Genomic DNA, 57,671 nt, shown 5'->3' with positions numbered 1-57,671 from the left:
TTTAATTCCCTGCTCAGGCGGAACGGTATTTTGCATTGTATCGCCATTGGTCGCCGTTAAATCCGATAAGATTGTGACTTGGCGAAGCACCATTTGCAGCGGCCATTTTGCACTGTCATTGATATATAAGAGGGCGTGGAAGAAATCATTCCAAATCCCGACCGCATAAAACAGCGCAAAGGTCGCAATGACCGGCTTTGACAGCGGCAAGGCGATCCGCCAGAAAACACCGATTTCGGAACAGCCGTCAATTTTTGCCGATTCCTCCAGCTCGCGCGGCAGCTGCTGAAAGAAGTTTTTGATAATAATAAGATTGAACGGATTGATCGCCATCGGCAGAATCAATGCCCAATACGTATCCAATAGGCCAAGTGATTTCACGACAAGGTACGTCGGGATCATGCCGCCGGAAAACAGCATGGAGAAAATCACCAGGTTCAACAGCAGATTCCGCCCCTTCACATGCCGCTTCGCCAGCGGATACGCCATCGTGAAGGTGAAAAACAGCTGCACAGCCGTCCCGACCACGGTGATGAAGATGGATACGCCCATGCTTCGGATGAACGTCGGTGTCGAAAACACATACTTATAAGCATCGAGTGTAAAGGTTTTCGGGAAAATAAAGAAGCTGCGCTGGGCGAGCTCCGCTTCTGTCGCAAAGGAACCCGCGATAATATACAAAAACGGCAAAATGGTAATCGCGCCGACACCGCCGAGAAACAGAATGTTGCAGACATCAAACACCCGTCCGGCTTTTGTGTTGTGCATCGTGTGAACTTCAGCCATACCTCTCCCTCCTCTAAAACAATCCTTCCTGATCAAACTTTTTCGCAATGTAATTGGCGCCGAAAATCAAGATAATCCCGACAACCGATTTAAACAAACCGACCGCCGTACTGTAGCTGTACGCACCTTGGGTAATCCCCATCATGTACACGTACGTGTCAAAAATGTCGGCCACGCTACGGTTGAGCGAGTTTGTCATCAAATACACCTGTTCAAAGCCGAGATTCAAAAAGCTGCCGATTCTTAAAATCAACAAAACGATAATGGTGCTTCTGATTGCCGGCAGCGTAATATGCCACATTCTTCTGAACCGGCCCGCTCCGTCCATAATGGCGGCTTCATACTGCTCCTGATCAACCGTCGCCAGCGCGGCCAAAAATAAAATCGTTCCCCAGCCTGTCTCCTTCCAGATGCTTTGCATCACGATCATCGGCCGGAACCAGTCCGCGTCTGATAAGAAGGAAATCTGCTCACCTGTCAGGCTCATGACCATTTTGTTGATCACACCGGTATCCACAGTAAAGAAAACAAAGGTGATGCTGACCACAATTGTCCATGACACAAAATGGGGCACGTAAATAAAGGTTTGGATGCATCTTTTATACACGGCCTTTCTCAGCTCATTCAAAAGCAAGGCCAAAATGAGCGGTGCAGGAAAAGCAAACAAAAGATCCAGGCTCGCCAGCATGAGCGTGTTGCGCAGCAGCCGAAAAAAATCCGGATTCATAAAAAAGTCTTTGAAATAATCAAAGCCGATCCATTCGCTTTTCCAGAAGCCGAGATATGGAGAATAATCCTTAAATGCAATCAGCACGCCCCACATCGGCAAGTATTTGAATATCAAAAAATAAAGCAGACCGGGAATAAGAAGAAGATAAAGCCATTTGTCCCGTTTGAGCGCAGCCATCCAGCTGATGCCTTTTCCGGCAGTGAGAACAGGTGCATCTCCCTTCTTTGGCACTGTTTCCATATCTGTTCTCCTTTCGTGATACCGGGGCGCCCGCCGAACGGCAGGCGCATCGGTTTATTTTGATGATTGATACAATTTGTTCAAGTCCTTCATAAGTTCATTGCCGCCGCTGTTTTTCCAAAGCTCCACCGCATCCTCGAACCCTTTTTCATCAATTTCTCCAATGATAAATTGTGTTCTCGCGTCGAGAATGATGTTGTCAAGCTGGGCTCCTTTTTGGGTATAGACATCAGATACAAGCGACTCAGCCGGGTTAAAGACGGCTATTTTTTCTCCTTCAGTTATAATGTCCTTGCGATGCTGAAAGAGCTTTGTTTTCTGGTCTTCAATGTAATATTCGCTTTTCGGAATCGACATGCTGAACTGCGCCAAGCCTTCATGCTCATAGAGGAGAGATTTGTTGTTTTTTTCAAGTGAGGTGAATACGCCGTCCTTGAGCTCGTAATTGCGGCCCTCCACGCCGTTGTTCGTGAGAATCTGCGCTTCCTTATCATTCATCTTATCGAAGAAGGACAGCACCTCTTTCAGCTCTTTTTCGGTTTTGACGCTTGATTTTGGTATCGCGATCATGCCTGAATAACCGGATGTCGGGAAGGTGCGCTTGCCATTCGGTCCCTCAAGCGAGCCGACGATATCAATGTTATCCTTGTTCGACTCATCCGCCTCCTCCATCGCGCTTTGGATTTGAGACGCTCTGGAGCCTGTATCAACGATGACACCCGCTTTTCCTTTCACAACCGGATCGTTCCACTTCGCTGAATCCATGACCGCAAAGTCCTTATTGATTAAGCCTTCATCATAAAGCTTTTTAAAAAACATGAGCGCCTCCATGTATTCCTTCGTTGTAAAATCAGGAATCAGCTTTCCGTTTTCAACGCCGTAGCGGTTCGGAGCGCCGAACCAGATTTGCAGAACATCCCACGGGCTTCCGTTGCCGAGCCCCATCCATTTCGGCACGACCATGCCGTACGTATCATCCTTGCCGTTTCCGTCAGGATCTTTTTCCTTAAAGGCTTTCAGCACTTCATAGAAATCATCAAGTGTTTCCGGCATATCCAGACCGACGTTTTTAAGCCAGTCGGTTCTGATGATCATACACGCTCTGATCAGGTCCCTCGTTCTGTAGATTCCGTACACCTCGCCGTTCACCGAGCTGTTCTTCAAAATCTTTTCATCTGCCTGGCTTACATTCTTGTAGTCTTTTAAATAAGGAGACAGCTCCCAAAATGCCCCCGCTTTGACGGACTTGATAAAGCCCGCTGATTTATCTTTAATCACAATGGCATGAGGCATCTCTCCAGAAGCCATGACGATGTTGAATTTGTCGTTGTAGGATGAATCAGGCACCCATGTGACCTTAATATCTTTGCCTGTGTATTTTTCGAGCGCTTTTAATGAAGGGCTCTTTTCACTCGGGCTTTCCGGCGATAAGAGCGGCGCCATAATTTTGATCGTGTCTTTCGAACCGCCTGCTGAACTGGATGTTTCCGAATTGCTGCATCCGGCGATCATCATGGCAGCGAGCGGCAAGGCCAGCCATTTTTTTCGCATTCTATTTTTCATGATGCGTAGGTCCCCCTTTTTTTCATTTTGCATTTCCCCTTTGCCCCTCCAAATATAAAGCGCTTACATAAATTCTTGCAATCTTCATTTTTTGCACCATTTCTCCTATGAAATTCCGGCAGTTATCCTTTTTTGCCGGCTGTATCTTTTTTTGCCGGAAGGGAATCCCCGATCAGTTCCAGCGCTGCTATGACGTTTAAACACCATTGAGAGACGGTGTTCGTTGTCACCCACGGGAGCTCCTCCAGCTCCGTCCATGTTTCGATGCGCTCCGGTTTGATCGGAAGCGGCGTATGGCTCAGCTTATCATCAAGCAAAAGATTCCACGCTTTGGCAGCGAGATGAGAATCTTGTTTGTTTCTTGCGGCGTAGGCAGTCATGGCAGCGGCAAACATCGGCCAGTGAAAATGCCTGTCATGAAGCGCGCCTCCGCTTTTTTTCCGTTTTTCTTCATCACTAAGTGTGTAAAATTCGCCGAATTCACTCAGCATTTCCTCCCATTCCCGGTCATCAAGAAGCTCAGCCAGTTCCATCCACACTTGTGGCGCGCCGAAGGCAATGATCATATGATATCCGCCAGCTATGCCGTCTCCCATGTGATGAAGCATCGAGGTCGCCGGATCATATTCAAATGTCGGGCCGGATAATAAGCGGAGCGGCAGCCGCTTCAGGCAGCTGATACCCGTTTGGATTTTCTTGAGATAATCTGGATTTCCGGTACGCTCCCATTCCGTCAGCCAGTTCGAGCAAAACGCCGCCCAGTCCGGTCCCGTTCTCACATGGGTCGGGTGCTTGCCTTTTTCGTAAAAAGCACGCATCGGATCGGTTTTGACGAGGGCGTAATCGGCGTCCTTCACTTCTGTCAAAAGATCTCCCGTCCGCTCATCTCCCGTCAGATAATAATAAAATTTATAAAGCCCGGCCATGCTGATCCTCGCTTCCTTGCAGCCGCATCCCCAGTGCACAACATTATGCCGTGAGCCAAGCCCTGCGTATTCCCCGAGGTGAAAGCTGTCCGTTTCGCTTGTGTGGCGGGTCATGGCTTCTGCCACGCGGAAGATATCCTCTCTGCCTGAGCGGAAAAACGCCTGCCACAGCCATAAGGTTGGAACGAGCTCATTATTTTGCCATGCGTATCCGCCGAGATCATACCGCCACATATGCCGGATCGGGTCATACGTATGCATGACGTCGCCATAATGCCAAAACCCGTACCATCTGCGCTGCTCTACTTCCTTTTTGTAAAATAGAAAGGCGGCGTCAAGCTGTTCTTCCAGTTCTTTTTTGAGCGGATGGGATGTGTCAATGACACTCCAAACCCCCAGCGCCTTTGATTCGTAAAAAACGTCTGGCTCGCATACAAGCAGCGGAGGCGCCTTCCATTTGTCAGCGAGCGTATTGAGGACATCGTCAGACGGTGTGCGAGAAAAGCACGACAGGCTGATTTCATTTGTATTGGCAATACCGGTCGGGTCAGAGCGCATTTCATCAAAGCCCTCATACGCGCTGACCACATGGGTGTTTCCTGTATAATGCCGCAAATCCATTGCTTCTCCATCCGGGGGCCAAAGCCAGACAGTCATTTTGGGATGGCTGCCGGCAAGACCTGTAATTTCCAGCGCTGACGGATATTTCTCAAAAAAATACCGCAGACCGAGTGCTATGCCGCCATTTTCGCCGCCCGCATAGCAGAGCCCCTTCCCCCGGCTGCCATGCAGCATGCCGACCCACGCATAATCTTTTCCGTTCCGTTTTGACAGGCTGTAATGATCGCTGGAATCCTGAACAAGCTTGACATCGTTCCAAATCGCATTCTGTGTGCCGTGAGCAAACCATTCCTTGTGCTCTTCACTTGGAGACAGTATTTCGCCATTGATTTGTTTTTGATAAAGCGGATACCGTTCATTGAATTTACGTGTGCCAAATAGCTGGGCTGGTTCTTTGTACATCCCTTTGTCTCCCGCAAAACGGAAATGGCGGTTGTACGGCTCCCCTTCCAGAAAAAGGTCAAACACTATGCCGAGCCCCTTAATGAAATCTTGTTTCCCATTCCTGTCAATCAGCTGCGTGTGTACGATGCCGATTTCAGACAGTCCGGCATAAAACGTCAATCGGATGACAAACGGCAGCCACTCCTCATTTGTTTTTTGGAGAATATGCACGCCCTCTATCTTGACCACCGCTTTGATAGGGCCGCTCTTCTCAATCGCCGCACGTTTGATGAGACTGACAGACGTTTCATGAAAAAGAGCCGTTTCCGCCGCCGTCTCTTTTCTCGTTTCTCTTATGGCAACGAGCCTCCCGCCTGCGGCGATCGGCTTTCCGTTGATCTGCAATGATTGAATGAAGTCGGAGCCTGTTTTATGGATGGTACAAATGAGCGTTCCTGTATCGACTTGGATGTGATGCTCTGACTTATTGATGCTGAGCGATTCTGTTGGCTGCGGGGCCTCTCCTTTTTGCACTGTAAAGCTTTGGTTTGCCTGTCCGCTGAACACCGCCGCGTGCTTCGTCCACTTGATGCTCCCGTCCGGCCAATAGGCCGACGGTTCGCTTTGCACATATCGGCTTACCGCATTTTCATTTACAAGCGCCAGTCGATCTCCTTTTTTCAATTCTCCTTTTTTCCATGGCACGCCCCACGTTACACCGCTTGTCATCTTTGGCTGTTCTGATAACCATTTGATCTTTTTCATCGGTCCTCTCCCTCCATAGAAAAAAGCTGATTCGATGCAAAGAATCAGCTACGATTTGTCAAACTGAATCACACGGTATTCATGCGGTCCGACCGCCAGCCTCCCCGCTTTCGCCGAACAGTTTGTCAACAGATCCGTTCCCGTTTCCGTCAGTGTCACGCTTCCGCCTTTTCCATCCATATTGATGATGATCCACACAAGGCCGTTATCGCCTTTGCGCGGGGCAACGATCGTGCCGGGTGTAACATCCGACCGGACAGAAATGGCTGCTTCAGCCGCGTAATGCCTGACGAGCGCTTCCAGCATTGCATCCCCTTCTTCCCCGGATGGAAGCGAGCCGAGCATGACGATTTTCCCTTTGCCGTGCTTCTGTTCTGTCAGAAAAGCATGGCCTGCTCCCGGTCCTGATTCAACCGTGCCGAGGGTGTTTCCGTTCTTTGTATCAAACACCGCGCTCCACAGCCCGAGCGGCGCCGTGATGCCAAACGCTTTTCCTGTATTCACGTCCTCGTTCATTGGAAAGGTAAACAGCGTTTTGATCCCGGCTGTTTTCTCAAGTTCTCCAAGCCCGCAATCGGTATGAATCGTATGTTCGCTTGTGCGCCCACCAGTCAGCGGCCCGGCGATCCAGATGCCGCCCGCTTCAGCGAATGCCGAAGCTTTGTTGATAAATTCAGCAGACAGATACGGCACAAATGGCGTAAACAGCAAGCGGTAGCCGTCCAGCGGAACGCCTTCCGGAATGAGGTCACGGTGAATCCCCGTGTTAAGAATGCGCTCATAAAAGTGCGTCACTAGCGAACGGTGCTGGAGTCCCCGGTGAGGCTCAGTTTTGATAAATGCTTTTGCTCTGTCGGAGTAAGTCATCGCCGCCTCAGCTTGAACGGGTTCAGTCGATAGAATGACCGGTTCGATTTCCTTTCTTGCCCGCTCGACCGCCAGCACATTTCGGTAGCCGACGGTGGGCTCGCCCCAGGCACTCAGAACAGAACCGTGTGAAATCTCACTGCCTGAACGCTGCTGGCGCCACAGCCAATAGCAAAAGCCCTCGCTTCCTAAGGCGTAGGAGGATACGGCTTCAGCCTGCAAATACCCGTCGGCGTGCGGGAAAGCGGAGCTTTCGAGCGAGGCAGCATATGACGGACTCGTTTCCAATATCCAAAACGGGCGCCCTTGTTTCAAATTTCTCCATAAATCACAGTTCAATAAGAAGGCAGCGGCGTTTTCCTGAGAAGCGTACGTATCATAAGAGGCAAAATCAAGATTCCGAAACATCCGCTCATTGTCCACACTGAACATGACAGAGCCGTTATGCGTGATCTGCGCATCCGAATAGCAGCGGATGATTTTGGCCTGTTCATCGGCAAATAAAGCGATCATCTCCATCGAAAACAGCTGATACATGGTGCTTAGTGAGGCGTGATGCAGAAACGGGGCTGGCCCCGGCTGCGGCACCTGCTCAAATGTCTGGTAGGTTTCGCTCCACACATCGGTTCCCCATGCTTCGTTTAACCGCTCAATCACGCCGTAGCGATTTTTGAGCCAGTCATGCCATAGGCGCAAGCACGTCTCACACATGCATTCAGCAACATGGCATTTAAACTCATTGTCGAGCTGCCAGCCGATCAGTCCCGGGAGCTGGCCAAGCTCCTTGGCGATGCTTGTGGTGATGATGGCGGCTTTTTTTCGGAAATACGGGTTGTTCGTACAAGCATGCTGACGGGAGCCATGCCCCATGATCTCTCTTTTTTCGTTTACATGCATGCGCTCCGGACTGCCGTGCGACAGCCAAATTGGCGGTGTAGGCGTCGGCGTGCACATGATCGTTTCGATGCCGTTTTCATACAGCCGGGTGATGATCTTTTTGAAAAAACCAACGTCAATTTTTCCTTCCTCCGGCTCCATGACGGACCAGGCAAATTCGCCGATCCGCACAACATTGATGCCAGCTTCACGCATCATGTCAATATCCTGCTGAATCGTCTCTTCATCCCATAATTCCGGATAATAGCAAGCGCCGTGATATAGTTTTCCCCTCACATTTTTCACCCTTCTTTGATGATCGATTCTGTCAATGGCAGGCCGAGCTCCTTTATGCCTTTCGCCACAAGTTTCGCCATTTCATTTGCGCCTTTTTTTGTAAAGTGCGTGTAATCGTTAATCCCTTCAGAAATCATAAAATAGGTGTACACTTTTTCCTCGCCCTTTTCGGTAAAGAAAGCGAGGCTTTTCTCCATCAGATCAATGAGCTGGACATTCTCTTCTTCAGCCGTTTGCTTCATGGCAATACAATAATCAGGAAAGTCGTTCAGAAACACGCCGTTTTCGTAATGAAAGCGGGCTACGGGGGTAATGAGAAGCGGATGGGCGCCTTTTTCCCGCGCACCTGCGATATACTGCTTTAAATATTGTTTATAGGTGGTATAAGGCTCGGTGTAGCGCTCCGGCTTATTTTTCGACGCGTCATTATGACCCATCTGCACAAACAGCCACTCATCCGGCTCGATCACATCAAGGATCGCCTGAAGCCTGCCCTCTTCCACAAATGTTTTCGAGCTTCTTCCCCCGATCGCCCTGTTAATCACTTGAATATTCTCCGGCAGATGTGAGCCGAGAAACTGTCCCCAGCCCCCTTGATTTGTGCTGTCTCCATACGTTTGAACAGTCGAATCTCCGGCAAGATAAATATGATTTGCCATTACTCATTCCCCCTCGTTTTTTTCATTTCATATGGCTTCGATCATGGTAGCCCTTCCCTTGAAAAACCGGTGAGTGCAACGCCTGAACATTGTTCGTCCTGCCCTTTGATAAACCATCCTTTCAAAGCAGTCAGCTTTTGCTTTGTATACCACCATACGTTCCTCCTATAGCGCCGCCTCCGCTTTGCTGCTCGCTATGTACAGAGCGGGCTTCGGCGGTTTTTTCATTCCCGTTCCAAGATAAAAACCTGTGTGCGGCGGCTGGTTGTAGGCGGTGTTCTGCCAGGCAATGCCAAGCCTGTAAACCGGGTCGTGCATGAGCGTGTAAAAGCGGTAGCGGGTGAGATGTGTCGTTGTATAGATGCGAAGCGCGCTGCTGTCTTCCGTTCTCCATATCACTTCTTCCCGCCAGTCTCCGAACAGATTGGCCTGAAGAACAGGGTTTCCTTTCGTGCCGTTGTTGGACAGCACGCCGTCCGGCTGAAAAATCGTCTTCAGACAGCGCTTTTCAGCATCCCATTTTTCAATCTTTGGCCTGCCGATTGTTCCGTTCCAGTCATGATCGAGCAGCTCCCTGACCAAGTCGCCGTCCCACCAGATGGCGAAATTGGCTGAGGCAGGCGCTTTGTCGCTGATTTTTTCTCCTTTGCTCGTAAAAAGGCCGTATGACATTCCGTCATTGCCCGGCGGATCAATTCCCCAGACAAGCGACCCTTTGTAGTTTGGATCGATATGAGCAGCCATACCTCTGCCGACATCTGTCCCGGCATGGACGCCCCATAATATCTCGCCGGTTCCGGCATCTCGCAGTGACAGTCCGTACGGCTTCGTGGCATCCTCATGCACCTGAAACACTTCAAGCCCTTTTCTGGACGGATCCAGATCCCCTACATGCATCGCATCTCCGTGCCCGAGCCCCGTTGTGTACAGGCCGGTACCGTCATGATCGACCGCCATGGCGCCGTAAATGATTTCATCCTTCCCGTCTCCGTCAACGTCCGCCACGCTCAAGCTGTGGTTGCCCTGCCCTCCGTACGCTTCATTACCCGGCTGATTGGAGTCAAATAGCCAGCGCTTTTTAAGCCTCCCGTTTCTGAAATCGTATGCCACGAGCACCGCTTTCGTATAGTAGCCGCGCGCCATCACGAGGCTCGGCCGTTCCCCATCCAAATAAGCGATTCCGGCGAGAAAACGGTCCATGCGGTTTCCGTAGCGGTCTCCCCAGTCATCCAGCTTGCCGCGGGGCGGTTCATATTCCACGGTCGTGAGCGCTTCACCGGTTTCTCCTTTAAACACCGTCAAATATTCCGGACCGGACAGGATTCTGCCCTGTTCATTTCTAAAATCGGCATGCTCATCGCCGAGGATGTGTCCTTTCCCGTCTGTTGTGCCGTCGGCTGTTTTCATGGCGATTTCTGCTTTTCCGTCACCGTCCAGGTCATAGACCATAAACTGGGTATAATGCGCGCCCGCTCTGATGTTTCTGCCGAGGTTAATGCGCCACAAAAAGGTGCCGTCCAGTTTATAGGCATCTATAAGAACCTCCCCGGTATATCCGTCATGGGCGTTGTCTTTCGAATTGGACGGGTCCCACTTCAGGATGATTTCATATTCTCCATCCCCGTCCACATCCCCGACACTGGCATCATTGGCGCTGTAGGTGTACGGCTTTCCATCCGGCGTCACACCGCCTTCCGGTTTGTTAAGCGGAACCTCTAGGACATTTTCCCGCCAGACGGAAGCTTCTTTGGAAAGCTTTTCTTCCCGTCCTTTATTGACGGCCGCCACCTGATAAACAGAGTCCGCCGTCCCGTTTTGATCAAGAAAATTGGTGCTGTCCGCGATCGGCTCGCGGGTGATCCGCTTTCCGTCCCGATAAAGGTGAAAAGCCGTCGTCTCATGATCCGTTCCGAGAAAACGCCAGCTGACAAACACGCCCTGCTCTGTCTTGACCGCAATTAGACCTCTGGTCAAGTATTCCATCTGCCTCTTTTTTGGTTTCATTTGATGGGAACGGGCTGCGCACAGCCCGTTCCTTCCCCCTTTCTGTTAAGGCGTATACATATTCGGTCTTGGCTGTTCCGCCATGCCGTCCCCTAAAAAGAAGCTTGTGTGCGGCGGCTGATTATACGCGACATTTTGCCAGGCGATGCCAAGCCGGTACACAGGATCGTGCATCAGCGTGTACAGTCTGTGCTCAGTCGGAATGGTCGTGGTGTAAATGCGGAGCGCACTGCTGTCCTCCGTTCTCCACACGACTTCCTCGCGCCAGTCACCAAGCAAATCAGCCTGAAGCGTTGGTGTTGCTTTTGTACCGTTGTTGGCGGCCGCGCCTGATGCAGTCAGCACATTTTTCGATACGCCGTTTTGATAATCCCACTTATCGATTCGGTTGCTGTCCAGCTGTTCCCGCAGCAGGTCGCCGTCCCACCAGATGCCGAAGTTGGTCGAGGATGGAACGCTGCTTCCGATTTTGACTCCTTTCGCTGAGTAAAGAGAACCGTTTGCCCATACTTCCTGTCCCGGGTAACGCGGGTCAATATCAGCAGCCATCCCCCGGCCTACATCCTTGCCGGCATAAACGCCCCAAAGGATTTTTCCGGTTGCCGCATCACGGAAGGATAAGCCGTATTTTGCGTTTTTGTCCTCATGAACCTGAAACACCTCAAGACCAGGCCGGCTCGGATCAAGATCCCCGGTATGGAGGGCATCCCCGTGGCCTAAGCCAGTCGAGTACATGCCTTTGCCATCATGATCAACAGCCATTGAGCCAAAAATGATCTCATCTTTACCGTCTCCGTCAACATCCGCGATGCTCAGGTTGTGATTCCCCTGTCCGGCAAACACTTCATTTCCCGACTTCGAAGAATCAAGCGTCCAAAGCTTTGACAGCTTTCCGTCTCTGAAGTTATAGGCGACAAGCATGGTTTTGGCATAATACCCTCTAGTCATGATCAAGCTCGGCCGCTGTCCGTCGAGGTAGGCAATGCCGGCGAGAAAACGATCAACACGGTTGCCGTAGCTGTCTCCCCAATCCGACACATTGCCGCGCGCCGGTTCAAAGTTTGCGGTGACAAGCTCTTTCCCGGTTGCACCTTGAAACACAGTGAGATATTCAGGGCCTGAAAGCACACGCCCCTGTTCATTTCTGTAATCAGCATTGGCATTTCCAATCACTTTGCCCGTGCCGTCTTTTGTCCCGTCTGCCGTTTTCATCGCCACTTCCGCTTTTCCGTCACCATCAAGGTCATACACCATAAACTGGGTGTAGTGCGCTCCCGCTCTGATGTTTTTGCCGAGATTGATCCGCCATAATTTCGTTCCGTCCAGTTTATACGCGTCAATCAGCACGTCACCCGTATAGCCATCCTGTGAATTGTCCTTTGAATTAGACGGGTCCCATTTCAGGATCAGCTCGTATTGCCCGTCTCCATCCACATCGCCAACACTTGCGTCATTGGCGCTGTAGGTGTAAGCTTCACCCTTTGGCGTCGTACCGCTAGCCGGTTTATCCAGCCGGACAGAATGATACGGCTGCGCCCATACGGAGGCTTTTTCAGAAGCCGCCTGTTCGGTTCCGTTTACGATAGCCCGAACCGTATACGCAGAGCCCGCCGATCCGTTTTTATCCACATAGTTCGTGGTTTTGACAGGCGCAGCATTCAGCTTTTGCCCGTCTCTGTACACATTGAACGAAACCGATGCGTTTTCAGTGCCAAGAAACCGCCAGCTGACAAAAATGCCGCCGTCCGTCTTGACCGCCACAAGCCCCCGGTTCAGCGCTTCCATCTGCCACGCCGCCCCTTCAGCTTTCACAGGACATACAGAGGCCCCCATCACCAACAAGACCAGCAACGTAACAGCGGTACATATGTGTTTCCTTCGTGTAATCATCAGACAGCTCCTTCTCATTTATCTGTAAGCGCTTACTTAAATTGGATTTTATGCGTTGCGGGAGCTGTCTTCAATTTCACTTTTTTGCATCTGCCTTTTTCGGACACTGTACTTTTTTGCGTGATTGTCATTTTTTTGTTACCCGGCTTGGCGGTGCTGGGCCTCTGTCTTTTGAAACCCTCTGAAAGCAAAAAACATCGACACAAGCCCAAATAAACATGGGCCGTAAAATGGAATCAGGCCCGGGAGCGTATACAGCAAATAAAGGACAAATCCGCACCCGATCAGCATACAGCCGGTCGTCAGCGGCCGCATGGCGCCAAACAGCAGCGCTTGAGGAATATATTTGCGAAGCGGGAGCTGGTAGTGCACATAAAGGGGAAACACATACATCAATGCGATGATATACAAAAGACCCGCAAGCAGCGTGCAGCTCGTCACGGTAAAGGACAGCCAATCCGTACTGAGTGAAAAATAATGATAATTCGCTGACAATATAAGCAAAAGAGCAACAAACGCCAATCCGATCGCATTGACCTTGAGAAACTCTTTTTTGTAGGTAGCGAGGAATAACGGAAACACCGGGATATCCTTTTGCCCCATCAGCCATTTCCGTATGACGGCACACATCGCGGCAGTGCTCGGCGCCCATCCGAAAAGAACGCCGCCCAAAAGCGTAAACAACAGCCACAGCCCGTTGAGCCACGCAATTTTCACCACCGCTTCGCAGCCCGCATAGAGCGCATCCGTTACCGTCGTCTTCATCTTCTCACCGCTTGATGCACAGCAAAATCTCGATAAGCCGCATTCATGGGCGCCATCTGACGGAATCCGATTTTCCCTTTCGTTAACACAGGCCCATACGTACTGCCGTCGTCCATCCACTCAAGAATGGGCAGATCATTGATTGAAAAGTGCACATAACCTTTGTCTTTGATGAGCTTCATATGATACGGAGAATCAGCGTCGTCTGGAGAAGGCAGCGGATCGGCTCCCATCGCGGCGAGGTGGAAACCGCGGCTTTTTCTTAAATTGCAAGTGCGGAACGCTCTTTCCTCCGCGTATTTTCTGCGGAAATACGAGAGATGGAGCGCGTTGATGTCCCCCGAATGATATTCGGGGTATTTTCCCGTTCTTTTCTTGAGACTCGGATCAAACAAATCCTCGCCTCCAATCCCCGCAGCGGAAAAAAACAGCATACACAGTCCCGGCTGCTCAATCGGAGAGAAGTCCCACGTCACAATGACGCCGTCTGGAAAGGTTTCGGGGCACCAAAAGACAAAATGTGCTTCGTCTTGAACATGCGACAGGTGCAAGCGGTGATCGTCAAATGAGATCTGTCCGCCTCCCTCCATCCGCCAGTCCTTCACATCGCTTGCTGACCGGAGCGGATTGCGGTACAGGCACGCGCCTTCCTTATACATATTCTTTTCCCTCCCGGCTCACAAGGTGGTCCTTCAGCGGAAGGCCGAGCTCTTCAATACCTTCTGCCACAAGCTTCGCAACCTCCATTGCCCCTTCTTCCGAAAAATGCGTATTGTCCTCAATGCCGTCCGGATAATTCGGATGTTCATTCGGCTGAAACCAAACGAACAATCGCTTCGACTCCTCCGGTCCGTATGCTTCATAGAGCTCCTTTGTTTTTGCCAGCAGATCAATCACGGGCACATCAAGCTCCTTCGCCAGTGCTTTCATCGCATCAGGGTACTCGCCGAGCGTATGCTCAATCCGCCCGTTTTCATCGAAGCGTCGGCGCTGCACTGATGTGATAAACACAGGATGCGCTCCCTTTTCGCGTGCCGTATCTGCAAACAGGGTGAGAAATTGCTGAAACGTGAAGTACGGCTTCGTCCCGCGCGGTTTCTGGTCATTGTGGCCGAATTGAATAAACAAATAATCGCCTTGCGTGATGCGCTCGGCAATCGCCTGAAGCCTTCCTTCCTCCACAAAAGAATTGGTGCTCGCTCCTCCTTTGGCGTGATTGTGCACCTTCACATCTTCAGAAAACAATTGCCCGAATACCTGCCCCCACCCCGCCATCGGCGCTTCATGAGGCGGGCAGTCACTCACGGTGGAATCCCCCGCTAAAAACACTTGAATCGGTTTCTCCATCACATGTTCTCTCCTTTCAAGGCGTTTCCTGATACATTTGCCTGAAGACACCCGGCGGCATGCCGACCTGCTTTTTAAAAATCCGATTGAAGTAATTGTGGCGGTAGCCGACTGCTTCTGACACATCATGAATTTTTTTATTCGTATTCACCAGCAGTTCTTTCGCCTTTTCAATTCTGATTTGGGTTACATAATCAATAAAATTAATGCCGGTTACTTGCTTAAATGCCTTGCTTAACGTATATGAATTCATGCCGAGCGCATCGGCACAGCTTTCCAGTGAAATATCCGCCATATACTGTTCGTGAATCATGGCTATGACACGTTCCGACAGCTGCTTTTGCTGTCTGTTTTTTCTGCCCTCAAGCTTGGAAAGGTAAGGCGTTACGACAGCATCCATCAGCCAGGCCGCCGCTTCACCGGGTTCGCGCAGTTCTGAAATGTCAAGAAGCAGATCTCGATGCTGAAGCAGTTCACTCGGATTGAGCCCGGAATGCAAAATATCCTCCTGAATGCGGGAAAACAGCTGAATCAGGGCGGAGTGCACATGCCTGTCTATAGCCGCCTTTTCCGCCAGTTCCTCCATGCATACACGAATCAGTTCCTCGGCCTCCTGTTTTCTTTCCAGCCGGATAGCCTGAACAATTTGTTTTTCCAGTTCAAAAGGATAATAAGGGGCGGATTGCTCATCCTGAGGGAAGTCTGCCTGCAAATCAATCACCTGATGCCGGTTGGCAAACTGCCTGCGGGATTTGCCGCTTTTCACATCGTGAAATAAAGCAGGGATCTCCGTGACACGCTCCGCCTTCCTGCTCATCGTTCCGGTCAGGCTTAATCCGGTGACATCACCAAATTGGCATGCCAGCTCCGTTACATACGCCTTCAGATCAGAGCTGTTTGTTTTCATCACAAGCACGGTGACGGAAAGCCGGCCGATATCAAGTATGGAGGGATGAAAACAGCGTTTTGCCGCAAGCTCCTCAGCCAGATTGGTCAGGGTAAATACAGCGAGCTGTTCATCACCTTCACGGAAGATGCTTTTTTCACAGCGGAGCCCTGTCACCTGAAGATCAAGCACATGAAACACGTTTTCTCCGATGCTCCATCCAGCCTCCTCCATCCGCGATCTGAGGCTTTCCTCGTTGTCATAGTAAAAATCGCCCTGCAAGAGGTGCTGCAAAAAACTCTTTTTCATGTGGGGTGTCTGCCGCAGGAGCTGCTCTTGCAGCTTCCGGCTTTCAAGGGATAGATCATGCCATCTCTTTTCAATCCACTTGAATTCATCCTGCCCGGACGCCTGCCATGTTTTCTTCTCTCCGCCGGTAAACAAGCCAAGCAACTGCTGAATGGGACGATAGATTTTTTTTGATGCATACCACGTCATGCACACCGCTAAGATAACGCAAATGACAAGCATCACGATGATCACTTTTGATAAAAACACCATCGGCGCTGTAATGGCTGAAAGAGGCGCCGCTGACACAAAGGTCCACTTCTGATGCATTCGGTTCATATCCCCAAAGGAGACGGAATACACCGTGCCGTCCCATTCCATCTGAAAATGGCCTTTCTCTTTCGGCTGTTTTTTTACCTCTTGAAGTAAAGTCTTTTCAAAATCTATTTCTCCCTCGTGAAAAAGCACCTCCTGATTTTGATCCAGAAGCAGCGCACTGCCATCAGGATAAGGGGACAAGCTTTGCAGGATCGACTCCATTTCTTTCGGATCAACCGCCAGCATGATCGCGCCGAACGGTTTCTCCGCCGCGCCCGGAATGAGCTGGATCAGCATCGCCTGATTTCCCGACCGGTTCCAATAAATACTGTTGTCTGAGGCAAGCAGCGGGCGATACTTGCGAAGTGCCTCCTGTTCTGTCAAAGCGCTGTATTCGGGGCTCAGCACAAGAGGCCGGGGGCTGTTCAGAAAGATGGAAGCCTGCTCAATCAGCGGCTGCTGGTCCCGTAAAAGAAACAGCTTTTTCGTTAATTGATAGGAGAACGTAAAGTCTTTCTCCAAATCCCTCTCGGCCAATCCGTTCATCAGCGAAGAATCGTATGCCATCTGGGTGAGAGTCAGCTCGAGCACTCCAAGCTTCTCATCCATCCGGCTGACTTCACGCGCCACCTGTGTTTCATGCGATTTCTGCAGCTCTTTCTCTACCTTGTCGATCGAAAGAAAGTAGATAGCGCCGCCAGTCAGCAATCCGGGAATACAGGCAATCAGCAAAATGAAGACAAAGTTTCTTTTGAAATACGTTCCCTTCCAGCGTGAAACCCCTTCCTTCTGTTGAGGCTTTTTTTTCATCCCTTTCCCCCCGCCGCCGTCTTTACTGATACACGCGTTTTTTCGTTCTCAAAACATCAGCAAGAAACGTCAGCGCAAGTCCCTGTCCCCATCCTTGTATTCGTTTGTAAGGCACCTGTTTGTATCCTTCGGCATTTTTCATGACGGCTGTTCCGGCCGATACCTTGCTGACCCGGCCGTCCTCTTCCACCGCATCCAAAATGGCGGAAAGCGATTTCTGCACGTATTTTGTATAGAGCTTTCCGCTCGACAGCAGAGCAGAGGCAATGCCCGCCGATGCCGACACCTCGAGATACGAATCCGGATCATCCAAAATGGTATGCCACAACCCTGATTCATCCTGAAGCCGGACGAGTGCGCTCAGCTGGTCTCTGAGCGATCCGTCGATGATCATAAAGGAGGGATGCGTCACCTCAATGAGCGGGAGCGCCTTCGCCATCGTGAGTGCTGCCCAGCCATTCGCCCTGCCCCAATAAATCCCTGACAGATGATTTTGCGCTTTGTTGTCCCAGGCGTGGTAGTACAAATTCGTAACGGGGTCTTGAAGCACGTCTTCATGTCCGTGAAACTGGCGCAGACCGTCTTCAAAATAATCCTCGCGCTCCATCACCCGCCCGATTCTCAGCATAAACAGCCCCGCCATCATCAGCGTATCCGCCCATGCCTGCTCAGGAAACACATATTCAGCCGAATTCACCGTATGCTGAAGGATGCCCTCGCTGAAGCGCGGCGCTTTATGCAGCACATATTCCGCCATCTCGCCGGCCGTTTCCAAATACACGTGATCACCCGTCACTTTATGGAGAAATAAAAGCGTATGTCCAATAGATACCCCGTTGATCGAAAGCGGCGGCAGCCCATCCTCCAGCTGTTCATCCACCCACGTTTTTAACAGATTGATATATTCCTCGTTTTCCGTTGCTTCATAAGCTTCCGCCACGCCGTAAAACGCGACGCCGCCCGGCCAATCCCATGCAAAATCCATCTGAAATGTCCGTTTCACGATCCGGTCAATGACGGACGTCACCTTTTCTTCATCAAAAATAAGCTGTGCCATCTGCAACACTCCTTTTTATTTTAATCCGGTCGTACTGATCCCCTGAACGATATATTTCTGAAACAAAAAGAATACGAGAATCACAGGCAATAGCGAGACAGCCGACATCGCAAACATCGCGCCCCAGTTCGAAGCCGATTCTGTATCGAGGAAAAGCTTCAGCGCAAGTGAAACAGGATAAAGCTCCGGCTTATTCAAATACAGGAGCGGCTGAATCAGCTCCTCCCACTTCCAATAGAAGGAGAAAATCGCTGACGTGGCAAGCGCCGGGGCAATCAGCGGCAGAATGATCCGCCAAAAGCAGGCAAAGCGCCCGCATCCGTCGATTCGCGCGGCTTCATCCAGCTCCTCGGGAATCGTCCGGATAAACTGGATCATCAGAAAGATAAAAAACGCATGCCCGAAAAATTGCGGAACGACAATCGGTTTAAAAGAATTCAGCCAGTCTAATTTCGCAAACAAAATATACTGCGGAATCATCAGCACTTCATGCGGCAGCATTAACGTCCCCATCATGCATGCGAACCAAAATTTTTTTCCCTTAAACGGAATACGGGCAAATCCATACGCAATGACAGCCGATGACAAGACGGCACCGATTGTTGACATCCCGACAATAATCGCCGAGTTTTTAATAAAGGTCAGAAACGGCTGCCCCGCAATCCCCTTCCAGCCTTCAACATAGTTACTGAGAATAAAAGGATCGGGAATGAGAGAATGAGAGGTTGTAAAAATACTGGCGCTTTCTTTAAACGAGCTGACAAACAGCCAAATGACCGGGTACAGCAATAACACCGCCAGCGATGCCGTAAAAACATGGAACAGTATGCGTTTGGGCCTGACACGCCCGGCTTTTTTTCTCTCAAAAACCGGGGCTTCTCTGACAGGCTGGTTGACCGGCTCCATCCGTCATTCCTCCTTTGACTCGTAATGAACCCAATATGACGATGTTTTAAACAAAATCAGCGTAATCAGCCCGACAATGATAAGCATGACCCACGCCATCGCCGATGCGTAGCCCATTTGAAAATAGTTAAACGCCCGCTGGAACAAATAGAGCGAATATAAAAGCGTCCCGTCAAGCGGCCCGCCCTCGCCCTTTGAGATGATATAGGCAGGTGTAAACGTCATAAAAGCAGAAATCGTCTGCATCACCAGATTGAAGAAAATAATCGGCGTAAGAATCGGAAGCGTGATCTTAAAGAAACGCTGCACCCGATTGGCCCCGTCCACGCTGGCTGCTTCCAAATACGAAGACGGAATGTTTTTCAGCCCGGCCAGAAAAATCAGCATTGATGACCCGAACTGCCAGACAGACAGCAGAATCAATGTCCACAGCGCACTTGTCGGGTCCTGATACCAAAGAATTTTTTGATCAATCCCGACGAAAAACAGCAGTGCATTAATGACCCCGTCATTGCCAAAAATATTGCGCCACATAATCGCCACGGCCACGCTCCCGCCGATGATGGAAGGCAGATAAAAAAGCGTTCTGTACATGGCCGTTCCTTTTGATGCATTGTTTAAAATGACAGCGATAAAAAGCGCGAAGCCGAGGCGGAGCGGAACCCCGGCAAGCACATACGTAAACGTCACCTTCAGCGACTGCCAATACTTTTCGTCACCCGTAAACATATCCTTGTAGTTGTCGAGCCCGATCCACTTCGGCGCCGTAAACAAGTCATAGCTTGTGAAGGACAGAAACAGGGACGCCCCCATCGGAATCACCGTAAAACAAAGGAACCCGATAATGAACGGAGAAATAAAAGCATATCCCGCCAGATTGTCTTTTCTCATGCTCCGGCTTTTTTTCATTGCGTCAGCCCCATTTCCCGTCAATTATTTCTCTCTAATATCTCATTGGCCTGTTTCCGGAACGTTTTGGCGGCTTTTTCCGGCGATACCTTCTGATACAGAATCTGATCAGACGTATCCTTCAGCAGCTTGATGACCTCCGCGCTTCCCACAGGCTCCGGCGGATCGGCTTTACTGATGTTTTTTGATGCTGTTTCTACATATTCCACGATGTTGGCTTCTTTCTCATTCAGCTTCGGTTTAATCGCATCCGCTACCTTGTCGGATACCGGTACACCCCGCTCGCCTTTGATCAGCATGTTTGCCTCTTTATTGTTGACGAAGAAGTCGATAAACTTTGCGGCCTCTTTTTTATGCTCAGAGCTTTTCGGAATCGAAAACAGCATACTCGGCTTCAGCGTCAGCGCCTTTTCCTTCATTTGCTCCGGCGGCAGATAAAGAGACAGCGGCGAGTCTGTCAGCCGGGCAAATCCCAAATATTGATTGGAGTAGTTCCACGTAATCGCTGATTTGCCTTTGACGATAAAGTCGTCCTCCATCCCTTTAATCTGTGCGCTTTCATCAGGTGTTGGGGATGTTTTTGCTTTCACCAGCCTCAGCTGCCGTTCAAAATAATCGACGAACAGCTGATCATCCTGATACGCGAGGCCTGTGCCGTCTTCTTTATAAAAACGCTCACCCTTCGTGCGCAAATAATAAGGGAAGAAAATATCAGGCGGATGCATTCCGTTAGAGCCGTAGACGCCGGCTTTTTCCTGAAGATCATACGCCAGCTTCTCGTAATCCTCCCACTTCCAGTTTTCCTGATTGATGGACACACCGGCTTTCTTCAGCAAATCATCATTCGCAATGACAGACAGCACGTTGACGCCTAGCGTAAATCCGTAGAGCTTATTGTCAATTTTTCCGCCCGACAGCATATTCTCCTCGATTGAACTGACATCAATCGTTCCATCCTTTGTATACGGCGTTAAATCTTCCAGCTGGTTCTTCTTTCCGTATTGTGCCAAATAAGCAGTATCCATTTGAATGACATCGGGAAGCTGGCCGGCAGCAGACATCGGCGCAAGCTTTTTCCAGTAGTCATCCCAGTTCGCAAATTCCGCATCAATATGGACGTGCGGATTCTTTTTCTCATATAGTTCAATCACCTTCGTTGTATAATCATGCCTTGGCTGCCCGCCCCACCATGCGATTCTGAGCGTAATGTCTTCTTTTTTCCCCGATGCCTCTTCGCCCGAAGAACATCCGCTGAAAAAAAAGACGCAGACAAGCGATAACAGCACGAAACAAGCCTTCTTCAAACCAATCCCCTCCTTTTATGTAAGTGCTTACATTTCATTTTAAAGCGTTCATATGGGGCGAAACACTCAAAAAACAGTGACGAAAGTAAAAAAAACAGAGATGGCTATCCTGCGGAAGCGCCTCCCTGTTTTCTTCTGAATTCTGACGGTGTCAGACCGGTATATTTTTTAAAGACGAGACTGAAATACTTCGGATTATCGCCAAACCCGATTTCTTCCGCGATCTCTGATACACTCACGTCCCGCCTTATTTTCATCTGTTTCATCGCATGCTCAAGACGCACTCGTGTTACGTATTGGGAAAATTTCTCGCCTGTTTCCTGCTTAAATAATTTCCCGAGATAATCAGGATTCATAAACAGCATATCCTTCGCCGCCCACTTCAAGGAGAGATTCGGATTTCCAAGCTCGTCGGCAACAAGCCTGATCATTTTCGATATCACTGCGCTCCCGTGCAGGTCACCAGACGCTTCGGCTGTGTCACGAAACAGCTGCCCCGCGTTCCGAAGTTCTCCCGCCTGGCTGATGGCGATCTGGCGGTTCGCGAAAACGTCCGCCGCCTTGTCAGCGGCGTTCACATCCACGGCGAGCACGGTCCATTCTCCGCTGCTGCAAACCGCTGTCAGCGCCGAACCGAATGCCTCTCTGGCCATGGCATCAACAGATTGTTCCTCTTTTAAAATCAGGAGGCGGACCTTTTTTTCGGCAAGTGAAGGCGGCGGAGACAGCTGGGCTACGCCGGCGATCAAACCCTCCAAGTATTGATCGGCAGCAAAGGAACGGATATGATCGAGCTCATGTTTCAGATGGGCAGTTTTCTTTTTCCGCACCTCATGCTGCTTCAGCTCAGCAATGATTTCCTCCAGCGAGCTGATAATTTGCTGTTCATTGCAGGGCTTCAGCAAATAATGCTTCACCCCGTATTTCATGGCTTCCTTCGCATACTCAAACTCTCCAAACCCGGACAGGACGATAAATTGAACCGACGGACTCACGGCTGACACCTTTTTGATCAGCTCAAGCCCGTCCATGCCGGGCATTTTGATATCTGTGATGACGATATGCGGCTGCTTATGTAAGATCTTTTCATACGCTTCAATCCCGTTCAGCGCTTTGCCGATTAACGAAGCGCCAAGCGCCTCCCACTCAATGATTCCTGCCATTCCGTCAAGAATAATCCTCTCATCATCAGCTAGCAATATCTTATACATCACGCCACCTCATTTTGGCACGGTATTGTGATCACAATCCTCGTTCCCTTTTCTTGCTCACTTTGAATGTGCAAATCATACGGCTCTCCGAATGTCAGCCGGATGCGTTCACGGATATTCCAGAGTCCGATTCCTCTTCCGCCCGATGTTTCGAGAATCCGCTCATCCATGCCGGGGCCGTTATCTTCGACCGTAATACAGACACAATTCTTCGTCTTTTTTGCCTGAAGGCGGATGGCGCACGGCCTTGTGATGGGCTCAAGCGCGTATTGAATCGCATTTTCCGCCAGCGGCTGGAGCGTCAGTTTTGGAATGAGGCAATGCTTCACCTCATCGTCGATATCCAAAGTGAAGTTCAGGCGCTCTTCAAATCGAAACCGCTGAATGGTCATATAGTGAAGAACGATGTCCGCCTCCTCCTGAATGGTCACTGTATCTTTCTTCATATGTATGCTGTTACGCAGAAGAAAACCGAGCGATTCCACCATTTTTGAGATTTGCTTTTGCTGATTCGCCTTTGCCAGCCAATTGATGGACTCGAGCGTGTTATATAAAAAATGGGGGTTAATCTGGGCTTGCAGTGCTTTCAATTCGGTTTCTTTAATGATGAGCTGCTTCTCCACATTTTCTTCCATAAGCTCATTAATCCGTTTCATCATGACCGTAAAATGGCGGTTCAGCATGCCGGCCTCATCCTGTGTATGTTCCGGCAGAGATAGAGATACACCCGCCTCAATGCCGCCGTGCTGCACCGTTTTCATCGCGGACACAAGCTGCTCGATCGGCTCCGTAATGCTGTTGGCGATTTTCCGTCCGAAAAGCAAAACCACACAGAAAAACAGAAGAAAACAAGTGCCGATCACCGTTTTCATAAAGGAAATTTTTGCGAACATCTGATCAAAGGGGATGACATTATAGTAGCTCCAATTTTGATAGGATGATTGAAGAAAAGAAATAAAGTAACGTTTGCCATTCTTTTTTATCAAGTCATAACCGGGATGCTTTAGCGTCTCTTTTGCCGCCCCAGGCGCAAGCACCGAACCATGTGCCGAATACACCAAATTCCCGCTTTGGTCGGCGATCATCATGTCTCCAACCGAATCGCCCCAATCCTTCGGCAAATCACGAATCATCTGTTTCACATTGACTTGGATCAGCACCATACCCAAGCCATTCAAACTCAGCTGGTGATAAGATCTGATTTGCCGCGCTGAAATCAGGACAGGATCTGAACCGCCGAGCGTCATCCAAAGATTTCTGCCATTTTTCGCTTTGGCTCGTTTAAACACCTCTTCCTGCTGCTGCTCCAAAAAATCTGAAGAACTGCTTCCGGCTGAATACTCTGAGCCGCGGGCATCGATCAAATGAATGGAATCGATGTACTTTTCATCGCTGGCATATTCCGCCAGCTGATCCCACAGCTCCTGCTTCATTTGATACTGATCGTACGTATCATCACGATTTTGCATGCTCAGGATGCGCTGAATCTGTTCGTCCGTAATGATTTCATATGACACATCCTCTATCTTCTTCAGCTCGTCTTCGATTCTTTCAGAAGACATCCGCAGCACCTCCGAGGATTTGCGGTAAATCTGCTCATCATACACATGAAAGGCGTATTGCACCCCGCTGTATACAAACAGAAAGGACACGGCCATAATCAGTGAAAGGAACACAAATAGCTTATCCTTAATCTTCATCCGCCTGTACCAGCCAGCAACTCTTTTTTTCATGCCGCCTTTTCTTTCTCCTGCCGCTGATCCATTGACCGAAACGCTTTAAAGGATAGCTTTGTTAAAATCAGGCTAAGTAAACTCCCGCTAAAAAACAGCAAAAATGTGACATGAAACACCACAAGAAACAACACACCGACAGCTCCCGCCGCCATGAGGAGCGTCACCGCCGGACGGCTGAAGGCAATCAAAAAGCTGATGCTCAGCACCTCTCTGATTTTCACATCAAAATGAGAAAACACCGGGAACACATACAGCACAACAAACGCGAAAATCAGGCTGATGCTCAGGAACACATTGACAAGCACAGGCTGATTCATTTGAGCCGCAATCCGCATATCCGCAAACAGAAACAGGCCGGCTGTCACAACAATAAGCCCGAGGATTTGCGCTGCCCGCCACTCCTTTTTAAACGCCCGAAAAAAGACTGAAAAGACCGGGGCATCCGTGTTCCCCTTCGCCCATTCTCTCGCCACTGAAAACATCGCGGCAGTAGCGGGCATCAATCCAAACACAACCAAACCTGCAAGAGAAAACAAAATCCAAAGCACATTCAAATAGGCTAATCTCATCACCCACGTACAAAAACGATTCAGCCCATTCGTCACACTGTGTATCATCAATATCACCTTCCCGCTATAGAAAACGCTTTCATTTTAAAGTAATATGTATTTCTCCTTCCGAAAGAAAATTCCTGCCGCCCTGTGAAAAATTCGACATCATGAGAGCAGCAGCCGCCCTTATTTTTTCCTGTATATGCCGGATGACCTTTTCGATCAAATATCCGGCAACGGCCCCGCAAATGACATGAAATCCAAGCACTCCGAGCGCAGCCCCCTCCCAGCCGCGTACAAAAACGAGGCTGTACCAGATCGCAAACACGCCAAGGACAACCAGCCCGGCCAACATCCATTCCGGCAACCTTTGTCAGGAAGCTTCATCCGTACAAAAAACGAGACGCCAGTGAACAGACAAGCCGTCACAATCCCTGTCACAAATAAAATTGGCCACAGCATCGCCTGCCCTCCCTTTTAGAAAACGACAAAAAAAGCCTCCTGCAAAGGACGCTTATTCTGCCGTAATCTCTTTCTCAAATAAATGATATCCGGATGGATCAGCACCCATAAATTCATATCCCATACGCCGATAAAAGGAGTGCAAGGCATCGTTATCAGCAACGCAGTCAAGCCGGATCCGTGTTTTTCCCGGAAAGTTAACACCTGTTTCAGCCCAATGAAGAACACGCGCGCCAAGCCCCTGCCCTGCAAATCGTCGGCTTACTGCGAGGCGATGCAAATAAATGGACTCCTCGTGCCCATCATCTCCCCAAAGCGTCCTATCCCACTCGCTCGGTTCCGGCAGCAGCATCACGACAGCGGCAAGCTCTTCGTCTTTTTTAAACACAAACACATGTCCATTTTCAATGGAACCCGTGATATCATGTGTATCTTGCCCTTCCAACAGTCCGCTCCATTGGTTAGAGCCCCGATCCCGAAGCCATTCAGCAGTTCGAACGAGCAATCCAGTAATCGATTCCGCATCCTCATACACGGCCGGACACGCGTAAAATCCATCTGCAATCGTTTTACTCTTAATCTTAAAAGATGACATAAAGGCCTCCCAATCAAAAAGTAAGCTTGCACACACCTTGATTATAATGCAGACCCAACAGCAAAAACAGACATTTTCTCTGTATGTAAAAGGGGTGCATGAAAGAGAGGCCCATCTGCCTATTAGAAAAACTTCTTTTTATCCCGTTCTTCTTTTAAAATCTCAACCGCTTCTCTGAAGCGCATAGAATGCACGATTTCACGTTCACGCAAAAAACGCAGGGAATCGTTCAAATCAGGATCATCCGATATATCGATCAGCCATTGATACGTCGCCCGCGCTTTTTCTTCTGCCGCAATGTCTTCGTATAAATCGGCAATCGGGTCGCCCTTCGCCTGGATATAGCTCGCTGTAAACGGCACGCCCGCCGCATTGTGGTAAAAAAGCGCGCCATCATGATTGGCGTAGTGATCGCCGAGCCCGGCTTCACGCAGCTGCTCCGGCGTGGCATCTTTCGTCAGCTTATAAACCATGGTCGCAATCATTTCCAAATGGGCAAATTCCTCCGTGCCGATATCCGTTAAAAGGCCGATGACCTTATCAGGAATCGTATACCGCTGGTTCAAATACCGGAGAGCCGCGGCCAGCTCGCCGTCCGCTCCGCCATACTGCTCAATCAAATATTTCGCCAGCGTCGGATTGCACGTGCTGACCTTGACAGGGTATTGCAGCTTCTTTTCATACACCCACATTCAGGCATTCCTCCTTATACTTGCCACGGCCAAGGCCCTTTTCCCCAATCCCAATCCTCGCCCGCGGGGCTGTTTCCGAACTGCAGAAGCGGTCCGTAAGAGGATTCGAACTGTCTTTTTAAGTGCCTTGAATAACCGGAGTATTGATTGAATTGCTTCAGCGCGTCTTCATCATGAGGATGTGTATTTAAATAAAGGCTCAGCTCAACGAGCACAAAATCAGCAGCCTGGATTTGCTCAAGCTGACGGTAATATTCGGCATCAATCTTTTTTGCCATGTACGTCTCCCCCTCGATAAGGGTTTTCATAAAAATCATAGAGATCCTTCCAAAGGGTGCCTTTCCTTAAAGCCTCCATTGGCGAGAACTGCTCCATATGCTCAGGCTGAAAGGTCATATAAAGATTAGGCGGCGTTCTGTAATATTTCTTCCCTATGGGCGGACAGGGATCAAAACGGCTGTGAAAGGGCGTGTATGTTTTGATAGGCGTAAACGGCTGCATATCCTTCATTCCGGCTCCTCCTTTCTCAAAAACAATGACCTTAATAGGTATGAGGCAGGAGGCATGATTATGACTGAAACACGACTTAGCTTTTTCAATCTCTAATAAGAAGACCTTCGGCAAAGCCGAAGGTCTTTTCAGACTGATCAGTCCAAAATAAGATCAGCGTTTCCAGTATGCAGCATGAGCAGCCGCAAACTCAGTCAGCGAACGGGGTTCTTTTCCCGTCACACGCTTCACTGTATCCGTTACCCGATGTTCCGCACCATGGCGAATCGCTTCATCCAGACCCGCCATAAAACGGGCATAATCCGCCGGCAAACCTGCTGCCTCCATCCTATTCTGCAGCTCGGAACGAGAAATGCCGACGTGCTCCACCCGGCGTCCCGCCGCAGCTCCGATGATCTCCGCCGCTTCGGCATAGCTCAGCGCCTCGGGTCCTGTCAGAATATGATGTGTTTGATGAGGAACATCATCTATCAAAGCACGCACGGCCGTCTCTGCGATGTCATCAGCGTCGATGAACCCTAGCTTTCCCTCACCCGAAGCCGTGATGATGTGCCCCTCAGTTTGAATAGGCATTCGTTGCTGGACATTGATGAAGTTTTGCATAAAGTATGAAGGCCGCAGCACCGTCCATTCAGGGAAATCGCGCACTGCCCGATGAAGCGCACCAAACACAGGGCCATTCTCAGGGACAACCGACGCACTGAGCATTACCACTCGCTCCGCACCGAGCCGCTTTGCCTCCTTTAGGAACGGGAGCACATAAGGAGCCGGGTCAAATACACCGACCGGGGCAACAAGATAGATCTGTTTCACCTGTTCCAAAGCAGGTGTAAAACTGGAGGCGTCCTCCCAGTCAAAATACACATACTCAGCATCAGAAAGCGTGCCCTTTTTCCGGCTTGCAATACGCACTCTGTACCCGAGCTCTATTAAACGGCTGGCGATTCGGCTCCCGGTTGTGCCGGTCCCGCCCGTGATTAAGATCGGCTGCTGTTTCATTATTTTCCACTCTCCTCTGTTTGCAAAAATGATCCTCCAAACGCCTCTTTTACGACGAGCGGATTCCAATAATCCTTATAGCGCACAATGCGGCCGTCCCTCGTTTCGATGACACTGATATAGCTTTGGCGATAAGGCAGCCCAGTCTCAATCACATGGCCGTCACATTGAAACTCCGCGATGATCGTATTCGTATCTGCTGAGCGGTACACTGTCGGAGCCGTAAACGAAGAAAGATGAATCTGATCAGGATAATCTTTAATATAATTGTAAATGGCCGCCTTTCCTTCTATTCTTTTTGGTGACCCCTCTGGCGCATAAGGAAACTCAAATACGGCATTCTCATCCCAAAGCTCCGTCCAGCTCTTCATGTCCTTCTCAAGCATATAGGCCATAAACTTTCTCAATGTGTCACATGCCTTTTCAAATTCACTCATTAACATTCATCATCACCTCATTTTTATTTTAGACCATTCAGTCCAAAAAGTGCATACATGGGCAAAGAATCCTTTACCACATGTTAATCAAGCACCGATAAACTTACGTCAACATGGTCCTGAAGCCGGTCCATATCAGCCGTCACTTTGGCGACAAACGTCAGAGACAGCCTGCTCTGATTCAAATACCGGGCAAGCGCCGCTATATCATTGTCTTCGCCAGTCAATTCTCCTTGATCCTTCGCTCTTAACAGCGCCTGATAAAAAGCATCCTCAAGCTGCTTCGACTGTCCCTCAAAATACCGGGCAAGCTCAGGATCATGCGGGATCTGTTCAATCGCACTGTTAATGATGAAACACGCCTTCGCCCGTTCCGGATCTTTAAGAACATTGACGCCTTCTTGAAAAATTTCACGAATGGCTTCCTTTACAGATCCAGGCGCCTCAAGCCTTTCCATAACGGCAGCATTTTTCCCCTCAAGATACGTTTTCACAGCTGACAGAAACAAATCACGCTTCGTGCCATACGTATCATACAAACTTTGGCGCGCAATGCCTAAATGAGAGAGCAGCTCCTGAAGAGAGGTGCCTTCGTAGCCGTACTCTCCGAAAACCTCTATCGCCCTGTGAAGAACAAGCGCCGTATCAAATTCTTTATTCCTCCCCAAAATGCTATCACCTCCTGAAACAAATGTTACCAGTTTCCAGACTGAACAGTCAAGAAAAAGATAAAAAACACTCTTGAACTGCAAGAGTGCCTCTTTTTCCATCATCTTTATTTATAGCCGTCTTGTCCCCAGTGGCCCATATGGTGGTGGTGATGGTGGCCGTAATTACCGTCATGATGATGGTGGCGATGATTATCTTTTCCATCATGATGATGGTGATAATAGTGGTGATGCCCATCGTTCTCATGGTGCATGCCGTAGCTCGGATCACTTACAGTTCCCGGATAGCCAGCATAGCCGCCGCTTGGATAACCGCCGTAGCCCCTGTGTGCGCCATAGCCCGGATATCCGCTGGCCCCTCCATGCATGCCGCCGTATCCTGGGTAGCCTGCATCTTGCATACCATATCCCTGATGGCCAATACCACAGCCCGGATAACCAAAACCGGGTCCGCCATACATATGTCTAATATCAGTCATATTCATCCACTCTCGCCTTCGCATAGGTTACAGTCCAGAGTATGAGAAGATCTTATAGATCGTATGGGCGGCCGCCTAAACCAGCTAAAAAGAAAAAAGCAGACCATGACAGTCTGCTCACTTCTTATTCACCTAAATCAACGTTATGATACACCTGCTGAACATCTTCCAAATCCTCTAATGCATCAATCAACTTTTCAAACTGTTCCTTCGCATCATCCGGAAGCGTCACTTCACTTTGCGCAAGCATGGTCAGCTCCGCTACTGTAAATTCCTCAACGCCCGCGTTTTTAAACGCCTCCTGCACCGCATGGAATTGATCCGGCTCAGCATATACGATCACGCTGTCATCCTCTTCTAAAATGTCACGGACATCGACATCCGCCTCCATCAGGATTTCAAGCGCTTCGTCAGCTGTTTTGCCATCTACACCGATAACAGCCGTCGCATCAAACATGTAAGCAACAGATCCACTCACACCCATGTTTCCGCCGTTTTTCCCGAACGCCGCACGCACTTCCGGCGCCGTACGATTTACATTATTCGTCAGCGCATCAACGATAATCATTGATCCGTTCGGCCCGAAGCCCTCATAACGAAGCTCATCGAAATTCTCTTCCGCTCCGCCCTTCGCCTTCTCGATCGCACGTTCAATAATATTTTTCGGCACGCTGTAAGTCTTCGCGCGCTCAAGCACAACCTTCAGCGCCTGGTTGGATTCCGGATCAGGCTCGCCCTGCTTCGCCGCCACGTAAATCTCACGGCCAAACTTCGCATAAATCCGACTTGTATTCGCGTCTTTAGACGCCTTCTTCTCTTTAATATTGTTCCACTTACGGCCCATGATGCTCCACTCTCTTTCATATATATCAATCTGTATATTGTTATTCACTTTATCCATTATACCTCAAATGGTTTGGTTGTTTCGAGTGTCTTGCGTTAGAAATAGAAGGAATGCCGCGGTGTGGAGAATCGAACGTCTTCCGTAAAGCAAGAAAAAGCCCTAGCTAAGGGCTTTCTTCTTCTGATCCATGAGCTTGTAAGGGGAATGATCGATATACGTCGTGTTTCGATCTGTTGATTCCTTAAAGCCGCCGGACTTTGTCAAGAAAGGAAACGAAATGCTTCCGAAAACTAGAGTAACAGCCAGACACATCAACACTTTTTTCTTAATAAGCATATAAACACTCTCCTTTTTGAATATCTTCTTGCGCTTTCAGCACTTTCCGATAAAACGCAGCAGCGTGCTCAAAATGACAGCGGCTTTCAAAAACAGCGGCAGCGCTGCGGGCACATGCTTCAATGTAAGCGTGCAGATTCTTTTTTTCAAAATAGGCTAACATCTCAAGGATTCTGGTCTCATCAACACTCTCTTTGTAGACGGCCTGCAAGAACATATACAATTCTTTATAAAATTTGTGAGAACCCGCATTTGGATATGTTCTAATATGGCCTAATCCTTCCTCTATGAACTGAAACGCCTTCTGTGTTTGGCCTGTTTTACATAATGTCCAGCTTAATCCAAACAAGACGTTCGGAAGCAAATCAGGGACCGTTTCTCTGCTTACCTTCGCTGCTTTTTGGAAGTGTTCTATAGCCATCTGATCGTCTCCTGATCTGTCATAGCTGTTCGCGATGTTCAACAAAGAAATGGCGATAAACCGGTCGTTTTGAATGTCCATGGCCAATTCCAGCGCCGCTTCTAAATGCGGCAGCGCTTTACCATATTGTTTGAAATCATCATAGTTGCCGGCGATCACAAACAAGCTTTGTATGGTTCTAATGCTGTATAGGGGATGGTTTTGATAAATGTCTAAGGCTTGAAGAATATGATGCATCGACACATGGGTTTGCTTCATATGGTAATACGCTTCTGCCACTTTAAAATGGAATTCCGCTTTCTCGATTTCATCTGACACAAACGGCAATTCTTTCTCCGCCTCGCGATAAAACCCGATTGCTTCCACATATTCTTTTTGATCAAATTCATACATGCCGCGGAAAAACAAAGAGTAGTATTTCAAAAGGCCTGTGAGTTTTTTCTGAGGAGTTTCAATCGTTTCCAAAAGCTCTGTCACTGTAGGGCGATTCCCGTATGTTTGTCCCGGCTCCAAATAATCCAGCATCAGCTGGTGCCGAAAACACATCAGAGAATAATAGATCAGCAAATCCTGATCCTCTTCCATCTGCTGAATGTCCTGCTCCACCTCCGCTTTCAGAACCTCAGCATCCGGAACACTGAATTGACGAATCATCTTGTACCATTCATTAATCTTAACACCGACACGCGAAGACGGTATGGCTTGACTCAACGGCTTCCCTCCTTCTCTGTGAGATATGTCATATTCTATCAATCCCATATTTTGAAAACAATATAGGAGGAAGAAATTGTTTTTTCATCCTGTCAATTTGTTTTTCCCCGCAAAAAAAAGACCCTTTATGCAAGGGTCCATGCTTATTTCATATACGTATTCACTAGATCGTAACAGCGCTGATTCTTCGTTTTACTTGTTCTATAAAAGCAAACACGTCTTCAGCAGGCATCAGGTTTTCCAGCAATTGAATGACATTCTCTTTCCCCACAATTAACTCCTGATCTTTTAACGTCACGGGCGTTTCCTTAAACACATGCCAAGGATAAAATAACCTGAGAAAAGGATCTGAAAAATAAATCCCTTTGTCTGTTAATGTGATGCCATCTGTTTGCTTCACGGGAAAAGTACTCCAGAAGGAGATCATCTCCTGATCCTTAGGAATGTGCAGCCGTTTTCTCAATCGCACCTCTCTCTTTTCAGAAATCTCGTTACCGACAAGTAGCCCATTGGTCAAACCGAACATCTTGTCATGGCTGTTCTGAAACAAAGTACTGATTTCCTTCAATTCACTGGCAGAAACAGATACATGATCTCTCCAGGCTTCTGTAAGCAAATCCGAGCCATTTTCACTGAGAAATTGCTGAATCATCCTCAACAGCTCTGCCAACAGATCCGCAGGATATGAACTGAAGCCGACATCAAAAACCTCTTCTCCCTCAAACCAAATCTCATAATCATCCGTCGATTTAATCGATTGGATATCAGTGAATGCTTCCCAGGTCACACATCCCTCTTGTTCTCCAAATCTCTTCCAGTACAGTCCCTTACTCGTAAACATAACAAAGCTTTTCGCTTTATTTCCCATGGAACAATTCAATAAGGCCGTCACCGTTTCTTTCTCCGATAACGGGAATAGCTCACACGCATATGTCAAAAGCTCCTCAGGAACAAACCCGGTAAAGAACTTATCTTTTTGATACATTGAACACAAATCACTCAAATATGAACCACCCATCGCTTCATCGTCCTCCTTTTGCTTCATATACGAGTACTTTGAATAAAAGTTTCACAGAATTTCGACACCGTTATCAGCAAAGATCAATTCTTGAACAAAAAAGAAAAAGACGCTAAGAGCAATGATGAGCTTTCAGAATCTATAGCTTTAATCAATTACAACAAAATCCTGAACCTTCACCTGTTCCTCAGGCAAATCAAACTGATAAAGCTTCTTCTTAGAACGAATATCAAACACACCCACATATCCGCCAATGCCCTTTTTATGCTCTTCCTGGGCAACAATATACAGTTGATTCCCCTTAAACTTTGCCTCCATATAAGGGAATTTCAAGCCGTATGTGTGAAAAGAAAAATCCTTCCCATATTCCAGCAAGTTCGCTTCACCCTCTTTGTCTTCGTACGTAACGTAAAAACTGCCGCTTTCTTTGTCATAGTACACGGTATCAGCGTATTCAAGCTCATCAGGATACGGAATATATGTCGTCTTCCATGTTCCTTTTTCAATCACAGTCAATTCATGCTCCGAGCTCGCGACAATAAATTCCTCCGATTCTGCGAATTGATCAGCGTATGAGGCTAAACTCAGGGTCTCAATCATTTCCTCTGTTTTTCTATCAATCACGTAAATAGCCATGCTTTGAATGATATAAATAAAGTTCTCATCACTGGCCCCCATCGTGACAAGCGAAGGCAAGGTAAGGCTATATTCCTTTTTCGTATTTCTGTCGTTTATGTGGATCTCATTCCCCGTCGTATCAACATTATAGGCCTTAACCGAGACATCCTTCCCCTCATACCAAAACGCAAATGGATCTAAAAGCGGGTGCTCTTTGATCGCATCCTTCTCCAGGGTGTAGTAAAAAGGTTCGTGTTCCGCCAATAAGACAAGGTCTGTTGATGCGTAAGATTTCGTTTGAATATAAGGCACATCCGCCACCTTGAATGTACGCCTGTTAAATTTTTCGCCTGTTGAGGTTGAAAGCAGTGTGCTTTCTTTTATGAAAGGATTGGAGTAAATAAAAAAGATGCGGTCTTCTTCAGGGTGGATGGCGGAAGATTGGACAGGAATACTATCTTTATTGCGTAACTGAACATACAGAACAAACAATATGATGCATACCATTAACCCTAATAAACCAAATGTAAACCGTTTTTTCTTCATCAAAATGCTCCTTAAAAAACAATATAGAATACAAACTTCCAAAAAACGTGTAGTGACAATACATTTCGACCATGTTTCCGCCAATCCCTCCACGAATAAAGACACATGCCAAATGACTCATTTTTCCACCAAAACACGTTCTCACCCCCACCCTTATCCCGCACCGTGGTAAAATTTTGATATTGAGCGAACAAAAGAAGGGAAATGGTCATGAAAGTATTTGAAGCGAAAACACTGCTTTCTGAAGCGACAGACCGTGCAAAAGAGTACAAAGAACTAAGAACGCAAATGGTAAATTTGAGAAAAGCGTTAAAAAGCGTCGCTGATCTCAGTGACAGTGAATTCTCAGGAAAAGGCGCCAGCAATATCAAAGCCTTCTACCACGACCACGTCGGCGTCACCGACCAATGGATCGACTATATTGACATGAAAATCGCATTTTTCAACAGCATCGCCGGAGCCGCCGAGGACAAAGGCCTCTCAGACTCATACATCGAAGAGTCCTTCCTGGAGCACGAACTGGCAAATGCCCATAAAAAATCGAAGTCCATCATGTCCGAACAGAAAAAAGCGATGAAAGACATCCTGCACGATATCAACGCCATCCTCCCGCTCGACCTGTTTTCAACAGAAACCTTCAAAGACGAGCTGGCCGATGCCAACGACAAACGCAAAAAAACACTGGAAAAATTGGACGCCTTGGACGAAGACCTGAAGACAGAATACGCCCTGTCAGAACCAAACGAACAATTCATCAAGTCCGACTTCCAAAAGCTCCAAGAAGCAACAGGCAAAGGCAAAAACGCCACACCCATCCACTACAACGCCAAGGCGTACCGTGAGAGTGACATACATAAGAAAAAAGGCGACATTGAAAAGCGGACGGATGCTTACTTAAAGATTAAGAAAGAGGAAGCGAAGGAACGTGAGATTGAAAAACTGAAAGAAAGACTGAAAAACTACGATTATGCGGATGCCGATGAATTTTACTCAATGGCAAAAACGATCGGCTATGAAAATCTGACAGCAGAACAACAGAGATACTTCACCCAAATTGAAAACACGCGTGAGCTTGAAGCAGGCTTCAAAGGGGTTGCCGTCGGCCTTTATGATTCCGGGAAAGACGCGGTCGTAGGCCTGTGGGATATGGTCACAGATCCGGGCGGAACCGTTGAAGCGATTACAGGAGCGGTGGCTCACCCGATCAAAACGTATGAAGCCATTTCAGCGGCAATCGAAGAATCATACGAAAAAGACATGGTGAATGGTGACACCTACTCAAGAGCAAGATGGGTCTCATATGCAGTGGGCACTGTTGTCACATCAGTTGTCGGCACAAAAGGTGTTGGCGCCGTCTCTAAAACAGGCACAGCTGCTAAAGTGACGACCAAAGTCAAAACAGCAGCAAGCAAATCAGTAAAAGCTCAAAAAGCCATCACGGTCTCAAAACAAACCGTTGATCACATCAAACAAAAAATAAACACAGGCATAGAAGTATCAAAAAAACACGTCAAAACCAAATTAAATCAAATCGGAGATCTCACACTTGCGGATATTCTCCCCTATCATCCCCGTCACGATTTAGTGCCGGCAGGCGTTCCTTACAACGCAGTCAACGGTGTCACACTTAAAGAGGGACTGCAAAAATTCGCCAAGGTCATCCTTCCGAAACCATACGGAACGTCATCAAGCGGAAGACGAACTCCAGCGCCAGTTGTACCGCCGGTAACCGTCAAATACGGCGAACATTACGCAAGATGGAGCAGAAAGAAAGTGCTGAAGCCAAATGTCGTTTATAAAACAAAAGAAGGCTACACGTACACGACTGACAACTATGGTAGAATTACAAGTGTCAAAGCAGACTTGCAGCTAGGAGAAGCAAAACGAAACCAATATGCACAGTCGAATGCTGGAAAGCCCCAAGACCGAAAGCCTGACGATGACGGAGGCCATTTAATTGCCACCCAATTCAAAGGCTCAGGCCAGTTTGACAATATCGTGCCGATGAATTCTCAGATTAATAGGAGCGGCGGCCGGTGGTATGAAATGGAGCAAGAATGGGCAAAGGCTCTTAAAGAAGAACCACCGCAAAAAGTTAACGTTAATATAAAAGCCATATATAAAGGTGATTCACTAAGACCAGACAAATTCATCGTTAAGTACAGAATTGGAGATGCTGATTTCGAAAAAGTAACATTAAAGAATCAATCCGGAGGTTGAGATCATGGAAACACCAAAAATGGGTGACTTATATCAAAGAATAGCAAATCAGATAAATGAAATCATTCCCTCTGAATGGGAAAACGTATATCTTTACGCTGAAATATTAGCCGACTCTTCGGAAGTGTATTTTTATTTTAATATACCGGGCGAGAATGAATTCTTATACTCACATAACATTCCAGAATATTTTAATGTAAGCGAAGATATTTATGATGATTTATTAATCGAACTTCAAGAATCATTCGAAGAATTACGAGAAGAATACAAGGAAAATAATCCAGAAACTTGGACGAACTTGACTTTGAAACTAGATAGGACAGGCCAGTTTTCTATAGATTATAATTATGAAGATGTAATTGCTTCAGAGCTAAATGGATCTCAAAGAAAGGCTGTTTGGGTGTATAAAAATCTAGGTTTAATGCCAAAAAGGAAAACGGTAAGAGACTTTTTAGAGGATTATATCAAGACTAACGAAGGAAAAATTTAAATTAATTTCTAATATGGGACAGTTATATCAACAAATAGCAGAACAACTTAATGAAATGATTCCATCTGAATGGACAAAAATCGTTCTTTATGCGGAAATATTAGATGATTCATCAGAAGTTTACTTTTTCTTCAATACACCGCAAAGTGAAGAATATATCTATTCTCATGATATACCGAAACAATTCGATGTTAGTAAAAAAATATATGTGAGTTTATTAATTGAACTTCAAGAATTATTCGAGGAGTTAAGAGAAGAATTTAAAGCAAACAACCAAGATACTTGGACCAATTTAACGCTTAAACTAGAGAATACCGGTAAATTCTCAATAGACTATGATTACACCGATGTCATCGCCTCAGACTTAAACGGAACACAACGGCAAGTGGTATGGGAATATAAGAATTTAGGTATCTTGCCTGAAGATAAGAAAGACAAAGATTTTGTTATAAACTACTTCAGTCTATAAATCAAAATTGGCTCAGCTCTTTACTGCTGGGCTATTTTTATTTCAGATTGGCTTGGCTTTTATGGAAACCGAAAAAGGCCTATTATATAAAAAGTCAGCCGAACGATTTAATAATTTGACTACTTCTGAATGGAATAAGGCTGGCCTATACGCTGAAATTTTAGATGAGTATAGACTTTTCTTTAGTACAGAAAAAAGAAGAAAACCAATCATCCCCACGAATCATCATATTTATGATAATTTTTTTATTGCACTTCAAAATTAATTTGACGAACTGTGAAAACACCTTCATATCATTACTTAAACATCATAACAAATAACGAGGTGGAGATTTTGGACTTATTTGAAGAATGCATCAAAGCTCTTAAAGATCCTAAAGTAATTTTATCAGATGAGCTAACCGAACAAGACTTTGAGACACCAAACAACAAATTCCCGATAACCAGTTGGGCTAGAATTGAATGGGACAAAGTGCCTCAAAAAGAAAGTATAGAAACCTATGAGATCTATATAATTGGTTAAAGTCTCAAAGGATTGTAGATACAACCATTAATCTTCTAAGGAACAACATTTTGACAGTAAGAAGAGAATTAATAAAACAAATTAATTTAACAATCACAGCAATAAAAACAAACAATCAAAAGAATCCAACTCCAATGGTAAAAAACATATTAAAAGGATACGAAGAGGCAAATGAATTTATCCTTCAATCATTGGATGAACAATTCGAAGAAGACCTCTCTAAAGTTAGAAATAAACTAGACACTCTGACAAGAGCATACCTAGAATCAGCTAGTGACTACATGAATCCAATGCTCAGAGAAATACATAAAACTGAAAAGCTGTTAAAAAAGTATGATGAAACTGGTAAGTCATAATCACCGCAATCTAAAATTCAAAAATTGAGATTGCACTAACCCACACAAAACCAAATATAACGCAAAACACCCAAACTCCCTTTTGCGGACTGCACCGAAAATTTATTTTGCGGTCTCTCAACCCCTTTCTATTAAATTTCAGTATTGATAAAATTTACATAATTAGTGAGAAGAGGAAGGGTGAGCAGTTTGGGCACAATTTCGTCTCCGCACGTTGGGATGAAAATTAATGAGTGGAACCGGCATATTCAAAAGTTTAATGTGACAGATGCTGAAATGCTGAAAGCTGAGATCGAACGGGACATTGACATCATGGAAGAAGACCAAGACCTCTTGATTTACTATCAGCTCATTACATTTCGTCATCAGCTTATGATTGACTATGTGATTCCATCTGAAGGAAACCAAATGGAGTTATCAGAATATTCAAATAGAATTGAAGGCAGCAACAGGAAGATGGAGAAACTCGTTGAATACTACTATTACTTTTTTCAAGGGATGTATGAATTCAAAGAGGGCAATTTCTTAAGTGCCATTACATTCTATCAAAAAGCGGAAAACACAATTCCCTATATTTCAGATGAAATTGAGCGGGCGGAATTTTATTTTAAAATGGCTGAAGTGTTTTATCATATGAAACAAACCCACGTATCCATGCACTATTCTTCTCAGGCGTATAACATCTATAAAACGCACGACCTTTACTCAGTCCGCCGCATACAATGCCATTTTGTAATCGCAGGAAACTACGACGATTTAGAAAGTCATGAAAAGGCGCTCCCCCACCTCGAACAGGCACTAAAAGGTGCACGGCTGCTTGAAAGCAAAAACAAGCGGATTTACGGCCAAGCTTTATTCAATATTGGAAATTGTTATCTTAAAATGGGTGAATTGACGAAAGCAGCAAAATACATGGAGAAATCGATACTCCAATTTAAAAAATCAAATTTCAACAACTTGACACAAGCTTACCACGATTTAGCCTTAATTTATTTTCTTCAACATAAACAAGAACAGGCAATGGATTGTTTCAGAAAAGGCGTACGCTTCGCATGTAAATTCGACGATGGCCTATTTAAAATTATGTTTGAAGGATTACAGGCGCTGTTTATCAAAAAAGGCGAAGCGTCCATTTTATTAAATGTTTTCAACAAATTAGAGACATCCCAAGGATATCCTTATATGGAAGAGTTGGCATTATTAGCCGCAAAGTTTTATACTGAAATTGGGCAGATGGATGATTCTGTTATCTGTTTCAAAAAGATGGTTCATGCCCGCAAACAAATTCAGAGAGGGGATTGTTTGTATGAAATTTAAACTGACTTTGTGCGCTGTAATTGCTTTGATCGGTGTAAGCTTTATCAGTTCTTCCTTAGGAAATGAAGTAAATGTGGCATCCAGAAACATGACAAGCAAAGCTGCAAACGATTCAACGAACTCCCTAGCAGACAAAGCCATCTTTGACAAGGAAATAACGATTGCAGAAAACGGAACGCTTGGGTAAGGACAAGACGCAGCTTAGGCTGCGTCTCTTTTTTTGAAGAAATAGGTGACAAGGTGATAAAATGCTGTGTTCAAACTCTATATGCAGACCAAACAAAAGCCTTAAAAAACAAGATAGGTGGAAGTAATGTATAACCAATTAAGAGAAATTGTAAACCTCTTAGAAAAAATAAATAGCTACGGTCAAACAAATATACTTTCTGTTGAATTCGAAGAACAACAAGACAATCTAAATGACTTGTCTCTGTTATTGACCGACATGGACAAGCTTAAAAGAAGAGTAAATATATTGATCCTAAACATGTTCAAGATGTTGATAGACTTCTGATCGAAATCCACAGAAGGATGACCTCACTTGAATGGCATATATCCGAAATTAGTGATTTAAATATAAAACTGCTAAGAAAAACATGGAAACTTAAGCCTTTTCCTATTTAAATAAGGCAACACCAACAAAGAGGTTAGTTGCCTTTTCTAATTTCAAGAACCGCCACACACTCCTTATGCGTAGAGTGCTGAATAGTATATACAAAACATTATTGAGCAGTGGGAATTCACCTATATTTCCATGGGGATTATCGTAACAATTTATATATAGTAAAAACGATTAAAACGTGAAGAGGATTTTATCAATCAAGAAAAAGTTAAGGGATGATGTAGTATTAACACCCCATACTTTCTTACTGTTCCAGAAAGGTTCTTAAATTAATTTGTGAGCTCTGGTACAAAAAGATTATAATCGTTTTTTGGATATAATAGGCCCTCAATTGTTGAAATAGATTTATCACCCATTTCCAGGTTTCTTCCTACTCTTCTCTTTATCAAACCGATTTCTTGTAGTTTATTGTTTTCATATAGCAATACAAAATTTCCTTTATATTTAAAAACATCCGTGCCAAATACCTTTGTCGAAAAAACACGAACTTTATTTCGTTCCTTTTCTTTGTATTCAACTATCTCATTTTTATTTAGCGTAAAAGAGCGATTAAAATGGGTTTCAAAAATAACTTGAAGAATGGAATTTCTAAGACCATCAAAAAATTCCAAAGAATACATGATATCCTTATGTGTACCCTTTATATCTAATTTTCGAATAAGTATTCTGTTCTGTCTTGAGAAGGGATAAACCTCTTTTGACCCCATAAATTTTTGAACATTACCTTGTTTATTTTCTATATTTGATTTATGTTGATGTAGGTAACTTAATAATTTGGTGCTTTGCAAATGGTAAAAAACATTCATCCAAGCTCTATATAAATCAAAAGAATTAAAGGTTCCAGAAATATTCTTTGAAGGTAGCCTTGCAAACATTTGAAAAAGTGAATTTTCCAAATCTCTTCCGAGTTGATCTCCCTCCTCAATTAATAAATGCACCTCGCTACAATCTTGTAATTCAGTAAAACTTTTTTGAAGATATCCCCCTTTTTTTGAACATACAGCTTCAATTTTTTTATAGGCAAGTCCAAAACTATAATAGTGTTGAAATGAACATGTCTTAATCGCATCGTGATAGAGTGACCATGCTTCCGGTGATAATTTACTCTTTATGTCATTAAATCTTAGAAAGAGTGTCCTTCCAAAAGGGGATTTTGATATTTTATTTCCAAAATGATAGGCGGCTAATAAAGTGTTTATATCAATCACCTTCTTCCATACTTCTTAATCTATAAACAATAAACTCTCCTAAAAGTATATTTGCAATCAAAACGTTTTCTGTGTTTATTTTTAATTCATCCTTTCCATGCACCAGGTCATTACGATAGTCTCTAACCTTCCATAACTTACTAAAATCTTCATCAGTTATTGGAATAGATAGTTGCCGAATCAAGGTTCGAACTTTGATTTTCAAAGGAGGATCTTTCAGTTTTCCTAAACTCTTATCTTTTATTTTATTTGAATATTCTTCTGTAAATGTGTCACTTTGTTCTTTTAATAGTTGCTTCAACAATTTTTTGAACTCTCTAATAATTGCATCAGGCAAAAAAGGGTCAGTTTCTATTTTATCAACCAAAAATTCCATAGCTATGTTTGTATAAATAACCTTATCTTCTATATCTTCTGCTTTCCAACTTCTATTCAACCACTTTAACGCATTAAATAGCTGCTTGTCTAAAGTTGATTGCTGCCCGGTCTGTTTTTTATACAGTTTTTCTTCATACCAATCCAATTCTCTAAAAATGTTTTCAAATTGGGAATCGACACCTAAAGAATTATTTTCCCAGGTGTTATTAGAATCACCCAAAATACTTTCTAAGCCCACTATATTTTCTACATAATAGAGTGAAGAGCATTTAGGATTTTGATATAATCTTAATCTGTTCCATTGATTTAACTCATTACCTAAGTTGTAAAAATTAAATACTCTCTCATTTTTGGACAGTAAAATTATCATATCAATTGCATCTTGAACTTTTTGTCTACCTAACAAATAGGCATCATATGCGTTATCTGATTCGACAATTGTTTGAGCAAAAGTATCAAACTGACCTAGTAAATTGTGATTATATTTCTCCCCAAATCCCTTATACATATCAAAGGCTTGGTTTTTAGTTAAAAAGGTTACATCTCCAAAACCAAATTCAGGATTATTTAACATTAGATTTTCTATTGGAAGCAACACAAGGTAAGGAACGAATTTCACTCCAAAACCCTCTATATTAATTTGTTCCTTTAACATTCCGGAACTTCTCAATATCGCCTGTACTGGTGAATGTGGATCTGAACCTTGAAAAGAAAGGAAATGCAACTTCTTTTTACTTAATTCATGAATAAATGAACTTAGAAAAATCGTGATTCCATCTGTTCCTTTTTTCACTTCATAAATTGTCCCTGCAGATTCTATAGAATTATCTTTTATCCAATACCTGATAACCCAATCCTCAGAAAGGTGTATATTTTTCAAACCTTGGACTTTATCTTGATTACTTTCAAATTCAAATTTTCCGAAAAGTAAACCGCTTCTACTCGATATAAGTAAAGTTTTATGAGGTCTAATTAATTTACCGTTACTGTATACCTCACAACTCCCACTAATTATATTTCGCTGTGTTGATGTCAGAATTGATAACGATTTGTATGTATCAATTTTTTTTTTTATTTTCTTATTCTCAAAATGTTCTACAATTTCGTCAATAGACTCAATAACTATATTCATAGTGTTATATTCACTATTTAAGAAATCCCTAAGATTTCTAAGAACGCTACCTATATTCCTAATCTCTACAGGAATAATTGACCCGCTAATGAAATCAAAACCGCATATCATAAATTTTTCTTTGTTTTTTTGTTTAAGAACCAAGTAATGCAAAATGATAGTATCTTTGGAATATAACATCGATAAAACCAAATTATTATTTTCAAATCCATTGTATGGAATACTATAACTATTTAGAAAAAGTGATGAGTCTAGTGGGTTCATCATTTATTACCTTCTCCTTCATTAGACTTCGAACTACCTGAAATCTACTTTATATATAATCCCCTAGAAATTCATGCGCTTACAAAAAATTTCTTCGCCGCCATCTATTTGGTCTATATTACAGAATAACGAACCACTTACCAAAATTCTTTAGTAGATTTCATTACTAACGTTAAACTACATATGACGCAGTTACTAATAGGTTCGGTTTTACAAGGGACAATTACTTGCCAAATATAACTTACCATCTATATTCTACCTATTCAAAACGATACATTTCCAATATATTAAATCACCTCCAAATCGGTTAAGTAAACAGCCAAATCCCTCATGTTATTTTTGGAATTTTAAGGGGTAATCAAAGGCTCTAACTTCTATAATACTATATCTTCACAAAAAGAAAGGGGTTGTGCCTATAGATAAAGACACATTCTTTATAAAGAAACCATCAAAAAGTGTAGAAGAAGTGAACCGTCTATTACAAAATATGATTTGAAGAAAGTAGCAGATATGGTAGGTATTCTATTCAGCACTTTCACGAAAGAAATGAGAGTGGGTGATTATTCTTATGACCAGTCGGACAAGACAGTATTACCCATTCATAAGATCAGAAGACAAACGGTTAAAAGTGGAACAGAAGAATGAATCAGCTGAACTAGCCTTTATCAAGGAACACTTTGACGCTTTAAATACTCCAAATGTACCAATCCAATAGAATGTTGATGCTTGATGAGGATTTACAGTAAGGAAGCTAAGTATGAAAACAAGAGTCTCAAAATGAACACAGAGCTGTATAATGAATTCAAGAAATTGTGCGAGGAATATTACCCTCAATTCAAAATCCAAGATCTGATTTGTCAGTCATAGAAAGAATTGAAATAATAGAAGATGGGAGTCCGTGAATCAATTACTGATTCTCGGACCCTTATATATCTTCTATTTTTTTACGAGCAATGCACAGCACTCCACATGATTCGTATGCGGAAACATATCCACAGGCTGCACTTCGCGCGTCACGTACCCGCCATCCTCAAGCACCCGCAGGTCTCTTGCAAGCGTACCAGGATTACAGGACACATACACTACCCGCTTCGGTTTCATCTCCACAATTGTCTGTAGCAACGCTTCGTCGCAGCCTTTTCTTGGCGGGTCGACGACTAGCGTATCAGCTGTAATGCCTTCTTCATACCATTTTGGAATCACGGTCTCGGCTTCCCCGACCGCGAACTCTGCGTTTGTGATGCCGTTTAGTTCGGCATTTCGTTTGGCGTCTTCAATTGCTTCTGGCACAATCTCTACGCCGTACACTTTTTTCGCTTGCTTCGCCAAGAATAGAGAAATCGTTCCGATGCCGCAGTAGGCGTCGATGACGGTTTCTTCCCCTTTCAGCTCCGCGTACTCAAGCGCTTTGTCGTAGAGCACTTTTGTTTGCTCTGGGTTGACTTGGTAGAACGATCTGGCGGAGATGGCGAATTTGACGTCTCCGATGAGGTCGTAGATGTATTCTTCGCCCCAGATGACGTTTGTTTCGTTTCCGAAAATGACGTTTGTTTTGTTTGGGTTGATGTTTTGCACGATGGATTTGACGTGCGGGAATTGCGCTGTGATGTCTTCGATGATCTTCGCTTTGTGCGGGAAGTCGTTTGTTCTTGTGATGAAGACGATCATCATTTCGCCTGTAACCACGCCGTATCTGACCATAATGTGGCGGAGCCAGCCTTTGTGGCGTTCTTCGTTGTAGGCTTTGACACCGTATTTGGCGCAAATGTCTTTGACAGCTTGGACGGCTTCGTCGTTTTTGGATTGCTGGATCAGGCAGGCGCTCATGTCGATGATGTCATGGCTTCTTTGCTGATAGAATCCCGCGACGAGTCCGCCTTCCCGTTCTCCTACCGGCACCTGTGCTTTATTTCTGTAGTTCCAAGGGTCTTGCATGCCAAGTGTCGGGTGCACGGTGACGTTGGACAGGTCCAGCTTGCCGATCCGTTCTAACACGTCTTTGACTTGTTTCTGTTTAAACAAGAGCTGGCCTTCGTAGGTCATGTGCTGAAGCTGGCAGCCGCCGCATTGTTTGTAAATCGGGCAAGGGGCGTCGGTTCTGTGCGGGCTTTCTTCCTTCAGCTCGATCAGGCGGCCGAAAGCGAAGCCTTTTTTGACGCGGGTCACTTTGATCTGGGCTTTTTCCTCCGGCAGGGCGTTCGGCACGAAGATCGGGAAGCCCTGCACCTTTGCGACGCCCGCTCCTTCATGTGTCAAATCCTCAAATGTCACGTCGTAGTATTCGTTTTTTTCTACTGGGGGTTTCATTTTCATGTATGTTCACCTCTTGTTTTAAGCGAAAGAAAAACTTGGCCTATTCAAGCCAAGTTTTAGTCATCCAGCTGTTCCGCTTTCTCCTTCGGCATGACGACGTGAATGTGTCGATACAGATTCACGAATTCGCCCGGCAGCATGCCGCCGTACTCGCCGTCCAGGTTCAGCTGCATCTTTTCTGATACATTGACTTTCACGCGGTTTGCTTTTGTATAAATAATGTGCTGGTCATTGATGTGTTCGCCGCGGAGCGCCATCGTTGCGACCCTGATAAATTCAGCAAGATTTGCTTTCTTTAGTATCATCAAATCAAACATGCCGTCATTCAAACTGGAATCCGGCGCTAGCTTTTCGAACCCGCCGACGGAGTTTGTCAGCGTGACCAAAAACAGCATGATTTCGCCTTGAAACAGCTTGCCGTCATATTCAATCTCGACTTCTGTCGGACGAAGTGAGGGCAGCATTTCCATTCCCTTTAAATAATAGGCAAGCTGGCCGAGCATCGTTTTAAGTTTGCTTGGCACGTCGTACGTCAGCTCCGTCAGGCGGCCTCCGCCGGCGATATTGATAAAATACTGGCCGTTGACCTGTCCGATGTCAATCGGGCGGGCAACACCGTTAATGACCGTATCTGCCGCTTTTAAAATATCCTCACGCGGAATATTGAGCGCTCTCGCAAAATCATTCGTTGTGCCGACAGGAATCACACCGAGTGTCGGACGGTTGTCTAAAGGCGCAAGCCCGTTGACGACCTCGTTAATCGTTCCGTCTCCGCCCGCTGCAACGATTAAGTCAAACTCACGCAATGCCGCTTCCTTGGCGGCGTGCGTTGCGTCTCCTGCACATGTCGTGGCATGGGTGGAGGTTTCATAGCCGGCTTGTTCAAATTTTTGCAGGACCTGGGCAAGATGCTTTTTAAAGATCTCCCGTCCCGAAGTCGGATTGTATATTATGCGTGCACGTTTCATTATCTCATCATCCTACTTAAGAGTATCCGATCCATTTTTACACTAACAACCTTTAATTATACTATGAGTTAAAAAAATCGCAACAAAATGTACATAATCTTACAGGTGAAAACGCACAAAAGCCTCAGCAGAGCTGAGGCTTTTTGTTTTTTTACTCTTCTTCCGTTCCCGGTTTTTTCTTGCGGAACTTCGCCAATACTTCATATACGATTGGCACGATTAAGAGCGTCAGAAGCGTCGAACTGATTAAGCCGCCGATAACCGTTACGCCGAGTCCTTTTGAAATGACCTGGCTTCCGCCTTCGAAGCCGAGCGCCAATGGAATCAGGGCGCCGATTGTCGCGATGGCTGTCATCAGGATCGGACGGAGTCGTGTAGAGCCGGCTTCTAGGAGCGCTTCTCTCGTAGACAGGCCTTCCGCTTCCTTATGGATGACGCGGTCAATTAAGACAATGGCATTCGTGACAACGATACCAATCAGCATGAGCATACCGATCATTGCGTTCAGACTGATCGTTTCACCTGATACATAAAGTCCGACCAGGGCACCGATGACTGTGAACGGCAATGAGAACAGAATCGCAAATGGCGCTAGTGCTCCGCCAAATGTAATCACAAGCACGAGGTAAACGATCGCTATTGCTGCCAGCATCGCTAAACCGAGCTTCGTAAAGGAATCAGCGATATCTGCTGATACCCCGCCTGTATCAATCGTTACGTTATCAGGCATGTCAAGTTTATCAATTTTCTTCTGGACATCAGCTGATACGGCAGTGACGTTGTCAGATGTAACCTCACCCGTGACATCTGCATAGACTTTGCCGTCACGTTTTGACACGGTATCAGATGTTGATCCTTCTTTCACTTTGGCGACATCGCCAATTTTGACTTCCTGGCCAGTCGCAGAAGTAATCTTTTTGTTCTCTAAATCTTTCACACTCTTATACTCGTCTTTTTCCGTCTTAATGTTCACATCAAGCTCTTTGCCGTCTTTTTTCACGGTTGTGAGCGGTTCTTGTGATGTTTGTGTCATTAAGGCCTGAGAAATTTGAGACGCAGTTAAACCGAGTTTGCTTAATTTTTCTTGGTCAGCGACAAATGTGTACTCATCGTATTTGCTGGAAAGGCCTGAGTTTACGTTTTTCAGATCCTTTTCATCTTTCATGATTTTTTCAATGTCTTTGACCGTGTCTTTAATGTCGTTTTCTGAATCGCCATACACATAGTATGTTAATTCATTGTTATTGCCTGAAGAGCTGAAGTCCTGTGACTTCCATTCTCCGCGGTCAGATTGCTTTTGGATTTCCTTCAGCACGTTGTCTTTTTCTTTATCAAAATCAGGCGTGTCGCTTTCATATTTGATATAGAATAACGCACCGTTGGAATCTCCCCCGGCAAGCGGGCTGCCAGAGCCTAATGAATACTGAACCGTATCGACATGCTTGCGGTCAAGCAGGATTTTTTCCGCTTTTTCAGCTTCATCTTCGGCTTCTTTTTTCGTTTCACCCGGTTCTGGGCTGTATGTGAGCTGCATCGTTTTTTCTTCCTCGGACGGCAGGTAGCTGGCACCGATTAGCGGTACGAGGAACAAGCTTCCAAGCAGCATCAGAATGGCGACGATAGACGTGATCCATTTGTGGCTCAGCGCCCAGTTCAATACTTTTTTATAGATGTTTGCAAGTCTGCCAGGTTTGTGTTCTTTCGCTTTGATTGGCGCGCCCGTTAATGATTTTTTGAACAGGCTGTGCGCCAGCATCGGCACAAGCGTGATCGAAATCACCAGGGATGCGGCAAGCGCAAAAACAATCGTTAAGGCAAACGGAATAAACAACTCACCGATTTGTCCGCCTACAAGTGCGAGCGGCAGGAATACCGCTATTGTCACAATCGTTGATGACATGATCGGTTTAAACATTTCCTTCGTCGCTTCACGAACCAAGGCTTTTCCACGGAGCGGCTCATCCTTGAGTCTCATGCGGCGGTAAATGTTTTCGATAACAACGATAGAGTCATCGACAACCCGTCCAATCGCAACAGTCATTGCGCCGAGCGTCATGATATTCAGTGTGATATCAAGCTGTTGCAGCACAAGAAGTGCGATGAGCAGTGATAATGGAATAGAAACAACCGAAATTAATGTTGATTTGATATCTCTTAAGAATAAGAGAATAATCACAATCGCAAAAATAGCGCCGAAAATGGCTTTGCTTAACATCGTGTCAACTGACTGTGTGATCGGCTCTGCCATGTCGAGTGTTGCACTATAGTCGAAGCCTTTATGGTCTTCTTTGAACTGCTTCAGCTCATCTTTGACATCGTCAGCAACCTCTACAGTATTCGCATCGTTTGCTTTGACGATGTTGATGCCGATGCTGTCTTTGCCATTTGTGCGTGAAACAGACTCAGCTTTTTTCACATCTTTCATTGTGGCAATGTCAGAAAGCTTAACCGTCGGCACATCTGTGCTTGCGCTTTGCTGCGACTGTGCTGCCGCTTGCGCGTTTTGAGCTGCTTGTGCACTCTGCGCCGCCGCTTGTGATGCTGCGCTGCTGCCTGCACTTGAAGCTGATGCCGTCGGGATTCTCATATTCTTTAAATCTTTAATTGTTTCGATATCGCCGCTGACGACGACAGATTTTTCTTCATTTCCGAATGTGTACAATCCAAGCGGAGTTGTCACATCTGAACCTTGAATCACTTGTTTGACTGTATCTTCATCTAGGCCGTATTCTTTCAGTTTGTCTTCTTTGAAAGAGAATTCAACCTCTTCCACCTGCTGGCCTGATACTTGGACTGAAGCAACGCCTTCTATGCCTTCAAGCTTAGAAACGAGGCTGTCTTCCACTTGTTTTGTCAGTTCTTGCAGGTTGTCTTTATCACTGGACACGCTCAGCGTCAGAATCGGGAAAGAGTTCAAGCTGTAGCGTGAAATTTCCGGATCCTTCGCGTCATCAGGCAAGCTGACGTTTTCTAAGGCTTCAGCCGCTTCTGTTTTCGCTTTGTCCATATCTTTCTCATAGTCATATTCAATCATGACCGACGATGCGTTTTCGTAGGACGTTGACGTCACAACGCTGACTCCGTCCAAATTCTGCACCGCTTGTTCAACCGGTTTGGTCACCTCATCAGCCACTTGGCTTGGGGTCGCGCCCGGATATGTCGTGCTGATCGTCAGGTAAGGCATGTTCACGTCAGGAATGGATTCTTGCTTCATATTCATACCCGCATACAAGCCGGCTGCTGTTACAATAATCGTCATCAGCCATACGGCGAATTTGTTTTTCAGAACGAAATTAATAACGTGATTCATCATATCCTCCATTACATTTTTTATTGACTGACTGGTCATTCTATATAATACTAAACGTTATATTGCAACAACGTCAACTCATATACCAGAAAATTTTACTAAATTTTTCAAGGATTAAGGGGAAGCACGTCATGAATGAAAAAAAAGAGAGAATCATAAAAACCAGCATTCATTTATTTGCGAAAAAAGGATTCGCTGCTACGACGATCCAGGAAATCGCCAGTGAATGCGGTATCTCGAAGGGCGCTTTTTATTTGCACTTCAAATCAAAAGAAGCGCTGCTGTTATCTGCCTGTGAATATTACATTGGCATGTCTATGAAAAAAATGAAGAATATAGAAGAAGATCTCGCCGGAGAACCGCCTAAGGAAGTGCTGAAAAAGCAAATTGGCGCTCAATTTGAAGATTTCCGCGATCATAAAGATTTTATCGTTCTTTTGCTTACCGAAAATATCATTCCGGAGAATCAAGAAATCAAGCAATACTTTTACAAAGTAACCATGGAGACGGATAAACTGTACCGGAACGCCTTGCTGGCGTCCTATGGCGAAGGAATCGAGCGGTACGTCGCAGACCTCTCCATCATGGCAAGGGGCATTGTGCATTCCTATATGAATGTGATGGTATTTAACGGAGAGCTCAATATCGATGCAGAAGAAATTTCAGCCTTTATCATCGAGAGATTGGATGACCTCGTCCAGGGGCTGAACCGTTCAGCCCTCAATCCCATTGTGCCAAAAGACATTTTCAGCCCGATGCCTGCGGGGAAAGATCAGCTGCTTGAGGACATTCAGAAAGCGAAAGAAAACAGCACGCTGCCTGAGGATATCGTCGTGTCGCTGGATGTCATCGAGGAAGAACTGTCTCAGGATAAACCGCGCAAGCCGATTATTAAAGGCATGCTGTCCAATTTGACCGGGACCAATGACAAAGAAGTTGAAAAGCTTCGGGCTCTGATCTCTGTCTTCATCTCGATTTGACCATCAAAAAAGCAGCCCCTGCGGGCTGCTTTTTTATTAGCGTTTTTTAATTTCTTCAAGCAGGATTTTGTTGACCATCGGCGGGTTGGCTTGTCCTTTGGACGCTTTCATAATCTGTCCGACAAGGAAGCCGATCGCACGGTCTTTCCCGTTTTTAAAGTCTTCGATTGATTGAGGATTGTTGTCAAGCGCCTCTGTGACAAGCTTCAGAAGCACGCCTTCGTCAGAAATCTGCACGAGGCCTTTTTCTTTCACAATCTTCTCAGCGTCGCCGCCTTTTTCAATCAATTCCTTAAACACTTTCTTCGCGATCTTAGAAGAAATAGTTCCTTTTTCAATCAATTTGATCATGCCGGCAAGGCCTTCAGGTGTCAGCGCAACGTCAGCAAGCTCTTTTTGCTCGGCGTTCAGATAAGCTGACACTTCACCCATTAGCCAGTTAGACGCTTGTTTGGCTTCAGCGCCTTTTTGAACGGTTTCTTCAAAGAAATCAGCCATTTCTTTTGTCAGCGTCAGAACCATCGCGTCATATGCAGGCAAGCCAAGCTCATCGATATAACGCTTGCGGCGCTCATCTGGAAGCTCAGGAATGCTTGCTTTTACGCGTTCCTTCCATTCATCGTCAATGTAAAGCTCGACAAGGTCTGGCTCCGGGAAGTAACGGTAGTCGTCAGATCCCTCTTTGACACGCATGAGAATGGTTTTCTTCGTTGCTTCATCATAACGGCGTGTTTCCTGCTGGATAACGCCGCCGGAGAGAAGAACCTGCTCCTGGCGTTTTTCTTCATGCTCAAGGCCTTTTTGAACAAACGCAAAGGAGTTCAAGTTTTTCAATTCTGTTTTTGTGCCGAATTCCTCTTGGCCGATCGGGCGAAGAGAGATATTGGCGTCACAGCGAAGTGAGCCTTCTTCCATTTTACAGTCAGAAACGCCTGTATATTGGATGATGGACTTCAGCTTTTCCAGATACGCGTACGCTTCTTCCGGCGTGCGGATATCCGGCTCTGACACGATCTCAACAAGCGGCGTTCCTTGGCGGTTGAAGTCAACAAGAGAATAGCCGTCGCCTGTATGCGTCAGTTTTCCGGCATCTTCTTCTAGGTGAAGGCGTGTGATGCCAATGCGTTTTGTTTTTCCGCCAACTTCGATTTCGATCCAGCCGTTTTCGCCGATTGGTTTATCAAATTGAGAAATCTGATACGCTTTCGGGTTGTCCGGATAGAAATAGTTTTTGCGGTCAAACTTCGTATCTGTTGCGATCTCACAGTTGAGCGCCATAGCGGCTTTCATTGCGAATTCAACAGCTTCTTTGTTCAGAACAGGCAGGACACCCGGGTACCCGAGGTCAATGACGCTTGTCTGCGTATTCGCCTCCGCGCCGAATGGCGTCGGAGAGCTTGAGAAAATTTTCGATTTTGTTTTTAACTCGACGTGGACTTCAAGTCCGATTACCGTTTCAAAGTTCAATTCTTTTCACCCCTTACAATTCAGGTTTTGCTTTATGATGGTCTGTCGCTTGTTCAAATGCATGAGCAACACGGTATACAGTGCTTTCGTCAAAGTGTTTTCCGATGATTTGCAGGCCGAGCGGAAGTCCGTCTGCTAATCCGCATGGCACGCTGATTCCCGGTACGCCGGCAAGGTTGACCGGAATCGTTAAGATATCGTTTGCGTACATTGTGAGCGGATCTTTCGTGTTTTCACCGATTTTAAACGCAGGTGTCGGTGTCGTCGGTCCGACAATGACGTCATATTTCTCAAATACGTCTTCGAAGTCTTTCTTAATCAAAGTACGCACTTTTTGCGCTTTTTTGTAGTACGCATCGTAGTAGCCTGAGCTTAATGCGAACGTTCCGAGCATGATGCGGCGTTTGACTTCATTTCCGAAACCTTCAGCGCGCGTTTGCTTGTAAAGGTCGATCAGGTTTTCCGCGTTGTCTGTGCGGTAGCCGTAGCGGATGCCGTCAAAGCGTGCAAGGTTGGCTGACGCTTCAGAAGATGACAGCAGGTAATATGTCGCAAGCGCATATTTGCTGTGCGGAAGAGACACTTCTTCCCATGTAGCGCCGAGGCCTTCAAGAACTTTCAGCGCGGCAAGAACAGATTCTCTCGCTTCTTTGCCGACACCTCCACCAAGGTATTCTTTCGGAACTGCGATTTTCAGTCCTTTGATGTCGCCAGTTAATGAAGAAAGAAAATCAGGCACGTCCACATTTGCGCTTGTAGCGTCCATTTTGTCTACACCGGAAATCGCTTGAAGCAAGAATGCGTTGTCCTCAACCGTACGGGTAATCGGCCCGATTTGGTCTAATGAAGACGCAAATGCGACCAGCCCGTAACGGGATACACGTCCGTATGTAGGCTTTAATCCGACAACGCCGCAGAAAGATGCCGGCTGACGGATGGAACCGCCTGTGTCAGATCCAAGAGAGAACGGAACTTCTCCCGCAGCAACTGCAGCCGCTGATCCGCCGCTTGAACCGCCGGGAACTGTATCCAGATTCCAAGGGTTTTTCGTCAGCTTGTAAGCTGAGTTTTCAGTAGATGATCCCATGGCGAATTCGTCCATGTTCAATTTTCCGATTGTGACCGCTTCAGCGTCTTGAAGGCGCTGAACGACAGTAGCGTCGTAAATCGGATCGAAGTTTTCGAGAATTTTGCTGGAGCATGTTGTGCGCAGCCCTTTTGTTACGATATTATCTTTTACGCCGATCGGCATACCGAAGAGAAGACCATGCTCAGAACGGCCGTCAACCGCCTCATCAAGCTCCTTCGCGTACGCGCGCGCTCTTTCTTCATCTAATGCCAAAAAGGCTTGTACCTTATCATCAACCGCTTGGATGCGTTTATAAGATTCGTCAACCAGATCAGAAATCTTAATCTCTTTTTTATGTATGAGCTGTTTTAATTCTGTGATTTTATGATCAAATAATGACATTCTTGTGTCCCTCCTTTAGTCCAGAATTGATGGCACACGAATATAGCCGTCTTTATGGTCAGGCGCATTTTTCATGACATCCTCAACCGGAAGACCTTTACCCGCTTCATCTTCTCTCATGACATTTTTCATTTTCAGCACGTGAGTTGTAGGTTCCACATTGTCTGTGTTGACCTCATTAAGCTCCTCGGCAAATGAAATGATGCTGTCGAGCTGTTCAGTGAACATTTTTGCTTCTTCTTCAGTAATCGCAAGTCTTGCAAGGTGCGCAACGTGCTTTACTTCTTCTATTGAAATTCGTGACATATGATCCACCTCCACATATTTCTCCGTTAAGCCATATAATACTGATCATATCAAAAACAAGCCCTTTAAAGCAACAAAACGCCTTAGGACAGGCCTGTGTTTTCGAGACAATACCCTATATATTTTATACTAAAAAGAGGCGAAGGAGAAACGAAATATTTTTCTGAAAATTTTTACTTTAATTATTTTTTGAAAGCGTTTTAATCTTTATTCCCTTCTAGGTTAGCAGCGGTATTTCCCACTGATGATCCATGTTTCATCGCTTGAATGGCCGGGAATACTTTGTTAGGTTAAGTTACCAAGTGCACCCGTAAAAGAATTTCTTTCGGTATGCACTAGCGCCAAGCTGCTTAACTGGCACCATCAATTTGAGAGGTGATGCAACATTATTAGAAATGAAGAGAGGGTAAAACGTGAGTATTGAAATTATTATATCGTTAGGAATTTACTTTATTGCCATGCTGTTAATCGGCTGGTATGCATTTAAGAAAACCACTGACATCAACGATTACATGCTTGGCGGAAGAGGTCTCGGACCATTTGTCACTGCTTTGTCTGCCGGCGCGGCGGATATGAGCGGATGGATGCTGATGGGGGTTCCCGGCGCGATGTTTGCGACAGGGCTGTCAACCTTATGGCTTGCTTTAGGGCTTACAATCGGGGCGTACTCAAACTACTTGCTGCTGGCTCCAAGACTGCGAGCTTATACGGAAGCGGCAGATGACGCCATTACGATTCCTGATTTCTTTGATAAACGATTCCAGCATTCTTCATCACTGCTGAAAATCGTATCTGCTTTGGTTATCATGATCTTTTTCACATTATATACCTCTTCGGGTATGGTATCTGGCGGACGGCTGTTTGAATCTGCTTTTGGCGCGGATTACAAATTAGGCTTGTTTCTGACTACCGCAGTAGTCGTGTTATATACACTGTTTGGCGGTTTCCTTGCTGTCAGTCTGACTGACTTCGTGCAGGGTGCGATCATGTTTGCAGCACTAGTGCTTGTGCCGATCGTTGCTTTTACCCATGTGGGCGGCGTTACTCCGACTTTCCATGAAATCAGCGCTGTTAACCCACACTTATTGGATATCTTTAAAGGCGCGAGCGTCATTAGCATTATTTCCTATTTAGCCTGGGGCTTGGGCTACTACGGCCAGCCTCATATTATCGTCCGATTTATGGCCATTAAAAACATTAAAGATTTAAAGCCTGCGCGCAGAATCGGCATGAGCTGGATGATCATTTCAGTTCTCGGTTCCGTGCTGACAGGTTTGATCGGTGTTGCTTATGCCCATAAATTCGGAGTTGCTGTAAAAGATCCGGAGATGATATTCATTATCTTCTCTAAAATCTTGTTTCACCCTTTAATTACAGGATTCCTATTGTCAGCTATTTTAGCTGCGATCATGAGTTCCATCTCCTCACAGCTCTTGGTAACAGCAAGTGCTGTGACAGAGGATTTATACCGGACGTATTTCAGACGAAAGGCTTCCGATAAAGAATTGGTCATGATCGGGCGTCTGTCCGTATTAGTGATTGCCGTTATAGCGGTTCTCTTATCATTGAATCCGAGCAGCACCATTCTTGATTTAGTCGGATATGCTTGGGCCGGCTTCGGTTCAGCTTTCGGGCCTGCGATTCTGCTCAGCCTGTATTGGAAGCGGATGAACGAATGGGGCGCGCTTGCTGCGATGATTGTCGGGGCTGCGACCGTGTTGATCTGGATTACAACCGGCCTGGCAAAATCAACCGGCGTGTACGAAATCATCCCTGGGTTCATCCTCAGTATGATTGCCGGCATCATTTTCAGCATGATTACAAAGCGTCCTGCAAAAGCCTCTTACCGATTATTTGGTGTTATGGAAAAGCTGTTAAAACGCAAAAAGTAATCAAAAAGCCATCAAGCGCAGCTTGGTGGCTTTTGTGCCCTTGTTTTGCTATAAATACTGTGAGAAAATCATATTTATTTAAAAACACCTTAGATAAGGGGGAAGTTGCTGTTGAGCTGGTACATTGATCCTGATATTTTATTAAAATTGGGCATTGCCACGTTGATTGGCATGGTCATCGGGCTTGAGCGCGAATTAAAAAATAAGCCGCTCGGATTAAAAACCTGTATCGTTATCGCCGTCAGCTCATGCATGCTGACGATCGTCAGTATTAATGCGGCATATCATTTCCCTAAATACTACCGCATCATGATGGACCCGCTGCGTCTGCCGGCACAAATCATCTCCGGCGTCGGGTTTATCGGAGCCGGTGTCATCTTGCGAAAAAGCAACGATGTCATTTCCGGCCTAACGACATCGGCTATGATCTGGGGGGCTGCGGGGCTCGGGCTGGCAACGGGAGCCGGATTTTATAAAGAAGCGTTTGCCAGTCTTCTGTTCATCCTGATCAGCGTAGAATTTCTGCCATGGGTGGTCAGAAAAATCGGTCCCGACCGCCTGCAGGAAAAAGACATTCGCATCAGAATGTCGCTTTCTGATAAGGACAAAATGACAGAGATTTTAAAAGAAATGAAAAGAAGAGATATCAAAACACACTCCGTCCGGATCGACGACCTGGGCGAAAAGGAATTTCCGATCATGGAAGTAAAGGTCCGCGTCCATAAAAACAGATACACGACCGATGTCTACTATGACATTAAAGACATTGAAGGCGTAGTCGGCGTAAAGTGTGATACATTATAAAAGCCAATGGGACATGAAGCCCATTGGCTTTTCGCTGTCATCGAAAAAAACATTGAAGTCTCTATTACTTTCAAATAAAATACATATTAGTAAATAAATATAATAAAAGGAGATGTTCCTCATTACCAAAGCCCGGTTTACAGTAACTGTCGCCCTCATTTTGACTGCTTTCTTAAGTATTTTTGCCATAACAGAATTCATATCCCCTCCTCAATCTCAATCATCCAAGAGCAGCAGCAAGAATCCTAAAAATATTATCTTAATCATCGGAGACGGAATGGGTATGCCAATGATTAACAGCTATAGGACATTAAAAAGCGCAAAGCTGAACACTCCCGCCCAAACAGCATGGGACTCTTATTTAACAGGCATGCAGATGACACATCCTAACGATCCCAGAGACAATATTACTGACTCTTCGGCTGCTGCAACCGCCATGGCAACCGGAACGAAAACATATAACGACGCCATTGCTGTAGACAACAATCATCAGCAGCTCAAAAGCGTAACAGAAGCTGCCAAGGAGAATAAGAAGTCCGTCGGCTTCGTCGTGACTTCGGACTTAACCGACGCCACTCCCGCTGCTTTCGGCGTACATAACGTCTCACGGAAAAACTACACTGAAATTGCTGACCAATACTATGATGAACGGATTAATGGATCTCATAAGGTTGATGTTTTACTGGGAGGCGGAGCGAAGTATTTCATTCGCAATGACCGAAATCTTGCTGAAGAATTCCAAAAAGACGGCTATCATTATGTGACCACAAAGCAAGACCTGAAAAAAAATCAGCACGATAAGCTGCTCGGACTGTTTGGAGAAGTAGAATTAGATAAAGCGATTGACAGAGAGAGCAGTACGCCTTCTCTAAAAGACATGACAGAAGCGGCACTCACTCAGTTACAGAAGAACGAAAACGGTTTTTTTATGCTTCTCGAAGGAAGCAATATTGACAATGCAGCCCATGAAAATGACGTGGTGGGCGCTTTGAGTGAAATGGAAGATTTCGAGAAAGGTGTTCAAGCTGCTCTGGATTTTGCGAAAAAAGATAAAGAAACGCTGGTTATTATTACAGCTGACCACTCTACAGGCGGGTTCTCTTACGGCGCAGAGGGAATGACGCGAGAGACTGGCTATAAATGGGATCCT

50 protein-coding genes and 2 pseudogenes (2 of these 52 running past the window's edge) are annotated in these 57,671 nt (G+C 45.9%); 11 read left to right on the top strand and 41 right to left on the bottom strand.

The window, feature by feature from the left end:
- From CVV77_RS17245 to CVV77_RS17085, 33 genes and pseudogenes are all read right to left on the bottom strand, one after another.
- Positions 1 to 786 carry the 5' portion of a carbohydrate ABC transporter permease gene (locus CVV77_RS17245; protein WP_019257725.1) on the bottom strand. The gene continues 102 nt to the left of window position 1, outside the view, so only the first 786 of its 888 coding nucleotides appear in the window; its start codon is at positions 784 to 786; its stop codon lies beyond the left edge, outside the window.
- Between the two features lie 13 nt (positions 787 to 799).
- Positions 800 to 1,756 (bottom strand): ABC transporter permease, encoded by a 957-nt coding sequence (locus CVV77_RS17240; protein ID WP_019257724.1) that lies wholly within the window; start codon positions 1,754 to 1,756, stop codon positions 800 to 802.
- 54 nt (positions 1,757 to 1,810) lie between these two features.
- Positions 1,811 to 3,319: an extracellular solute-binding protein gene (locus CVV77_RS17235; protein WP_100276118.1), complete on the bottom strand. Its 1,509-nt coding sequence runs from the start codon at positions 3,317 to 3,319 to the stop codon at positions 1,811 to 1,813.
- A gap of 122 nt (positions 3,320 to 3,441) precedes the next feature.
- Positions 3,442 to 6,015 carry an exo-rhamnogalacturonan lyase family protein gene (locus CVV77_RS17230; protein ID WP_100276024.1) on the bottom strand — a complete coding sequence of 858 codons (2,574 nt, stop codon included), beginning with the start codon at positions 6,013 to 6,015 and terminating at the stop codon, positions 3,442 to 3,444.
- Between the two features lie 48 nt (positions 6,016 to 6,063).
- The gene (locus CVV77_RS17225; RefSeq protein ID WP_100276023.1) at positions 6,064 to 8,055 is read right to left on the bottom strand and encodes a beta-galactosidase; all 1,992 of its coding nucleotides are present in this window, start codon (positions 8,053 to 8,055) and stop codon (positions 6,064 to 6,066) included.
- Between the two features lie 5 nt (positions 8,056 to 8,060).
- On the bottom strand, positions 8,061 to 8,714 hold the full coding sequence (locus tag CVV77_RS17220; protein WP_100276022.1) for a rhamnogalacturonan acetylesterase: 654 nt from the start codon (positions 8,712 to 8,714) through the stop codon (positions 8,061 to 8,063).
- Positions 8,715 to 8,879: 165 nt separating this feature from the next.
- Positions 8,880 to 10,718 (bottom strand): rhamnogalacturonan exolyase, encoded by a 1,839-nt coding sequence (gene rhgX / locus CVV77_RS17215; protein WP_100276021.1) that lies wholly within the window; start codon positions 10,716 to 10,718, stop codon positions 8,880 to 8,882.
- Positions 10,719 to 10,763: 45 nt separating this feature from the next.
- Positions 10,764 to 12,608, bottom strand: coding sequence for a rhamnogalacturonan lyase (gene rhgW, locus CVV77_RS17210; protein ID WP_483861831.1), 1,845 nt, complete (start codon positions 12,606 to 12,608; stop codon positions 10,764 to 10,766).
- A 138-nt stretch (positions 12,609 to 12,746) separates the two neighbouring features.
- Positions 12,747 to 13,373, bottom strand: a complete 627-nt coding sequence (locus tag CVV77_RS17205) for a YesL family protein (protein ID WP_084990780.1) — start codon at positions 13,371 to 13,373, stop codon at positions 12,747 to 12,749.
- Entirely contained in the window at positions 13,370 to 14,032 is a 663-nt protein-coding gene (locus CVV77_RS17200) for a YesU family protein (protein ID WP_100276019.1), read from the bottom strand. Before CVV77_RS17200 ends, CVV77_RS17205 begins: the two co-directional genes overlap by 4 nt.
- Positions 14,025 to 14,723 carry a rhamnogalacturonan acetylesterase gene (gene rhgT / locus CVV77_RS17195; RefSeq protein ID WP_084990784.1) on the bottom strand — a complete coding sequence of 233 codons (699 nt, stop codon included), beginning with the start codon at positions 14,721 to 14,723 and terminating at the stop codon, positions 14,025 to 14,027. Before rhgT ends, CVV77_RS17200 begins: the two co-directional genes overlap by 8 nt.
- 13 nt (positions 14,724 to 14,736) lie before the next feature.
- A complete protein-coding gene (yesS, locus tag CVV77_RS17190; protein WP_100276018.1) occupies positions 14,737 to 17,022 on the bottom strand; it encodes a transcriptional regulator YesS in 2,286 nt (761 codons plus the stop codon).
- Positions 17,023 to 17,044: 22 nt separating this feature from the next.
- Positions 17,045 to 18,079 carry a rhamnogalacturonyl hydrolase YesR gene (gene yesR / locus CVV77_RS17185; RefSeq protein WP_100276017.1) on the bottom strand — a complete coding sequence of 345 codons (1,035 nt, stop codon included), beginning with the start codon at positions 18,077 to 18,079 and terminating at the stop codon, positions 17,045 to 17,047.
- A gap of 15 nt (positions 18,080 to 18,094) precedes the next feature.
- Positions 18,095 to 18,985 carry a carbohydrate ABC transporter permease gene (locus tag CVV77_RS17180; protein ID WP_100276016.1) on the bottom strand — a complete coding sequence of 297 codons (891 nt, stop codon included), beginning with the start codon at positions 18,983 to 18,985 and terminating at the stop codon, positions 18,095 to 18,097.
- Between the two features lie 3 nt (positions 18,986 to 18,988).
- The gene (locus tag CVV77_RS17175; RefSeq protein ID WP_019257719.1) at positions 18,989 to 19,918 is read right to left on the bottom strand and encodes a carbohydrate ABC transporter permease; all 930 of its coding nucleotides are present in this window, start codon (positions 19,916 to 19,918) and stop codon (positions 18,989 to 18,991) included.
- Positions 19,915 to 21,198 carry an ABC transporter substrate-binding protein gene (locus CVV77_RS17170; protein WP_100276015.1) on the bottom strand — a complete coding sequence of 428 codons (1,284 nt, stop codon included), beginning with the start codon at positions 21,196 to 21,198 and terminating at the stop codon, positions 19,915 to 19,917. The genes CVV77_RS17175 and CVV77_RS17170 overlap by 4 nt, the downstream gene beginning before the upstream one ends.
- Positions 21,199 to 21,302: 104 nt before the next feature.
- Entirely contained in the window at positions 21,303 to 22,409 is a 1,107-nt protein-coding gene (locus CVV77_RS17165) for a response regulator transcription factor (RefSeq protein ID WP_100276014.1), read from the bottom strand.
- Positions 22,409 to 24,142: a cache domain-containing sensor histidine kinase gene (locus tag CVV77_RS17160; RefSeq protein ID WP_100276013.1), complete on the bottom strand. Its 1,734-nt coding sequence runs from the start codon at positions 24,140 to 24,142 to the stop codon at positions 22,409 to 22,411. The genes CVV77_RS17165 and CVV77_RS17160 overlap by 1 nt, the downstream gene beginning before the upstream one ends.
- Complete coding sequence (locus CVV77_RS17155; protein ID WP_100276117.1) at positions 24,139 to 24,768, bottom strand: YesL family protein; 630 nt, start codon at positions 24,766 to 24,768, stop codon at positions 24,139 to 24,141. The genes CVV77_RS17160 and CVV77_RS17155 overlap by 4 nt, the downstream gene beginning before the upstream one ends.
- A 118-nt stretch (positions 24,769 to 24,886) precedes the next feature.
- Positions 24,887 to 25,158 (bottom strand): annotated as a pseudogene (locus tag CVV77_RS17150) (YesK-like family protein); the annotation flags it as partial.
- 52 nt (positions 25,159 to 25,210) lie between these two features.
- A complete protein-coding gene (locus CVV77_RS17145; RefSeq protein ID WP_100276012.1) occupies positions 25,211 to 25,753 on the bottom strand; it encodes a GNAT family N-acetyltransferase in 543 nt (180 codons plus the stop codon).
- Between the two features lie 122 nt (positions 25,754 to 25,875).
- A complete protein-coding gene (cotJC, locus tag CVV77_RS17140) occupies positions 25,876 to 26,445 on the bottom strand; it encodes a spore coat protein CotJC (protein WP_003240039.1) in 570 nt (189 codons plus the stop codon).
- Positions 26,446 to 26,459: 14 nt separating this feature from the next.
- Positions 26,460 to 26,723, bottom strand: a complete 264-nt coding sequence (cotJB, locus tag CVV77_RS17135) for a spore coat protein CotJB (RefSeq protein ID WP_003240040.1) — start codon at positions 26,721 to 26,723, stop codon at positions 26,460 to 26,462.
- A complete protein-coding gene (gene cotJA / locus CVV77_RS17130; protein ID WP_003240042.1) occupies positions 26,707 to 26,955 on the bottom strand; it encodes a spore coat-associated protein CotJA in 249 nt (82 codons plus the stop codon). The genes cotJB and cotJA overlap by 17 nt, the downstream gene beginning before the upstream one ends.
- A 153-nt stretch (positions 26,956 to 27,108) precedes the next feature.
- Positions 27,109 to 27,957, bottom strand: coding sequence for an NmrA family NAD(P)-binding protein (locus CVV77_RS17125; RefSeq protein WP_100276116.1), 849 nt, complete (start codon positions 27,955 to 27,957; stop codon positions 27,109 to 27,111).
- Positions 27,954 to 28,397, bottom strand: coding sequence for a nuclear transport factor 2 family protein (locus CVV77_RS17120; protein WP_100276115.1), 444 nt, complete (start codon positions 28,395 to 28,397; stop codon positions 27,954 to 27,956). The genes CVV77_RS17125 and CVV77_RS17120 overlap by 4 nt, the downstream gene beginning before the upstream one ends.
- 77 nt (positions 28,398 to 28,474) lie before the next feature.
- Positions 28,475 to 29,059 (bottom strand): TetR/AcrR family transcriptional regulator, encoded by a 585-nt coding sequence (locus CVV77_RS17115; RefSeq protein WP_100276011.1) that lies wholly within the window; start codon positions 29,057 to 29,059, stop codon positions 28,475 to 28,477.
- Positions 29,060 to 29,166: 107 nt separating this feature from the next.
- Positions 29,167 to 29,538, bottom strand: a complete 372-nt coding sequence (locus CVV77_RS17110) for a spore coat protein (protein ID WP_100276114.1) — start codon at positions 29,536 to 29,538, stop codon at positions 29,167 to 29,169.
- Between the two features lie 124 nt (positions 29,539 to 29,662).
- Positions 29,663 to 30,382, bottom strand: a complete 720-nt coding sequence (locus CVV77_RS17105; RefSeq protein WP_041520879.1) for a YebC/PmpR family DNA-binding transcriptional regulator — start codon at positions 30,380 to 30,382, stop codon at positions 29,663 to 29,665.
- 159 nt (positions 30,383 to 30,541) lie between these two features.
- Positions 30,542 to 30,718, bottom strand: coding sequence for a phosphatase RapH inhibitor PhrH (gene phrH, locus CVV77_RS17100; RefSeq protein ID WP_100276010.1), 177 nt, complete (start codon positions 30,716 to 30,718; stop codon positions 30,542 to 30,544).
- On the bottom strand, positions 30,708 to 31,850 hold the full coding sequence (rapH, locus tag CVV77_RS17095; RefSeq protein WP_100276009.1) for a response regulator aspartate phosphatase RapH: 1,143 nt from the start codon (positions 31,848 to 31,850) through the stop codon (positions 30,708 to 30,710). Before rapH ends, phrH begins: the two co-directional genes overlap by 11 nt.
- Before the next feature lie 163 nt (positions 31,851 to 32,013).
- Complete coding sequence (locus CVV77_RS17090; RefSeq protein ID WP_100276008.1) at positions 32,014 to 32,868, bottom strand: hypothetical protein; 855 nt, start codon at positions 32,866 to 32,868, stop codon at positions 32,014 to 32,016.
- 147 nt (positions 32,869 to 33,015) lie between these two features.
- Positions 33,016 to 34,032, bottom strand: coding sequence for a hypothetical protein (locus CVV77_RS17085; protein WP_100276007.1), 1,017 nt, complete (start codon positions 34,030 to 34,032; stop codon positions 33,016 to 33,018).
- A 210-nt stretch (positions 34,033 to 34,242) separates the two neighbouring features.
- On the opposite strand from CVV77_RS17085, the gene CVV77_RS17080 reads away from it, so the two are divergent.
- The 7 genes from CVV77_RS17080 to CVV77_RS17055 all read left to right on the top strand — a co-directional run bounded on the left by CVV77_RS17080 (position 34,243) and on the right by CVV77_RS17055 (position 39,593).
- Positions 34,243 to 36,252, top strand: a complete 2,010-nt coding sequence (locus CVV77_RS17080; RefSeq protein WP_100276006.1) for a T7SS effector LXG polymorphic toxin — start codon at positions 34,243 to 34,245, stop codon at positions 36,250 to 36,252.
- A gap of 4 nt (positions 36,253 to 36,256) precedes the next feature.
- On the top strand, positions 36,257 to 36,742 hold the full coding sequence (gene yezG / locus CVV77_RS17075; RefSeq protein ID WP_100276005.1) for an LXG family T7SS effector immunity protein YezG: 486 nt from the start codon (positions 36,257 to 36,259) through the stop codon (positions 36,740 to 36,742).
- 13 nt (positions 36,743 to 36,755) lie between these two features.
- Positions 36,756 to 37,211, top strand: a complete 456-nt coding sequence (locus CVV77_RS17070) for an antitoxin YezG family protein (RefSeq protein ID WP_100276004.1) — start codon at positions 36,756 to 36,758, stop codon at positions 37,209 to 37,211.
- Between the two features lie 333 nt (positions 37,212 to 37,544).
- On the top strand, positions 37,545 to 37,733 hold the full coding sequence (locus tag CVV77_RS22210) for a CDI toxin immunity protein (RefSeq protein ID WP_250622098.1): 189 nt from the start codon (positions 37,545 to 37,547) through the stop codon (positions 37,731 to 37,733).
- A gap of 50 nt (positions 37,734 to 37,783) precedes the next feature.
- The gene (locus CVV77_RS17065) at positions 37,784 to 38,089 is read left to right on the top strand and encodes a hypothetical protein (RefSeq protein WP_100276113.1); all 306 of its coding nucleotides are present in this window, start codon (positions 37,784 to 37,786) and stop codon (positions 38,087 to 38,089) included.
- A 189-nt stretch (positions 38,090 to 38,278) separates the two neighbouring features.
- Positions 38,279 to 39,406 carry a Rap family tetratricopeptide repeat protein gene (locus CVV77_RS17060; protein ID WP_100276003.1) on the top strand — a complete coding sequence of 376 codons (1,128 nt, stop codon included), beginning with the start codon at positions 38,279 to 38,281 and terminating at the stop codon, positions 39,404 to 39,406.
- Complete coding sequence (locus CVV77_RS17055) at positions 39,396 to 39,593, top strand: hypothetical protein (protein WP_100276002.1); 198 nt, start codon at positions 39,396 to 39,398, stop codon at positions 39,591 to 39,593. The genes CVV77_RS17060 and CVV77_RS17055 overlap by 11 nt, the downstream gene beginning before the upstream one ends.
- 704 nt (positions 39,594 to 40,297) lie before the next feature.
- On the opposite strand, the gene CVV77_RS17045 is transcribed toward CVV77_RS17055, so the two are convergent.
- The 5 genes from CVV77_RS17045 to srfP form a co-directional block, all read right to left on the bottom strand.
- A complete protein-coding gene (locus tag CVV77_RS17045; RefSeq protein ID WP_100276000.1) occupies positions 40,298 to 41,236 on the bottom strand; it encodes a hypothetical protein in 939 nt (312 codons plus the stop codon).
- Entirely contained in the window at positions 41,229 to 43,013 is a 1,785-nt protein-coding gene (locus CVV77_RS17040) for a HEPN domain-containing protein (RefSeq protein ID WP_100275999.1), read from the bottom strand. The genes CVV77_RS17045 and CVV77_RS17040 overlap by 8 nt, the downstream gene beginning before the upstream one ends.
- 933 nt (positions 43,014 to 43,946) lie before the next feature.
- The gene (gene rlmD, locus CVV77_RS17035; protein ID WP_100275998.1) at positions 43,947 to 45,323 is read right to left on the bottom strand and encodes a 23S rRNA (uracil(1939)-C(5))-methyltransferase RlmD; all 1,377 of its coding nucleotides are present in this window, start codon (positions 45,321 to 45,323) and stop codon (positions 43,947 to 43,949) included.
- A gap of 56 nt (positions 45,324 to 45,379) precedes the next feature.
- Positions 45,380 to 46,291, bottom strand: coding sequence for a diacylglycerol kinase (locus tag CVV77_RS17030; protein WP_003219448.1), 912 nt, complete (start codon positions 46,289 to 46,291; stop codon positions 45,380 to 45,382).
- A 151-nt stretch (positions 46,292 to 46,442) separates the two neighbouring features.
- On the bottom strand, positions 46,443 to 49,601 hold the full coding sequence (gene srfP / locus CVV77_RS17025) for a surfactin resistance protein SrfP (RefSeq protein WP_142397325.1): 3,159 nt from the start codon (positions 49,599 to 49,601) through the stop codon (positions 46,443 to 46,445).
- Between the two features lie 131 nt (positions 49,602 to 49,732).
- Between srfP and CVV77_RS17020 the strand changes: the two are divergent.
- Positions 49,733 to 50,621 (top strand): annotated as a pseudogene (locus CVV77_RS17020) (TetR/AcrR family transcriptional regulator).
- On the opposite strand, the gene gatB reads toward CVV77_RS17020, so the two are convergent.
- Genes gatB through gatC form a run of 3 tightly spaced genes read right to left on the bottom strand, consistent with a single transcriptional unit; the run spans position 50,618 to position 53,825 of the window.
- Positions 50,618 to 52,048 (bottom strand): Asp-tRNA(Asn)/Glu-tRNA(Gln) amidotransferase subunit GatB, encoded by a 1,431-nt coding sequence (gene gatB / locus CVV77_RS17015; RefSeq protein ID WP_003240092.1) that lies wholly within the window; start codon positions 52,046 to 52,048, stop codon positions 50,618 to 50,620. The pseudogene CVV77_RS17020 and the gene gatB sit on opposite strands and share 4 nt — an antisense overlap.
- 13 nt (positions 52,049 to 52,061) lie before the next feature.
- Positions 52,062 to 53,519, bottom strand: coding sequence for an Asp-tRNA(Asn)/Glu-tRNA(Gln) amidotransferase subunit GatA (gatA, locus tag CVV77_RS17010; RefSeq protein ID WP_100275995.1), 1,458 nt, complete (start codon positions 53,517 to 53,519; stop codon positions 52,062 to 52,064).
- Between the two features lie 15 nt (positions 53,520 to 53,534).
- Complete coding sequence (gene gatC, locus CVV77_RS17005) at positions 53,535 to 53,825, bottom strand: Asp-tRNA(Asn)/Glu-tRNA(Gln) amidotransferase subunit GatC (RefSeq protein ID WP_003219442.1); 291 nt, start codon at positions 53,823 to 53,825, stop codon at positions 53,535 to 53,537.
- A 413-nt stretch (positions 53,826 to 54,238) separates the two neighbouring features.
- Here gatC and opuE point away from each other — a divergent pair, with 413 nt between their 5' ends.
- The 3 genes from opuE to CVV77_RS16985 all read left to right on the top strand — a co-directional run.
- Positions 54,239 to 55,717 (top strand): proline transporter OpuE, encoded by a 1,479-nt coding sequence (opuE, locus tag CVV77_RS17000; protein ID WP_084990832.1) that lies wholly within the window; start codon positions 54,239 to 54,241, stop codon positions 55,715 to 55,717.
- Positions 55,718 to 55,822: 105 nt separating this feature from the next.
- Complete coding sequence (locus CVV77_RS16995; protein ID WP_072181537.1) at positions 55,823 to 56,521, top strand: MgtC/SapB family protein; 699 nt, start codon at positions 55,823 to 55,825, stop codon at positions 56,519 to 56,521.
- A gap of 112 nt (positions 56,522 to 56,633) precedes the next feature.
- Positions 56,634 to 57,671 carry the 5' portion of an alkaline phosphatase gene (locus CVV77_RS16985; protein WP_100275994.1) on the top strand. The gene runs 342 nt beyond the window's last position, so 1,038 of the gene's 1,380 nt are visible here — the first part of the coding sequence; the start codon lies at positions 56,634 to 56,636; its stop codon lies beyond the right edge, outside the window.

The organism is Bacillus sp. SN1 (assembly GCF_002796895.1).
Lineage (GTDB): Bacteria > Bacillota > Bacilli > Bacillales > Bacillaceae > Bacillus > Bacillus inaquosorum.
This window is presented reverse-complemented; position numbering and strand designations above follow the sequence as displayed.

Excerpts from the sequence above, each read along its gene's own strand:
- CVV77_RS17230 (WP_100276024.1), bottom strand. The coding sequence starts at position 6,015 with ATGAAAAAGATCAAATGGTTATCAGAACAGCCAAAGATGACAAGCGGT.
- yesR (WP_100276017.1), bottom strand. The coding sequence starts at position 18,079 with ATGGCACAGCTTATTTTTGATGAAGAAAAGGTGACGTCCGTCATTGAC.
- CVV77_RS17085 (WP_100276007.1), bottom strand. The coding sequence starts at position 34,032 with ATGAAGAAAAAACGGTTTACATTTGGTTTATTAGGGTTAATGGTATGC.
- gatA (WP_100275995.1), bottom strand. The coding sequence starts at position 53,519 with ATGTCATTATTTGATCATAAAATCACAGAATTAAAACAGCTCATACAT.
- CVV77_RS17105 (WP_041520879.1), bottom strand. The coding sequence starts at position 30,382 with ATGGGCCGTAAGTGGAACAATATTAAAGAGAAGAAGGCGTCTAAAGAC.
- CVV77_RS17165 (WP_100276014.1), bottom strand. The coding sequence starts at position 22,409 with ATGTATAAGATATTGCTAGCTGATGATGAGAGGATTATTCTTGACGGA.
- rhgX (WP_100276021.1), bottom strand. The coding sequence starts at position 10,718 with ATGAAACCAAAAAAGAGGCAGATGGAATACTTGACCAGAGGTCTAATT.
- CVV77_RS17090 (WP_100276008.1), bottom strand. The coding sequence starts at position 32,868 with ATGGGTGGTTCATATTTGAGTGATTTGTGTTCAATGTATCAAAAAGAT.
- CVV77_RS17235 (WP_100276118.1), bottom strand. The coding sequence starts at position 3,319 with ATGAAAAATAGAATGCGAAAAAAATGGCTGGCCTTGCCGCTCGCTGCC.
- CVV77_RS17205 (WP_084990780.1), bottom strand. The coding sequence starts at position 13,373 with ATGAAGACGACGGTAACGGATGCGCTCTATGCGGGCTGCGAAGCGGTG.
- CVV77_RS17110 (WP_100276114.1), bottom strand. The coding sequence starts at position 29,538 with ATGACTGATATTAGACATATGTATGGCGGACCCGGTTTTGGTTATCCG.
- CVV77_RS17145 (WP_100276012.1), bottom strand. The coding sequence starts at position 25,753 with ATGTCATCTTTTAAGATTAAGAGTAAAACGATTGCAGATGGATTTTAC.
- CVV77_RS17080 (WP_100276006.1), top strand. The coding sequence starts at position 34,243 with ATGAAAGTATTTGAAGCGAAAACACTGCTTTCTGAAGCGACAGACCGT.
- cotJB (WP_003240040.1), bottom strand. The coding sequence starts at position 26,723 with ATGGCAAAAAAGATTGATGCCGAATATTACCGTCAGCTTGAGCAAATC.
- cotJA (WP_003240042.1), bottom strand. The coding sequence starts at position 26,955 with ATGAAGGATATGCAGCCGTTTACGCCTATCAAAACATACACGCCCTTT.
- CVV77_RS17200 (WP_100276019.1), bottom strand. The coding sequence starts at position 14,032 with ATGTATAAGGAAGGCGCGTGCCTGTACCGCAATCCGCTCCGGTCAGCA.
- CVV77_RS17220 (WP_100276022.1), bottom strand. The coding sequence starts at position 8,714 with ATGGCAAATCATATTTATCTTGCCGGAGATTCGACTGTTCAAACGTAT.
- CVV77_RS17180 (WP_100276016.1), bottom strand. The coding sequence starts at position 18,985 with ATGGAGCCGGTCAACCAGCCTGTCAGAGAAGCCCCGGTTTTTGAGAGA.
- CVV77_RS17055 (WP_100276002.1), top strand. The coding sequence starts at position 39,396 with ATGAAATTTAAACTGACTTTGTGCGCTGTAATTGCTTTGATCGGTGTA.
- rhgW (WP_483861831.1), bottom strand. The coding sequence starts at position 12,608 with ATGATTACACGAAGGAAACACATATGTACCGCTGTTACGTTGCTGGTC.
- CVV77_RS17240 (WP_019257724.1), bottom strand. The coding sequence starts at position 1,756 with ATGGAAACAGTGCCAAAGAAGGGAGATGCACCTGTTCTCACTGCCGGA.
- phrH (WP_100276010.1), bottom strand. The coding sequence starts at position 30,718 with ATGCTTATTAAGAAAAAAGTGTTGATGTGTCTGGCTGTTACTCTAGTT.
- CVV77_RS17030 (WP_003219448.1), bottom strand. The coding sequence starts at position 46,291 with ATGAAACGTGCACGCATAATATACAATCCGACTTCGGGACGGGAGATC.
- CVV77_RS17120 (WP_100276115.1), bottom strand. The coding sequence starts at position 28,397 with ATGTTAATGAGTGAATTTGAAAAGGCATGTGACACATTGAGAAAGTTT.
- CVV77_RS17070 (WP_100276004.1), top strand. The coding sequence starts at position 36,756 with ATGGGACAGTTATATCAACAAATAGCAGAACAACTTAATGAAATGATT.
- gatC (WP_003219442.1), bottom strand. The coding sequence starts at position 53,825 with ATGTCACGAATTTCAATAGAAGAAGTAAAGCACGTTGCGCACCTTGCA.
- rlmD (WP_100275998.1), bottom strand. The coding sequence starts at position 45,323 with ATGAAAATGAAACCCCCAGTAGAAAAAAACGAATACTACGACGTGACA.
- srfP (WP_142397325.1), bottom strand. The coding sequence starts at position 49,601 with ATGAATCACGTTATTAATTTCGTTCTGAAAAACAAATTCGCCGTATGG.
- CVV77_RS17160 (WP_100276013.1), bottom strand. The coding sequence starts at position 24,142 with ATGAAAAAAAGAGTTGCTGGCTGGTACAGGCGGATGAAGATTAAGGAT.
- yesS (WP_100276018.1), bottom strand. The coding sequence starts at position 17,022 with ATGAAAAAAAAGCCTCAACAGAAGGAAGGGGTTTCACGCTGGAAGGGA.
- yezG (WP_100276005.1), top strand. The coding sequence starts at position 36,257 with ATGGAAACACCAAAAATGGGTGACTTATATCAAAGAATAGCAAATCAG.
- cotJC (WP_003240039.1), bottom strand. The coding sequence starts at position 26,445 with ATGTGGGTGTATGAAAAGAAGCTGCAATACCCTGTCAAGGTCAGCACG.
- CVV77_RS17040 (WP_100275999.1), bottom strand. The coding sequence starts at position 43,013 with ATGATGAACCCACTAGACTCATCACTTTTTCTAAATAGTTATAGTATT.